This window comes from Pectobacterium polonicum, assembly GCF_005497185.1.
Lineage (GTDB): Bacteria > Pseudomonadota > Gammaproteobacteria > Enterobacterales > Enterobacteriaceae > Pectobacterium > Pectobacterium polonicum.
In genome coordinates, this window is the sequence record NZ_RJTN01000004.1 from 57,672 (window position 1) to 115,342 (window position 57,671).

The 57,671-nt window shown below is 51.9% G+C and carries 52 protein-coding genes and 1 tRNA gene; 20 read left to right on the forward strand and 33 right to left on the reverse strand.

The genetic code is table 11. From position 1 onward, the window contains the following. The first annotated feature begins 171 nt into the window (after nucleotides 1–171). Nucleotides 172–1,386, forward strand: coding sequence for a pyridoxal phosphate-dependent aminotransferase (locus tag EDI29_RS06405; protein ID WP_014916029.1), 1,215 nt, complete (start codon nucleotides 172–174; stop codon nucleotides 1,384–1,386). Nucleotides 1,387–1,528: 142 nt separating this feature from the next. Next, entirely contained in the window at nucleotides 1,529–2,128 is a 600-nt protein-coding gene (yfbR, locus tag EDI29_RS06410) for a 5'-deoxynucleotidase (RefSeq protein ID WP_137740220.1), read from the forward strand. Nucleotides 2,129–2,157: 29 nt separating this feature from the next. On the opposite strand, the gene EDI29_RS06415 is transcribed toward yfbR, so the two are convergent. The 4 genes from EDI29_RS06415 to yfbV form a co-directional block, all read right to left on the reverse strand. After that, nucleotides 2,158–3,990: an SLC13 family permease gene (locus tag EDI29_RS06415; RefSeq protein ID WP_137740221.1), complete on the reverse strand. Its 1,833-nt coding sequence runs from the start codon at nucleotides 3,988–3,990 to the stop codon at nucleotides 2,158–2,160. Between the two features lie 177 nt (nucleotides 3,991–4,167). Continuing rightward, nucleotides 4,168–4,824: a sugar phosphatase gene (locus EDI29_RS06420; RefSeq protein ID WP_137740222.1), complete on the reverse strand. Its 657-nt coding sequence runs from the start codon at nucleotides 4,822–4,824 to the stop codon at nucleotides 4,168–4,170. Nucleotides 4,825–4,845: 21 nt separating this feature from the next. Continuing rightward, a complete protein-coding gene (locus EDI29_RS06425; protein ID WP_005969861.1) occupies nucleotides 4,846–5,340 on the reverse strand; it encodes a YfbU family protein in 495 nt (164 codons plus the stop codon). Nucleotides 5,341–5,505: 165 nt separating this feature from the next. Continuing rightward, nucleotides 5,506–5,964: a terminus macrodomain insulation protein YfbV gene (yfbV, locus tag EDI29_RS06430; RefSeq protein WP_137740223.1), complete on the reverse strand. Its 459-nt coding sequence runs from the start codon at nucleotides 5,962–5,964 to the stop codon at nucleotides 5,506–5,508. 450 nt (nucleotides 5,965–6,414) lie between these two features. On the opposite strand from yfbV, the gene ackA reads away from it, so the two are divergent. From ackA to EDI29_RS06445, 3 genes are all read left to right on the forward strand, one after another. Continuing rightward, a complete protein-coding gene (gene ackA / locus EDI29_RS06435) occupies nucleotides 6,415–7,617 on the forward strand; it encodes an acetate kinase (RefSeq protein WP_107170543.1) in 1,203 nt (400 codons plus the stop codon). A gap of 79 nt (nucleotides 7,618–7,696) precedes the next feature. Next, nucleotides 7,697–9,835 carry a phosphate acetyltransferase gene (pta, locus tag EDI29_RS06440; RefSeq protein WP_014699140.1) on the forward strand — a complete coding sequence of 713 codons (2,139 nt, stop codon included), beginning with the start codon at nucleotides 7,697–7,699 and terminating at the stop codon, nucleotides 9,833–9,835. 127 nt (nucleotides 9,836–9,962) lie between these two features. After that, nucleotides 9,963–10,823 carry a DUF817 domain-containing protein gene (locus tag EDI29_RS06445; RefSeq protein WP_395303340.1) on the forward strand — a complete coding sequence of 287 codons (861 nt, stop codon included), beginning with the start codon at nucleotides 9,963–9,965 and terminating at the stop codon, nucleotides 10,821–10,823. 61 nt (nucleotides 10,824–10,884) lie between these two features. Here EDI29_RS06445 and yfcD read toward each other — a convergent pair whose 3' ends face one another. After that, nucleotides 10,885–11,535 (reverse strand): NUDIX hydrolase YfcD, encoded by a 651-nt coding sequence (gene yfcD, locus EDI29_RS06450; protein WP_137740224.1) that lies wholly within the window; start codon nucleotides 11,533–11,535, stop codon nucleotides 10,885–10,887. Between the two features lie 123 nt (nucleotides 11,536–11,658). Beyond that, nucleotides 11,659–12,210 (reverse strand): phosphodiesterase, encoded by a 552-nt coding sequence (gene yfcE, locus EDI29_RS06455; protein WP_137740225.1) that lies wholly within the window; start codon nucleotides 12,208–12,210, stop codon nucleotides 11,659–11,661. A gap of 251 nt (nucleotides 12,211–12,461) precedes the next feature. On the opposite strand from yfcE, the gene yfcG reads away from it, so the two are divergent. From yfcG to EDI29_RS06470, 3 genes are all read left to right on the forward strand, one after another. Then, nucleotides 12,462–13,088, forward strand: a complete 627-nt coding sequence (gene yfcG, locus EDI29_RS06460; RefSeq protein WP_137740226.1) for a GSH-dependent disulfide bond oxidoreductase — start codon at nucleotides 12,462–12,464, stop codon at nucleotides 13,086–13,088. A gap of 124 nt (nucleotides 13,089–13,212) precedes the next feature. After that, nucleotides 13,213–13,584, forward strand: a complete 372-nt coding sequence (folX, locus tag EDI29_RS06465) for a dihydroneopterin triphosphate 2'-epimerase (protein WP_137740227.1) — start codon at nucleotides 13,213–13,215, stop codon at nucleotides 13,582–13,584. A gap of 15 nt (nucleotides 13,585–13,599) precedes the next feature. Continuing rightward, nucleotides 13,600–14,505 (forward strand): TIGR01777 family oxidoreductase, encoded by a 906-nt coding sequence (locus tag EDI29_RS06470; protein ID WP_137740228.1) that lies wholly within the window; start codon nucleotides 13,600–13,602, stop codon nucleotides 14,503–14,505. Nucleotides 14,506–14,683: 178 nt separating this feature from the next. Here the strand turns inward: EDI29_RS06470 and hisP are convergent, their stop codons facing one another. The 14 genes from hisP to pdxB form a co-directional block, all read right to left on the reverse strand. Beyond that, on the reverse strand, nucleotides 14,684–15,457 hold the full coding sequence (gene hisP, locus EDI29_RS06475; RefSeq protein ID WP_137740229.1) for a histidine ABC transporter ATP-binding protein HisP: 774 nt from the start codon (nucleotides 15,455–15,457) through the stop codon (nucleotides 14,684–14,686). A 16-nt stretch (nucleotides 15,458–15,473) separates the two neighbouring features. Next, entirely contained in the window at nucleotides 15,474–16,190 is a 717-nt protein-coding gene (locus tag EDI29_RS06480; RefSeq protein WP_107169724.1) for an ABC transporter permease, read from the reverse strand. Further along, entirely contained in the window at nucleotides 16,183–16,872 is a 690-nt protein-coding gene (locus tag EDI29_RS06485; RefSeq protein WP_107169723.1) for a histidine ABC transporter permease HisQ, read from the reverse strand. Before EDI29_RS06485 ends, EDI29_RS06480 begins: the two co-directional genes overlap by 8 nt. A gap of 127 nt (nucleotides 16,873–16,999) precedes the next feature. Beyond that, nucleotides 17,000–17,779 carry a lysine/arginine/ornithine ABC transporter substrate-binding protein gene (locus EDI29_RS06490; RefSeq protein ID WP_005969885.1) on the reverse strand — a complete coding sequence of 260 codons (780 nt, stop codon included), beginning with the start codon at nucleotides 17,777–17,779 and terminating at the stop codon, nucleotides 17,000–17,002. A 415-nt stretch (nucleotides 17,780–18,194) separates the two neighbouring features. Further along, nucleotides 18,195–18,767: a UbiX family flavin prenyltransferase gene (locus tag EDI29_RS06495; RefSeq protein WP_010298530.1), complete on the reverse strand. Its 573-nt coding sequence runs from the start codon at nucleotides 18,765–18,767 to the stop codon at nucleotides 18,195–18,197. 229 nt (nucleotides 18,768–18,996) lie between these two features. Then, complete coding sequence (gene purF, locus EDI29_RS06500; RefSeq protein ID WP_039298357.1) at nucleotides 18,997–20,514, reverse strand: amidophosphoribosyltransferase; 1,518 nt, start codon at nucleotides 20,512–20,514, stop codon at nucleotides 18,997–18,999. Nucleotides 20,515–20,534: 20 nt separating this feature from the next. Continuing rightward, on the reverse strand, nucleotides 20,535–21,035 hold the full coding sequence (cvpA, locus tag EDI29_RS06505) for a colicin V production protein (protein WP_005969889.1): 501 nt from the start codon (nucleotides 21,033–21,035) through the stop codon (nucleotides 20,535–20,537). A gap of 176 nt (nucleotides 21,036–21,211) precedes the next feature. Then, a complete protein-coding gene (dedD, locus tag EDI29_RS06510) occupies nucleotides 21,212–21,964 on the reverse strand; it encodes a cell division protein DedD (RefSeq protein ID WP_137740230.1) in 753 nt (250 codons plus the stop codon). Continuing rightward, nucleotides 21,954–23,222, reverse strand: a complete 1,269-nt coding sequence (gene folC / locus EDI29_RS06515; protein WP_137740231.1) for a bifunctional tetrahydrofolate synthase/dihydrofolate synthase — start codon at nucleotides 23,220–23,222, stop codon at nucleotides 21,954–21,956. The genes dedD and folC overlap by 11 nt, the downstream gene beginning before the upstream one ends. A gap of 105 nt (nucleotides 23,223–23,327) precedes the next feature. Beyond that, nucleotides 23,328–24,245 (reverse strand): acetyl-CoA carboxylase, carboxyltransferase subunit beta, encoded by a 918-nt coding sequence (gene accD, locus EDI29_RS06520; protein WP_137740232.1) that lies wholly within the window; start codon nucleotides 24,243–24,245, stop codon nucleotides 23,328–23,330. 224 nt (nucleotides 24,246–24,469) lie between these two features. Next, complete coding sequence (locus EDI29_RS06530) at nucleotides 24,470–25,132, reverse strand: DedA family protein (RefSeq protein WP_107169730.1); 663 nt, start codon at nucleotides 25,130–25,132, stop codon at nucleotides 24,470–24,472. Nucleotides 25,133–25,326: 194 nt separating this feature from the next. Continuing rightward, nucleotides 25,327–26,178 carry a tRNA pseudouridine(38-40) synthase TruA gene (gene truA, locus EDI29_RS06535; RefSeq protein ID WP_241664896.1) on the reverse strand — a complete coding sequence of 284 codons (852 nt, stop codon included), beginning with the start codon at nucleotides 26,176–26,178 and terminating at the stop codon, nucleotides 25,327–25,329. Further along, entirely contained in the window at nucleotides 26,178–27,188 is a 1,011-nt protein-coding gene (locus tag EDI29_RS06540; RefSeq protein WP_137740233.1) for an aspartate-semialdehyde dehydrogenase, read from the reverse strand. The genes truA and EDI29_RS06540 overlap by 1 nt, the downstream gene beginning before the upstream one ends. Nucleotides 27,189–27,317: 129 nt before the next feature. Then, on the reverse strand, nucleotides 27,318–28,454 hold the full coding sequence (pdxB, locus tag EDI29_RS06545) for a 4-phosphoerythronate dehydrogenase PdxB (protein ID WP_137740234.1): 1,137 nt from the start codon (nucleotides 28,452–28,454) through the stop codon (nucleotides 27,318–27,320). A gap of 295 nt (nucleotides 28,455–28,749) precedes the next feature. Between pdxB and EDI29_RS06550 the strand changes: the two genes are divergently transcribed. Further along, the gene (locus tag EDI29_RS06550) at nucleotides 28,750–29,649 is read left to right on the forward strand and encodes a DMT family transporter (protein WP_137740235.1); all 900 of its coding nucleotides are present in this window, start codon (nucleotides 28,750–28,752) and stop codon (nucleotides 29,647–29,649) included. Nucleotides 29,650–29,735: 86 nt separating this feature from the next. Beyond that, entirely contained in the window at nucleotides 29,736–30,995 is a 1,260-nt protein-coding gene (gene flk / locus EDI29_RS06555; protein ID WP_137740236.1) for a flagella biosynthesis regulator Flk, read from the forward strand. Nucleotides 30,996–31,122: 127 nt separating this feature from the next. Here the strand turns inward: flk and fabB are convergent, their stop codons facing one another. Next, nucleotides 31,123–32,340: a beta-ketoacyl-ACP synthase I gene (gene fabB / locus EDI29_RS06560; RefSeq protein ID WP_039280239.1), complete on the reverse strand. Its 1,218-nt coding sequence runs from the start codon at nucleotides 32,338–32,340 to the stop codon at nucleotides 31,123–31,125. Between the two features lie 172 nt (nucleotides 32,341–32,512). On the opposite strand from fabB, the gene mnmC reads away from it, so the two are divergent. Then, nucleotides 32,513–34,540 (forward strand): bifunctional tRNA (5-methylaminomethyl-2-thiouridine)(34)-methyltransferase MnmC2/FAD-dependent 5-carboxymethylaminomethyl-2-thiouridine(34) oxidoreductase MnmC1, encoded by a 2,028-nt coding sequence (gene mnmC / locus EDI29_RS06565; RefSeq protein WP_137740237.1) that lies wholly within the window; start codon nucleotides 32,513–32,515, stop codon nucleotides 34,538–34,540. A gap of 89 nt (nucleotides 34,541–34,629) precedes the next feature. On the opposite strand, the gene EDI29_RS06570 is transcribed toward mnmC, so the two are convergent. The 6 genes from EDI29_RS06570 to prmB form a co-directional block, all read right to left on the reverse strand. Next, nucleotides 34,630–34,914, reverse strand: coding sequence for a YfcL family protein (locus EDI29_RS06570; RefSeq protein WP_010285074.1), 285 nt, complete (start codon nucleotides 34,912–34,914; stop codon nucleotides 34,630–34,632). Between the two features lie 33 nt (nucleotides 34,915–34,947). Next, nucleotides 34,948–35,493: an elongation factor P hydroxylase gene (locus EDI29_RS06575; protein WP_137740238.1), complete on the reverse strand. Its 546-nt coding sequence runs from the start codon at nucleotides 35,491–35,493 to the stop codon at nucleotides 34,948–34,950. Between the two features lie 27 nt (nucleotides 35,494–35,520). After that, on the reverse strand, nucleotides 35,521–36,321 hold the full coding sequence (locus tag EDI29_RS06580) for a sulfite exporter TauE/SafE family protein (RefSeq protein WP_137740239.1): 801 nt from the start codon (nucleotides 36,319–36,321) through the stop codon (nucleotides 35,521–35,523). A 9-nt stretch (nucleotides 36,322–36,330) separates the two neighbouring features. Further along, the gene (gene mepA / locus EDI29_RS06585) at nucleotides 36,331–37,176 is read right to left on the reverse strand and encodes a penicillin-insensitive murein endopeptidase (RefSeq protein WP_137740240.1); all 846 of its coding nucleotides are present in this window, start codon (nucleotides 37,174–37,176) and stop codon (nucleotides 36,331–36,333) included. A gap of 6 nt (nucleotides 37,177–37,182) precedes the next feature. After that, the gene (gene aroC, locus EDI29_RS06590; protein WP_137740241.1) at nucleotides 37,183–38,268 is read right to left on the reverse strand and encodes a chorismate synthase; all 1,086 of its coding nucleotides are present in this window, start codon (nucleotides 38,266–38,268) and stop codon (nucleotides 37,183–37,185) included. An 87-nt stretch (nucleotides 38,269–38,355) separates the two neighbouring features. After that, nucleotides 38,356–39,288: a 50S ribosomal protein L3 N(5)-glutamine methyltransferase gene (gene prmB, locus EDI29_RS06595; protein ID WP_137740242.1), complete on the reverse strand. Its 933-nt coding sequence runs from the start codon at nucleotides 39,286–39,288 to the stop codon at nucleotides 38,356–38,358. Nucleotides 39,289–39,459: 171 nt separating this feature from the next. Between prmB and smrB the strand changes: the two genes are divergently transcribed. Further along, entirely contained in the window at nucleotides 39,460–40,002 is a 543-nt protein-coding gene (smrB, locus tag EDI29_RS06600; RefSeq protein WP_014699114.1) for an endonuclease SmrB, read from the forward strand. Nucleotides 40,003–40,085: 83 nt separating this feature from the next. On the opposite strand, the gene sixA is transcribed toward smrB, so the two are convergent. Beyond that, nucleotides 40,086–40,568, reverse strand: a complete 483-nt coding sequence (gene sixA / locus EDI29_RS06605) for a phosphohistidine phosphatase SixA (protein WP_137740243.1) — start codon at nucleotides 40,566–40,568, stop codon at nucleotides 40,086–40,088. Nucleotides 40,569–41,506: 938 nt separating this feature from the next. Between sixA and EDI29_RS06610 the strand changes: the two genes are divergently transcribed. From EDI29_RS06610 to EDI29_RS06630, 5 genes are all read left to right on the forward strand, one after another. Next, nucleotides 41,507–42,058 (forward strand): Csu type fimbrial protein, encoded by a 552-nt coding sequence (locus EDI29_RS06610; protein WP_137740244.1) that lies wholly within the window; start codon nucleotides 41,507–41,509, stop codon nucleotides 42,056–42,058. A gap of 183 nt (nucleotides 42,059–42,241) precedes the next feature. Beyond that, a complete protein-coding gene (locus tag EDI29_RS06615) occupies nucleotides 42,242–42,778 on the forward strand; it encodes a Csu type fimbrial protein (RefSeq protein WP_137740245.1) in 537 nt (178 codons plus the stop codon). 35 nt (nucleotides 42,779–42,813) lie between these two features. Continuing rightward, nucleotides 42,814–43,587: a fimbrial biogenesis chaperone gene (locus tag EDI29_RS06620; protein WP_137740246.1), complete on the forward strand. Its 774-nt coding sequence runs from the start codon at nucleotides 42,814–42,816 to the stop codon at nucleotides 43,585–43,587. 58 nt (nucleotides 43,588–43,645) lie between these two features. Continuing rightward, nucleotides 43,646–46,012: a fimbria/pilus outer membrane usher protein gene (locus EDI29_RS06625; RefSeq protein WP_137740247.1), complete on the forward strand. Its 2,367-nt coding sequence runs from the start codon at nucleotides 43,646–43,648 to the stop codon at nucleotides 46,010–46,012. Between the two features lie 4 nt (nucleotides 46,013–46,016). Beyond that, nucleotides 46,017–47,027, forward strand: coding sequence for a Csu type fimbrial protein (locus EDI29_RS06630; protein WP_137740248.1), 1,011 nt, complete (start codon nucleotides 46,017–46,019; stop codon nucleotides 47,025–47,027). Here EDI29_RS06630 and fadJ read toward each other — a convergent pair. The 3 genes from fadJ to EDI29_RS06645 form a co-directional block, all read right to left on the reverse strand. After that, the gene (gene fadJ, locus EDI29_RS06635) at nucleotides 47,020–49,200 is read right to left on the reverse strand and encodes a fatty acid oxidation complex subunit alpha FadJ (RefSeq protein ID WP_137740249.1); all 2,181 of its coding nucleotides are present in this window, start codon (nucleotides 49,198–49,200) and stop codon (nucleotides 47,020–47,022) included. The two genes, EDI29_RS06630 and fadJ, sit on opposite strands and share 8 nt — an antisense overlap. After that, nucleotides 49,197–50,510 carry an acetyl-CoA C-acyltransferase FadI gene (gene fadI / locus EDI29_RS06640; RefSeq protein WP_137740250.1) on the reverse strand — a complete coding sequence of 438 codons (1,314 nt, stop codon included), beginning with the start codon at nucleotides 50,508–50,510 and terminating at the stop codon, nucleotides 49,197–49,199. The genes fadJ and fadI overlap by 4 nt, the downstream gene beginning before the upstream one ends. A gap of 263 nt (nucleotides 50,511–50,773) precedes the next feature. Then, the gene (locus tag EDI29_RS06645) at nucleotides 50,774–51,070 is read right to left on the reverse strand and encodes a YfcZ/YiiS family protein (RefSeq protein WP_137740251.1); all 297 of its coding nucleotides are present in this window, start codon (nucleotides 51,068–51,070) and stop codon (nucleotides 50,774–50,776) included. Between the two features lie 388 nt (nucleotides 51,071–51,458). On the opposite strand from EDI29_RS06645, the gene fadL reads away from it, so the two are divergent. After that, nucleotides 51,459–52,727, forward strand: a complete 1,269-nt coding sequence (gene fadL, locus EDI29_RS06650) for a long-chain fatty acid transporter FadL (protein WP_137740252.1) — start codon at nucleotides 51,459–51,461, stop codon at nucleotides 52,725–52,727. Nucleotides 52,728–52,861: 134 nt separating this feature from the next. Here fadL and mqo read toward each other — a convergent pair whose 3' ends face one another. Both mqo and mlaA read right to left on the reverse strand, forming a co-directional pair. Then, on the reverse strand, nucleotides 52,862–54,445 hold the full coding sequence (gene mqo / locus EDI29_RS06655; RefSeq protein WP_137740253.1) for a malate dehydrogenase (quinone): 1,584 nt from the start codon (nucleotides 54,443–54,445) through the stop codon (nucleotides 52,862–52,864). Nucleotides 54,446–54,808: 363 nt separating this feature from the next. Beyond that, nucleotides 54,809–55,570: a phospholipid-binding lipoprotein MlaA gene (mlaA, locus tag EDI29_RS06660; RefSeq protein WP_107169694.1), complete on the reverse strand. Its 762-nt coding sequence runs from the start codon at nucleotides 55,568–55,570 to the stop codon at nucleotides 54,809–54,811. A 405-nt stretch (nucleotides 55,571–55,975) separates the two neighbouring features. On the opposite strand from mlaA, the gene EDI29_RS06665 reads away from it, so the two are divergent. Both EDI29_RS06665 and EDI29_RS06670 read left to right on the forward strand, forming a co-directional pair. After that, on the forward strand, nucleotides 55,976–56,911 hold the full coding sequence (locus EDI29_RS06665; RefSeq protein WP_137740254.1) for a formate/nitrite transporter family protein: 936 nt from the start codon (nucleotides 55,976–55,978) through the stop codon (nucleotides 56,909–56,911). Between the two features lie 84 nt (nucleotides 56,912–56,995). Continuing rightward, nucleotides 56,996–57,070, forward strand: a tRNA-Arg gene (locus EDI29_RS06670). The last annotated feature ends 601 nt before the right edge of the window (nucleotides 57,071–57,671 follow it).

Consider the following 57,671-nt stretch of genomic DNA (forward strand, 5'->3'; position numbering starts at 1 on the left):
CCTACCATATCGCACCATCCAACGAGTACACAACCATATAGTGCAGATGCGCAATCATTTGCAGCAAAAGCGATAATCATTCTTCAAAAGGCACTTTAGGAGGAGTACATTAAGCGGGTTATGCTATTCCGCATGGGAATATGCGCTCTCTGCAAAAGGTTCGTACTATTTATGTCTCCGATTGAAAAATCCAAGAAACTGGAGAACGTATGCTATGACATCCGTGGCCCAGTTCTAAAGGAAGCCAAGCGGCTTGAAGAAGAAGGCAATAAGGTCCTTAAACTGAATATTGGCAACCCTGCGCCCTTCGGCTTTGAGGCACCGGACGAAATTCTGGTCGATGTCATCCGTAACCTGCCAACAGCACAGGGCTACTGTGATTCCAAGGGGCTCTATTCCGCCCGTAAGGCCATCGTTCAGCACTATCAAGCGCGGGATATGCGCGATATTACGGTTGAAGACGTCTATATTGGCAACGGTGTTTCCGAACTCATCGTGCAATCAATGCAGGCGCTACTCAACCCAGGTGATGAAATGCTGGTTCCCGCACCAGATTATCCACTCTGGACTGCGGCAGTTTCCCTGTCTAACGGTAATGCCGTTCACTATCTCTGTGATGAGTCTTCTGACTGGTTCCCCGACCTGGATGATATCCGCAAAAAGATCACCTCGAATACTCGCGGTATTGTCATCATCAACCCGAACAACCCGACGGGTGCGGTCTACAGCAAAGAGCTGCTGCTGGATATCGTGGCTATCGCGCGCGAACACAACCTGATCATTTTCGCCGACGAAATTTACGACAAAATTCTGTATGACGATGCGCAACATCACTCGATTGCCGCACTCGCGCCAGATCTGTTGACAGTCACGTTCAACGGACTGTCCAAGACCTACCGTGTGGCAGGTTTCCGCCAAGGCTGGATGGTATTAAACGGCCCAAAAAAACACGCCAAAGGCTATATTGAAGGGCTGGAAATGCTGGCCTCAATGCGTTTGTGTGCCAACGTACCCATGCAGCATGCGATTCAGACCGCCTTGGGGGGATATCAAAGCATCAGTGAATTTATTCAACCCGGCGGACGCCTGTACGAACAGCGCAACCGCTCTTGGGAATTGATCAACCAGATCCCCGGCGTGTCGTGCGTAAAACCACGCGGTGCGCTCTATATGTTCCCGCGTATTGACGCCAAGCGCTTTAACATCCATGACGACCAAAAACTGGTGCTGGATCTTCTATTACAGGAAAAAGTGTTGCTGGTTCAGGGAACCGCGTTTAACTGGCCTTACCCAGACCATGTACGCATCGTCACACTACCGCGTATTGATGAACTGGACATGGCAATTCACAAATTAGGGCGTTTTCTGGGGCACTATCACCAATAACCCAGCAGTAAACGATCTTACCCTCGCCGGGCTATCGTCGCCCGGCGAAAACCAGAGCTTCGTTTGCATAATCTTCGGCAAGTGCTCACAATAGACACCCGCGATATCGCTATTCCACCGTGCTGTTGTCTGAGAGATCTCAATGAATCAGAGCCACTTTTTCGCCCACTTATCCCGTCTAAAACTCATCAGCCGTTGGCCACTGATGCGCAACGTGCGTACAGAAAACGTCTCCGAACACAGCCTTCAAGTCGCTTTTGTCGCTCACGCGCTGGCGGTCATCAAAAACCGCAAATTCGAGGGTAACCTGAACGTAGAGCGCATTGCGCTACTGGCGATGTATCATGATGCCAGCGAGGTGCTGACTGGCGACATGCCAACGCCTATCAAGTACTACAATGCGCAGATCGCGCATGAGTATAAGAAGATAGAGAAAATTGCCCAGCAGAAGCTGATCGAAATGCTGCCAGAAGAGTTACAGCAGGATTATCGGATGCTGCTGGATGACAACTATACCAGTGAAGAAGAACGCGCCATCGTTAAACAGGCAGACGCGCTCTGCGCCTACCTGAAATGCCTAGAGGAATTATCCGCGGGCAACGCGGAATTCACGCTTGCTAAGGCGCGGCTGGAAAAAACATTGCAGTTGCGCCACAGCCCGGAAATGGACTATTTCATGACGGTGTTCGTTCCCAGCTTTAGCCTGTCGCTTGACGAAATCAGTCAAGACTCTCCGTTATAACACGCATCTGCTATAACGGGCTGGAACGCTTAGAACGGATACAGCCACGGCACCATCACCACGCTAACAAGCATCACCAGTAGGGTAAAGGGGACACCAATGCGCACAAAGTCCCCAAATTTATAACCGCCCGGTCCCAGTACCAATGTATTCACCGGTGATGATACGGGCGTCATAAATGCGGCAGATGCCGCAACGGCGATGATCATCGCAAAGGGATAAGGTGACACGCCCATTTGCTTCGCCGCAGCAATCGCAATGGGTGCCATCAACACCGCCGTCGCCGTATTGGAAATAAACAGGCCAATCACTGCACACAGCACGAATAAGCACACCAGCATCACATGTGGCCCGGCATTCCCGGCAACATCCATCAGCCCCTTAACAATCAGCGCAACACCGCCAGTTTGTTGTAGCGCCAGCGCAAACGGCATCATCCCGACAATAAGAATAATGCTCGGCCAGTGAATCGCTCGATAGGCGCTTTCCATGTCGATGCAGCGGAATTTACCCATCAGTAAACAGGCGATCAGCGCAGCAACCGCATTCGGTATTTCATCCGTTAGCATCATCGCGACCATCAGCGCCAGACAAAACAACGCGTGCGGAGCCTGACTTACCGCTGGGGCGACATCATCCACTTCGGCAGGAAGATTGAGCAAAAGAAAGTCATTTTTCTGCGTGTGCAACTGTCGAATCATGCGCCAGTCGCCCATCACCAGCAGAATATCACCGAGCTGGAGCGGCTCATCGGCAAGGATACCCTCCATTGCCTCGCCCGCCCGGCGAATCCCTACGACGCTCAGGCCATAGCGGCTACGGAAGCCAACGTCGTAGAGCGTTTTTCCCAGCAGCTCGGAATCGGGTATCAAAGACACTTCCGCCATCCCGACATCACGCGCCTGCTCAGAGAAATACTCACCGCGCAGCACCATCGGTTCAAGCCGCTGCGAGGTGCAAAATTCACGTAAATCCACCTCTGATGCCGACATATCGATCAGCAGCACATCATTCAGGCGAAGTTCGGTGTTGCCAGCTACGCTGATCATCACGCGGCGGAATTTACGCCAGCGCTCAATCCCGACCACATTCGCCCCAAAGCGTTGGCGCAAACGTAAATCGTCCAGACGATGGCCGATAAAAGGCGATCCTGGGCGAATTGCCAATCGGCGTGCCCTGCCAGTCAATCGGTAATCACGAATCAGATCGCGAAACGTTCTTCTCTTCCACATCTCTTTTGCTGTTGCTGTCTCAGCGTCACCCAGCCAGTAACGTGCCACCATCATATACGCCACGCCTAGCAACAGGACGACCATCCCTATCGGCGTCACGCTGAAGAACCCAAAGCCCGCGACACCGTCGCGCATCAGCTCGCTGCTCACCACCATATTCGGCGGCGTCGCCACCAGCGTCATCATGCCGCTAATCAACCCAGCGAAACTCAGCGGCATCATCAGCCTTCCTGGGGAAATTTTCATCCGCGCGGAAACACTCAGTACCACGGGAATAAAAATGGCGACAACGCCAGTGGAACTCATGAAAGCCCCCAGCAGCGCAACGGTGACCATCAGTAAGATCAGCATCTTCATTTCGCTGCTGCCCGCCACGCGAACCAGCCAGTCCCCGACCTGATAAGCAACACCAGTACGAACCAACCCTTCACCAATCACAAACAGGGCAGCAATCAATATCACGTTAGGATCGCTGAACCCTACCAACGCTTCAGATAGCGTCAGCGTACCGCTCAGTACAAACGCGATGATGACCAATAGCGCGACGACGTCCATGCGTAATTTATTGGTGGTAAACAACACAATGGCGATCAGCAACAGGGATAAAACCCAGAGAAGTTCGCTATTCAAAACGGTTCCCCTGACGGAAAATACAGAGTGAGAGGTGTAGGTTCAACATGCCATAGAAAAGAAGCTAACACCCGTGCAGCTTGAAGTACGACAGGTATAGTCTGCCATAAAAAAAACCTCGCGGATGCGAGGTTTGATCATATTTAGTCACAGTTTTGTCATTATATTACAGACGAGCTAGTGGCGCAGCAGTACCTTAACGCCACTTTGTGACGTCTCTATCTCTATCTGCTCCAACGAATCAAGAACCAGATCGACCTGATCCAACTTCGGCGTATCTGTTGGTGCTTTCACCGCAATAACCTTGCAGCCTGCCGCCAGACCCGATAACACCCCCGCGGGAGCATCTTCAACAACGACACATTCTTCGGGTTTCAACCCTAGCTGCTGTGCACCAAGTAAATAGGCATCAGGGTTAGGTTTACCTTTGGCAACCTGCTCCGCCGTAATAAAAGCGCGAGGAGCAGGTAGTTCTCCACGATGATGACGCGCGCTGGCAATCGGTACGGTGCCGGATGTCACAATTGCCCAGGGAATATCCAAAGCATCCAACCGTTCCAGCAGCGCCTTCGCCCCTGGCATTGCAACAATACCTTGCGTGTCAGAAGCTTCCGTTTTCTCCAGCGCATCGAACTCCTGTTGAATCGTTTCTTCGCTCTGCCCCTGAAGAAAGTGGCGCAGGGACGTGATTGCCTGCTTGCCGTGAATAAAATCCAGCACTTCCTGTGGTTCAATATCGTGATCTTTTGCCCAGTTAATCCACGCACGTTCTACAGCAGGCAGTGAATCAACCAGCGTACCATCGAGGTCGAACAGAAAACCTTTACACTCCACAGAAAGCCCCTTTTTCATTAATCAGGCGTTGATGATCTGTGCGATCTCAACCGCACTCAAGTGATACTGACGCGGGCAGGATTGCCAAACAGCCAGCATTCTGTTGTATTTTTCCCACATTTTTGTCTGCGCGTTAAAACCATGCGTACCCGCATCAAAGTGAGGGTAACGACCTTCAACATGTACCATAAAGCGTACAAAGCCCAGATAACGCGCTTCCGTTGCCGCATCAAAGCCCAGGAAGGTCAGACGTCGTTCATCCAAATCCTGCTTATCTTTCAGATTGGTCCATGACACCTGCAAAGCATGATGCATTTCCATGACGTTAATAATGGTACGGCAAACTTCTTCCGTCAGCTCACCAAACTCACGGTCTAATTCCCGCATCTGCAAACCATAACCACGCTCGATGATCGTTTGTAGCCGACGATAGCGCTCAGCGTTATCTGGATCGAGCATTGTCATCATTTTGTATTGGTTTGAAAGGATCAATCTCTGGGCATTCGTCATTTCCATGTTGCTCTCCTGAACCCTCTTTGGTGTAAGCCAATGTCGCTAAATAGGTATTACCCGCAGAATCGCATACTGAATCGTGTCACGATAGCGGTAGCCACCGCTTCTTTGATTTGAAACAGGGGAAAGAACAAAATAGCCATCAACCCGCACACAGCCTGACGCCGATCACAAATCATCAAGGAAGGTTTTATCAAGCTGCTTAAATGCACGCCTCAGCACATCCGCCAACGCTTGGTATGTTGGCGCTTCCTCCTCTAGCGGAGCGAGTGCCTGTCCTGATTCTGCAAGTTTATGGCGAATCTCATGGAACCACTGTGCCAGCGTTGGTGGTAAAGGCGTAACAGAACGGCGGCCAAGCCACCACAGGCCCTGCAACGGCAGGCTACAGGCAAAAAGCGCGGTGGCGATGGCCGGGCCGAGCTGGCCACCAAGCGCAATCTGCCACGTTAAGGTAAACACCGCCAGTGGCGGCATGATGCGAATACCGAACCGCGTCGCTCGCGCCACGCGGTTCTCCGGAAATAGGGGAGCCAACTGCTTTTCTGCTGGCCATGTCTTCATGTAATGCTGCCCACGTTGGAGTAACTGTAGCCAACTAATTCTACTGTCTGGTTTCGTCGCCATAGCCACACCTCAACTTTACAGATAAAAAATAAAACTTTTGCACAAATCAACAACTCAAGTTGATAAGGTTAAAATATATTTTGTGTTTACCCTACGCTATCGGTATCCTAGATCGGCCTTTTGGCCGCTGTATACCTAAAGTAGTATGACTACACGCAGGGAGTATAATTCCCTTTGCGACATAAGCGCAGCCAACGGCCATAACGCGGTTATCATCGCTTTAAAAGCTGCGGTTTACATCAGGTCGATGTCACATTGTTATAGAGATTAGTTGTAGCGATTATGGTGTACCGATTATCCGGTATACATCATAGTATCGACCCTTATTCATCATCGTGTCTGGTGTATCACACCAAGGCATGATGTTAATCATAAATGCCAGCGGCGGCATGCGATACGCTATGCCCTGTATGACATTTTTTTAACCATGTATAACAAGTAGGTACTTCCATGTCGAGTAAGTTAGTACTGGTTCTTAACTGCGGTAGTTCATCCCTGAAATTCGCCATCATCGATGCGATTAACGGAGAAGAGTACCTGTCTGGTTTAGCCGAATGTTTCAACCTGCCTGAAGCCCGCATCAAATGGAAAATGGACGGCGGTAAACACGACGCCGAACTGGGTGCCGGTGCAGCTCACAGCGAAGCGCTGAACTTCATCGTCAATACCATTCTGTCTCAGAAGCCAGAGCTGTCTGCTCAGTTGGTTGCTATCGGTCACCGCATCGTTCACGGCGGTGAGAAGTTCACCCAATCCGCGATCATTACTGATGATGTTCTTCAGGGTATCAAAGATTCCGTACCTTTTGCACCTCTGCACAACCCAGCGCATCTGATCGGTATCGATGAAGCACTGAAATCTTTCCCGCACCTGGCTGATAAAAACGTTGCTGTTTTTGACACGGCGTTCCACCAGACCATGCCGGAAGAATCCTACCTTTATGCACTGCCGTACAAACTGTATAAAGAAAACCATATCCGTCGCTACGGCTTCCACGGCACCAGCCACTACTTTGTTTCTCGTGAAGCCGCTAAAGTGCTGAACAAACCAGTAGAAGAGCTGAACGTCATCACTTGCCATCTGGGCAACGGTGGTTCCGTTACTGCAATCCGTAACGGCGAATGCGTCGACACCTCGATGGGTCTGACTCCGCTGGAAGGTCTGGTGATGGGTACACGCTGTGGCGATATCGACCCAGCTGTAATTTTCCATCTGCACGACGCACTGGGCATGGACATCGAGCGCATCAACACGCTGATGACCAAAGAATCTGGTCTGTTGGGTCTGACTGAAGTGACCAGCGACTGCCGCTACGTTGAAGATAACTACGAGACGAAAGCAGACGCAAAACGTGCAATGGACGTTTACTGCCACCGCTTGGCTAAATACATCGGTTCTTACGCTGCACTGATGGAAGGCCGTCTGGATGCCGTCATCTTCACCGGTGGTATCGGTGAAAACGCGGCAATGGTTCGTGAACTGTCGCTGAAAAAACTGGGTCTGCTGGGCTTTGACGTCGATCACGAACGTAACCTGGCGGCACGCTTTGGTAAAGGTGGCAACATCGCTAAAGATGGCACCCGTCCGGCGCTGGTTATCCCGACCAATGAAGAATTGGTCATCGCCGAAGACGCTTACCGTCTGACCGCGTAAAACACGTAACTCCCAACACCGTCAGCCAAGGCTGACGGTGTTGTTTTTGACTAACGAGCAACCGTAAAGAGGTTCGGCCGTGTCCCGTATAATCATGTTGATCCCAACTGGCACCAGCGTCGGTCTGACAAGCGTCAGCCTGGGTGTCATTCGCTCCATGGAACAGAAAGGCGTCCGCCTGAGCGTGTTCAAACCTATCGCCCAGCCGCGCAGTGGCGACAATACACCAGATCAGACGACCACTATTATCCGTGCTAATTCTGCTATCAATGCCGCAGAACCACTGGCGATGAGCCGCGTTGAAGCCCTGCTGAGCTCCAACCAGCAAGACGTGCTGATGGAAGAAATCATCGCGCGCTACCACGAAACGACCAAAGATGCTGAGGTCGTTCTGGTTGAAGGTCTGGTGCCTACCCGTAAGCACCAGTTTGCTAACGCGCTGAACTATGAAATCGCCAAAACGCTGAACGCAGAAATCGTCTTTGTACTGGCGCTGGGCAACGATTCTCCGGCACAGTTGAAAGACCGTATCGAACTGGCACGTTCCAGCTTCGGCGGCAGCAAAAACAAAAACATCACTGGCGTGATCATCAACAAACTGAATGCGCCAGTAGATGACCAGGGTCGTACACGCCCTGACCTGTCTGAAATCTTTGATGACTCCACGAAAGCCAGCGTTGCCAACATCGATCCTAAGCAGCTGTTCGCTAACAGCCCGCTGCCGGTTCTGGGCTGCATCCCGTGGAGTTTTGACCTGATTGCCACGCGTGCTATTGATATGGCGAAGCACCTGAATGCTCGCATCGTCAACGAAGGTGACATTCAGACGCGTCGCGTTAAATCTGTGACTTTCTGCGCACGCAGCATTCCTCATATGCTGGAGCATTTCCGTCCGGGCTCACTGCTGGTGACCTCCGCTGACCGCCCTGATGTTCTGGTCGCTGCGTGTCTGGCTGCCATGAACGGCGTGGAAATCGGTGCCCTGCTGCTGACTGGCGGCTACGAAATGGACCCAAGCATTGCCAAGCTGTGCGAACGTGCCTTCCAGACTGGCCTGCCGGTATTCATGGTCGATACCAACACCTGGCAGACCTCACTCAGCCTGCAAAGCTTTAACCTTGAAGTTCCGGCTGATGACCGCCAACGTGTTGAGAAAGTGCAGGAATATGTTGCACGCCACATCGACACCCAGTGGATCGATTCACTGAGCGCTGAATCTGAGCGTTCACGCCGTCTGTCTCCACCAGCATTCCGCTATCAGCTTACTGAGCTGGCGCGCAAAGCTGGCAAACGTATCGTTCTGCCAGAAGGCGATGAGCCACGTACCGTTAAAGCCGCTGCAATTTGTGCCGAGCGTGGCATTGCACACTGTGTGCTGATCGGTAACCCGGAAGAGATTCAACGCGTTGCCGCCGCTCAGGGCGTAGAACTGGGCAAAGGCATTGAAATCGTCGATCCGATTGTCGTGCGTGAGCGCTATGTTGCACGTCTGGTTGAGCTGCGTAAGAGCAAGGGCATGACCGAAGTGGTTGCGCGCGAACAGCTCGAAGATAACGTAGTTCTGGGTACGTTGATGCTGGAACAGGGCGAAGTTGATGGTCTGGTTTCTGGTGCCGTTCATACCACCGCTAACACCATCCGTCCGCCGTTACAGTTGATCAAAACTGCACCGGGCAGCTCACTGGTGTCTTCTGTGTTCTTCATGCTGCTGCCTGAGCAGGTTCTGGTTTACGGCGACTGCGCCATCAACCCAGACCCAACCGCAGAGCAATTGGCTGAAATCGCTATCCAGTCTGCTGATTCGGCTACCGCATTCGGTATCGACCCACGCGTTGCAATGATCTCTTACTCTACCGGTAACTCCGGCGCGGGTAGCGATGTTGAGAAAGTGCGTGAAGCGACTCGTCTGGCGCAGGAAAAACGCCCAGACCTGGTCATCGATGGTCCGTTGCAGTACGACGCCGCTATCATGGCTGACGTTGCACAGTCCAAAGCGCCGAACTCGCCAGTGGCGGGTAAAGCTACCGTGTTCATCTTCCCTGACCTGAACACCGGTAACACCACGTACAAAGCGGTACAGCGTTCTGCCGACCTGATCTCCATCGGGCCAATGCTGCAAGGCATGCGCAAACCGGTTAACGACCTGTCTCGTGGCGCACTGGTAGACGACATCGTTTACACCGTTGCCCTGACCGCCATTCAGGCTACACAGCTCTAATCTATTCAGATGACGTTAATGCCAGCCTTCGGGCTGGCATTTTTATTACTATTTACAAAATGACGCTATGCAGACATATATATTGTCGCTATGAAAAGGGGTAATACAGATAACTCAGAGGCCATAGGTGATGTCCATACGCATGTTGGCTCTGCGCTTTCGGCAGCGATTAGAAAAAGGAATGATGTCCACGAAAGCAGAAGGATTAACCCACTTTTTTATTGAATTCCTTTATTTTTCCGTCAAAGAAATTCGAGCCTGTACTTTTGTTGGTTTATTTTCCCTCGCTATATTCAGCATTCCCCAATCAGGATGGCTTTCTATCCCCCGTTACGATCTCCTTTTTATTGCCGCCATCTTGATTCAGGGTTTAATGGTTGCCAGTAAATTGGAAACCTGGAGCGAATTGAAGGCCATTACTCTGTTCCATCTTATTGGTTTCGCTCTCGAAATATTTAAAACCTCATCGAGTATTCACTCATGGTCTTATCCTGATTTTGCCTATAGCAAACTATTCGGCGTCCCGCTATTCGCAGGATTTATGTATGCCTCTATAGGCAGTTATATTATTCAGTCTTGGAGGCTGTTCGATATTAAAATTCGCCACCATCCACCTTACTGGCAGGCAACACTAGTTTCAGTGTTCATTTATATCAATTTTTTTACCCACCACTATATCCCTGATTATCGTTGGTATATTACCGCTTTAGTATTAGGGCTCTATTCACGCACAACCATCATTTTCACACCTTATAATAAGGAGCGAAACGCACCTCTGTCATTGCTGTTTGTTTCAATGGGTTTTTTTATTTGGCTGGCTGAAAATATTAGTACATTTCTCAAAGTATGGCGCTATCCAGAACAGTCCAGAGCCTGGTCAATGGTTTCGATAGGAAAATGGAGCTCATGGACTCTGATGACCATCATGACGTTCACGATTATCATTTACCTAAAAGACTTCAAAAAAAGTATTCACATTTCCGAGTGATAGTTTAGCGCTCAAAAAAAAAGACGCCGCGGAGAAAAAGCCGCGGCGAGACGGGCACAGATTATTTCTGCGAATCCGTTTCCGATGGAACAACGTTGCTGTCGTTCTCATCATGAACATTGTCATGATTAATGACAGATGTCTCAGCAGACTCTACCACCTCATTCAGCTTACGTGAAATCGGCTTGCCGTATTCCCGATCGCTATAGCGCGTCAGCCACAGCGACAGGGCTTTTAGCGAGTCCGGCGTAAATTCATCGCAGCGCGCGGTGATCTCTTGCGGCGTCAACCAACTGACTTCATCCACTTCTTCTTCCTGCAACGCGAACGGCCCATGGGTGACACAGCTGAACAGCCCGCCCCACACCCGGCAATTTTCGCCTTCGTAATAGAACAAGCCGTGTTCTGCGAATGGCACGCCAGCAATGCCAAGCTCCTCTTCAGCTTCACGACGTGCGGATTCCAGCATTTGCTCACCGCTTTGCACCACGCCGCCCGCTGTCGCGTCCAGCCAGCCGGGATAGAAATCTTTGATTTTCGTCCGGCGCTGCACCAGAATTTTACCCATGCCATCATGCACAACAATGTAAGTGGCGCGATGGCGAAGACTCTGAGCACGCATCTGCTGACGACTTGACTGAGCAATTACCTCGTTGTTTTCATTGACGATATCAACCCACTCTGTGCCTGCTGCCTGACTTTGTTCCGCCATCCTCTGAAACCCTTTAGTATTGGCACGTTGCTACGCGCGTCTGTTTTAAATGATCGAACTTTGCTGTGAATCTTCCCTGCTACCTTGCCATTATTCAAGGTCAAAAACAGGATATACGCTAAATTAGTGCCTAATCGCAACCCGCGCAATAGGCTCACCACCGTGTAACGGCAGAACCCGCAGCTCGCCTTGATCAAGTAAACCATAGCTCGCGGGGAATCCCCCTTTCGGCAAGCTCACTGAGCCGGGATTGAAAAAATAATATTCCCCACGTTGCTCAGCAATCGGGATATGGGTATGACCATATACCAGCACATCTCCCGTGTGCAGCGGCGGTAAATTCTCGGGATGATAAAGATGACCGTGCGTCAGGAAAAGGCGATGCTGCGGCAATAGCACATGTTGCCACGGTGCCGTTATCGGAAAGGTCAACAGCATCTGGTCAACTTCGCTGTCGCAATTCCCGCGCACGGCAATGATGCGTGATGCATAAGCGTTCAACCGGGCAGCCACTTCCGCAGGCTGATACACCTCCGGCAACGGATTACGTGGACCATGATTAAGAAAATCGCCCAATAAAATAAGCCAGTCGGCCTGACTCTGCTCAAAGATCGCCAGCACACGCTCTACTGCACTGAGGGAACCGTGTATGTCGGACGCAAACATCAACTTCATCGTTATCTCCACAACGTTTATATCAACAATGCTACACCCATAACACCCGCATCCTTCATCGGACGTAGTCTACCAAAGTTGGCAGCACGCTTCCGGTAAAGATCGTATAACGAGATGCGCCATCGTTTATTTTTCACTCGTAGAAGTGGTAGGGTAAGGGCCCGTTCCTCAATACGCTATTCTGACAGCGCATCGTTCTCTGAAGCGATCAACTGCCATACAGTCCATGATGTAAAACGGAGACTTGATTCATGATTGACCTGTATTACGCACCAACCCCTAACGGGCATAAGATTACCCTGTTTCTGGAAGAAGCTAATCTCCCCTACCAGCTCCACCGCGTGAATATCAGCAAAGGCGAACAGTTCAAACCGGAGTTTTTGGCTATCTCACCTAACAACAAAATTCCCGCGATTGTCGATACGCAGCCTGCGGAAGGCGACACGCCAATTAGCCTGTTTGAATCTGGCGCGATTCTGCTCTATCTGGCGGAAAAGCACGGCGTGCTATTGAGCACGTCATTACGTGAGCGTACGGCCACACTACAGTGGCTGTTCTGGCAGGTCGCCGGTTTCGGGCCAATGCTGGGGCAGAATCATCATTTTAACCACTATGCCCCTCAGCCAGTGCCTTACGCTATTGAACGCTATCAGCAGGAGACACAACGCCTGTATCGCGTGTTGGATAAGCACCTGCAAGACAGTCCGTGGTTAGGTGGAGAGCATTACAGCATTGCCGATATCGCAACCTACCCGTGGGTGGTTTCTTATGCCCGTCAGCGTGTCGACCTTGATGATTACCCGGCAGTGAAGGCGTGGTATACGCGTATCAGCGAACGTCCGGCGACGCAACGGGCCTATCAGCTCGCCGAGCAATAAAATTCTGGCATCATCTCATTCGGCCTTTGGGTATCTTCTGCTATGGTAATCAACATATTGTCGTTAACGATACCTCTGACGCTGCGGTTTAGTCGCAGTAACAGAAGCAACCGAGGGCCGAGCAATGCCACATCACCATTCTGACGCCATTATTCGTATAAAAAATCTGCGGCTACGCACCTTCATCGGTATCAAAGATGAGGAAATCACGAATAAGCAGGATGTGATCATCAACGTTGTGATTCACTACCCAGCAGAACAGGCACGCAACAGCGAGAATATCGCCGACGCACTGAACTACCGCACCATCACCAAAAACATTATTCGCCACGTAGAAGATAACCGCTTCGCTTTGCTGGAAAAATTAACGCAGGATGTGCTCAACATCGCCAGCGAGCACGACTGGATCACCTATGCTGAAGTAGAAGTCGATAAACCGTTTGCCCTGCGATACGCCGATTCGGTTTCCATGACCCTGCGTTATCACAAGGCATAAATATGGGAGCGCGCGATGCAACTACTCATAACAGGCGGAACCGGCCTTATTGGCCGCCATCTTATCCAACGATTACAGCTGCTTTCCCATGACATCACGGTATTAACACGCGATCCTGAGCGCGCTCGAGGCGTTCTCGGCAATCAGGTGGAATATTGGTCCACGCTGAGTAATGTCACCTCACTGAACGACTTTGATGGCGTCATCAATCTGGCGGGCGAACCTATTGCCGATAAACGATGGACGTCGCAACAAAAGCAGCGCCTGGCACAGAGTCGCTGGAGCATCACCGAACAGCTTGCCACACTGATTAAGGCCAGCAGTGAACCACCCGCTGTTTTTATCTCAGGCTCTGCCGTCGGATACTATGGCGACCAGGGCGAAGCACTGGTCACGGAAGAGGAATCCCCTGTCGATGAATTCACACATCATCTGTGCGCCCGCTGGGAAGCGTTGGCACAGTCTGCAGAGAGCGATAACACGCGCGTCTGCCTGCTGCGTACCGGTATTGTTCTTTCACCACAGGGTGGCGCACTAGCAAAAATGCTACCGATTTTCCGCTTCGGGCTCGGCGGACCGATGGGTTCCGGCAGACAATACATGCCGTGGATTCATATTGATGACATGGTTAACGGCATTATCTACCTGCTGGATCAGCCGATATTACGCGGCCCTTTCAACATGGTTGCGCCCTATCCGGTTCATAATGAACAATTTTCCGCCACGCTGGCACACGTCTTGGATCGCCCCGGTTTTCTACGAGCGCCCGCTTTTGCGATCAAATTACTGATGGGCGAAGCCTCAACGCTGGTTCTGGGCGGACAGCGCGCCATTCCGCAGCGGTTAGAAGCCGCAGGCTTTGGTTTCCGCTTCTTTGAGTTGGAAGAAGCCCTGCAAGACGTCATCAAAAAACCGAGCTGATAACTATCCATCTCAGGTTGCTGGTAGCCTTTTCGCAGAACGGGAACGATGATAATGGGATAGAAGAGTAAAGCGTCCGCGCCAAGGATGGCGCGGCTCGAGCGTACAGGGATGTATTCACAGCGTCTTTACGATCTACCCATTATCATCGCTCAACGCACATCACAATCCCCCAAACCTACTTCAATGCCCCTGACAAAAACTGCTGTAAACGTGCACTTTTCGGGCTACCGAACAGTTGATCCGGCGGTCCTTCTTCTTCGATTACGCCCTGATGCAGGAAGATAACGTGGCTGGAAACATGACGGGCAAATTCCATTTCATGCGTCACCACCACCATCGTTTTTCCTTCCTCCGCCAACTGCTGCATGATGCGCAACACCTCACCGACCAGTTCGGGATCGAGCGCTGACGTCGGTTCATCAAACAACAAGACTTCAGGCTCCATCGCCAGCGCCCGCGCAATCGACACGCGCTGCTGCTGACCACCGGAGAGATCCGACGGGTATTTCTGTTGGGCAGCATCCGTGATCCCTACTTTATTCAGGTAGAACACCGCCCGCTCACGTGCTTCCGCTTTACTGAGCCCTAACACCTGAATTGGCGCTTCCATCACGTTCTCTAACGCCGTCATGAAACTCCACAGGTTGAAGTGCTGAAATACCATCGTCAGACGCGTCCGCAGCATCTGAAGCTGTTTTTTATCAAATACCTTCAGCTGTCCGTCAGTGTCGCGCACCATGCGGATTTCCTGATCGCTGACGTAAATTGCCCCTTCACAGGGCTTTTCCAGAAAATTAATGCAGCGCAGTAAGGTACTTTTTCCCGAACCAGACGACCCAATAATCGAAATAACGTCACCCGCTTTCGCCTGCAATGAGATCCCTTTGAGCACCTCATGCTGGCCATAACGTTTACGCAGTTCCGTCACCATCAATTTGTTATTCGGCATGCTCTTTTTCCTGCGTTTAATGAGATGAACGGGTATAAAGATGACGTAACCAGCGCCGCTCTGCCCTTCTGAACAGCCCGATTAATACAAATGAGATCGCCAGATAGATCACCGCAGCAATGCCAAACGCATAAAACGGCTGGTAGGTGGCCGCATTAATATCGCGCGCGATCTTCAGAATATCCGGCACCGTCACGGTAAAAGCCAGCGCCGTCGAATGCAGCATCAGAATCACTTCGTTGCTGTAGGCTGGCAATGCAATACGCAGCGCACCTGGCAAAATAATGCAGCGGTACTGCTTAAAACGGGAAAAACCGTATGCTCTGGCGGCTTCAATTTCTCCATGCGGTACGGAGCGGATTGCACCCGCGAAAATCTCCGTGGTATACGCACAGGTATTGAGCGCCAGCGCTAAAATGGCGCAGTTCAGCCCGCTGCGAAAAAAGGCGTTTAGCAGATCGGTGCCGCGCACGATTTCCAGGCTATACACGCCGGAATAAAACACCAAGAGCTGCACGTAGAGCGGCGTGCCGCGGAACACGTAGGTGAATAGCCAAACCGGGAAGCTGAATCGGCGTCGCGGTGACACGCGGGCAATCGCCAGCGGCAGAGCCATCAGCCCGCCGATCGCCACGGAAGAAATCAGCAACCAGAGCGTCATCGCCAGCCCTGTCAGACGATAACCATCGCTCCACAGCAGCGGTTGCCAATATTGTTGCAGGATCTCACTCATAGTTTACTTTTTTGACTCCCTGCGAATAGTGCCGCTCCAGCCACCACAACACGCCGTTAGAAACGGTGGTAAAAATCAGGTACAGCGCCCCGGCAACCAGTGCGAAATAGAACGGTTCATGCGCGCCCTTGCCGGCCAACTGTGTCGCCTTAATCACATCATTTAGGCCAAGCAATGACACCAGTGCCGTTGCTTTCAGGATCACCTGCCAGTTATTGCCGATCCCTGGTAGCGCAAAGCGCATCATGGAAGGGAACAGAATGCGGCGGAACACCTTCAGAGGAGAGAAACCGAAAGCCACCGCCGCTTCGATCTGTCCACGCGGCACGGCAAGATAGGCACCACGAAAGGTTTCCGTGAAATACGCACCGTAAATAAAGCCCAGCGTAATAACCCCAGCGGTCAACGGATCGATGTCAATCTGCTCCAGACCGATCGATTCCGTCACGCCGTTTAAGGCTATTTGCAGCCCATAGAAAATTAGCAGCATCAGCACCAAATCAGGGATGCCGCGAATCAACGTGGTATAACAGGAAAATCCCCCAGCCAGGAGGCGGTTGGAGGACAGCTTCGCCGACGCGCCCATCAGGCCGATAGCCAGTGCCAGCAGTAGCGAACTCACTGCCAACTCCAGCGTCATGATGGCACCATCCAGAATTAGCGGGGCATAGCCATAGAGCATCAATGATATCCGTTGAAATAGCGGTTAATGGCACAGCGCGTCATCGCCAGGAAGACGACATGGGAGGAACGGTCCCATGTCGTCTTGCCCTGTGATTCCGCTACAGAGTGTGAATCGTTAGGAGAAGTTAACCGCCGTAAACGTCAAAATCGAAGTATTTTTTCGCGAACGTATCGTAAGTCCCGTCTTTACGCATCGCTTCAAAGGCTTTATCCAGCGCGGCTTTCAGCTCAGTATCCGCTTTACGCAGCCCCATACCGGTCCCCACACCGAAGAACTTGTCATCTTTTACTGCTGGGCCAGCAAACGCATAGTCTTTGCCCATATCGAGTTTCAGAAAACCTTCGCTTGCCGCGACTTCATCCTGGAAAGCGGCATCGACGCGACCTGCGGCCAAATCTGCGTAAATTAGATCCTGATTTTGATAAGCGACAACCTCAACGCCTTTTGGCTGCCAGTTCGCATTGGCAAAAGCCTCCTGGGTTGATGCCTGCAATACGCCGACACGCTTGCCGCCCAGCGACGCCAACGTTGGCTCAATATTCGCCCCTTTCTTCGCAATCAGACGAGAGTTAGCCGCATATAGCTTCTCGGTGAAGGCAATTTCCTGCTGACGTTTTTCGGTAATGGACAGAGAAGAGATGATGGCATCAATTTTTTTAGCTTTCAGAGAGGGAATTAACGCATCAAAGTCACTTTCCACAAACGTACAGTTAGCTTCAATGCGCTTGCACAACTCTTTCGCCAGATCGATATCAAACCCGACCAGTTCACCGCTGGCATTTTTGGATTCAAAAGGCGCATAGGTAGGATCGGTACCGATTTTAATATTCTTAGGAATCTCCGCCATCGCGCTGCCCGCAGCCAGAATGAGTGCCAACGGCAAAACTTTGATCAGTTTCTTCATATTGCTACCCTTATCATGAGTGATTGATGTCATGTGTCGTCAATGTCGGAAGACATATCGATTTATTGCTTTAAATATGAACGATATGAGTGCTATTTGTTTTCTACGCCGACTATTACAGTTTTTGTAGCAGTTTTCATGCCACAATGAACGTAGGGATGTCGTAAAAACCCTATGAACGAAGCGCACAAAAAACAATGACTAACTGTTTGATTATTAAATATTTTAAGAGGAATTTTTTTTGGCGCGTAACAATAAGAATAGATAACATTGGCATGAATACAAAAACTCATACGCACCATTTTGGTGCCTTTACGCACAAAATTAGTGCAATGTGATAAAAAGGCACAAAAAAAGGGCAGTAAAAGTTTACCGCCCTGAGAGAAAAAAATAGCGTGCCTGGGTCTCTACCCTGCTAGGACGCACCTTGCCAGCGGATAAAGAGATCTTTTGGCAGGTCGATATCAAACTGGTCCAAAATACGATTCACCGTCTGATCGACAATATCCTGCACACTTTCTGGGCGATGATAAAACGCAGGCACAGGCGGCATGATTATCGCACCCAGCTCAACGGCAGTGGTCATCAGCCGTAAATGTCCTAAATGCAGCGGCGTTTCACGCACGCCCAACACCAGAGGACGACGCTCCTTCAGCACCACATCGGCTGCGCGAGTCAATAAATTATCGCTGTAGCTATGCACAATGCCGGACAGGGTTTTTATCGAACAGGGTAAAATCACCATGCCTGCCGTTTTAAACGACCCCGAAGAGATGCTGGCAGCAATATCACGCGTATCATGTACCACATCAGCCAGCGCCTGTACGTCACGCAGGCTAAAATCGGTTTCTAGCGCCAGCGTCTGGCGAGCCGCCTGACTCATGATCAGATGGGTTTCAATGCCTTCCAGCGTCTGTAACACCTGTAACAGTCGGATGCCGTAAATGACACCGCTGGCACCGGAAATCCCTACAATGAGTCGCTTCATTCATACTGCCTCTGGCTGGCCGCGTCAGCAGAAACGCGGAAAAATCATCTGCGCAAACTTTGCCGCATTGATTAGCGATAAGCAAGGATAAGCGCCGAAACCCTATCTTCTCTATACACAGTTTTCTAGATACAGCTGTTTTCTAGATACAACTGTTTTCTAGATACAACAAGGGGAAGACACTTTCGCGCCCTCCCCCTTCAATACAGCCTTAACGTGCGACTAGCCGTTAACCTTCGTTGTGCAGTTCCAGATCTTCGACTTCATTCTGGCTACGCAGCGCTTTGGCATCGTCATTACGCAGCATTTCCAGATAATCCAGATAGCCTTGATCGACATCCTTCGTCACGTAAATGCCGTTGAACACCGAACATTCAAACTGAGCAATATCCGGGTTATCTTCACGCGCCGCGTCGATCAGATCGTCAAGATCCTGGAATATCAGCTCATCTGCACCGATAATTTTACAGATTTCATCCACTTCGCGGCCGTGGGCAATCAGTTCATTAACGCTTGGCATGTCGATACCGTACACGTTAGGGAAGCGAATCTCCGGTGCCGCAGAAGCCAGATAAACACGCTTAGCTCCCGCTTCACGCGCCATCTCTACAATCTGCTCGGACGTTGTGCCGCGCACGATGGAGTCATCGACCAACAGCACATTTTTGTCACGAAACTCGGCACGGTTGGCGTTCAGCTTACGGCGTACCGATTTCTTACGCGCCTGTTGTCCCGGCATGATAAAGGTACGGCCAACATAGCGGTTCTTCACAAACCCCTGACGATATGGTTTGTTGATAATGCGTGCGATTTCCAGTGCGATATCACAAGAGGTCTCAGGAATCGGGATCACAACATCGATATCGAGATCTTCCCACTGGCGCGCAATCTTTTCACCGAGCTTCTGACCCATGCGGACACGTGCGCTGTAGACCGAAATTTTATCGATGAAAGAGTCCGGGCGAGCGAAGTAGACATATTCAAACAGGCACGGGTTGCTCTTTGGATTCTCTGCGCACTGGCGGGTAAACAGCTGCCCTTTTTCCGTAATGTAGATCGCTTCTCCCGGCGCAACATCGCGTAAAAACTCAAAGCCCAACGTATCCAGCGCGACACTTTCTGACGCCACCATGTATTCGCTGCGGCCATCTTCCAGGTCACGTTTACCGATGACCAGCGGGCGAATGCCGTTAGGATCGCGGAACGCCACCATGCCATGACCGATAATCATGCCAACACAGGCATAGGCACCGCGAATTTGCTGGTGCGTTGCGGCAACAGCCGCAAAAATATTATCGGCTTCCAGCGGGTAATGTTGGAAACGGTCCAGCTCTCTGGCAAAAATATTCAGCAGAATTTCAGAATCAGACGTGGTGTTAACGTGGCGACGCTCCTGCTCGAACAGCTTTTTACGCAGTTCGTGGGCGTTCGTCAGGTTACCGTTGTGCGCCAGCGTGATGCCGAACGGAGAGTTAACATAGAAAGGCTGTGCTTCCGAGGCGCTGGAACTGCCCGCGGTCGGATAGCGCACATGGCCAAGCCCCATATTTCCCTGTAAGCGTTGCATGTGCCGCGCTTCAAACACATCTTTCACCAGGCCATTGGCCTTACGCAGGCGAAAACAATTAAAGGCATCGATGGTTACAATACCCGCAGCGTCCTGCCCACGGTGTTGCAACACCGTTAACGCGTCATAAATCGACTGGTTGACCGGTGTAAAACCGGCGATACCGACAATACCGCACATGGTGTCTTTTCCTCTCAGCGCTACCGCAGCGATAAATGCTGCGGCAAGAAACTTGACGTGCTTTGCAGGTAGTCAAAAAACCACCTGATAATATAACTGAACTGCGGGATTAACTGGGACTGCTTCCAGTCATCACTTTGTGAAAAACCGGTAAACGTATCCAGAAAGAATAGCAGTGCGGAAACGATCAGCACCCCGCGCAGCGCACCAAAACAGATGCCCAGAACGCGATCGGTGCCGGATAATCCGGTACGTTCAACCAGTGAACTAATCACATAGTTGACGATAGCTCCCACAATCAACGTTGCAATAAACAGAATGGCAATCGCAATGCCGTTACGCACCAGTTCATCATCAAAACGGGTGAAGTAGACCGCGAGGTAGGCGTAGTAATGACTGGCAACAAAAAAAGCACATCCCCAGGTTACTAACGACAGCGCTTCACGAACAAACCCCCGGATCAGGCTAACCAAAGCCGAAAATCCGATGATGCCAATAATGACGTAATCAACCCAAACCATGAACTATCCTAATAATGAACGATGCTACCGATAAGCCGCTACGTCATCCTGTTCGCGGCGCATTCTAACAGAAAAAGAAAACGTTTGCGTAGCGTATTTCCGCCGATTTCACCGATAGATAATCAGGCGAAAAAACCAACAATCCGTCACGCCTGATTCTATTCTCTCTCGGTCTCTCAGCGAACCGAATGTGATCGCACCTGCCCGCTTAACCCGCTCAACTGTTGCAGTTCGGCCAGAGAAGACTCTAGTTTCTGCTTCGAGGCATCCGGCCCCACATAAATACGGGTGATTTGTCCTGAAACTGGCGTTGACGGTACGGTATACGCACGATAGCCAGAGAGACGAAGCTTAGCGACAATCTCGTTCACCTTATCCGCATTTTTCAACGCACCAAGCTGCACAATATAGGCCTGTCCGACCGGCGCTTGTTGCGTCGGCTGCGTTTCAGGCTTCACTTCCGGTTTCGGCTCCGGTTTAGGTTCAGGCTTCGGCTTCACTTCTGGCTTGGGCTCAGGTTTTGGCTGAGGCTTCGGCATCACCGGCGCTGGCGTCTGAATGGGCGGACGCTCAACCACCACCGGCGGTGCCGTCATGGCTGGCGTATTTGTCCCTGCGCGAGATGATGGTGGCGGTGTGGAGGTTTCAGGTGCCTTATTTTCAGGTAACTTAGCTTCTGGCGTTTCGGCTTCCGGGCTGTTCTGCATCGCCGCTTCCGCCCCTTCCGGTGGCAAGTTCGGCAACGACGGGTTCAGCGCAGGCAGGGATTCCATCTCATTGCTATCGCCCGGCTTGGGGATCAGCGGAATCGATGCAAACTCATCTTCGTAGTGCTTTTTCTTTCCATCCAACAGGCCGGGTAAGACGATCACGCCCAGCGCGACCAGAATGACCGTGCCAACCAATCGATTCTGAAATTTACTCGCCATTCGCCTTCTCCTCATCCAGCGCTTCCATCACATGCGCTACCGTATGAAAAGACCCACACACAATGACGATATCCTGTTCCGTCGCCTCGGACATCGCCTGCTGCCAGGCGGTAACGACATTGGGGAACGACTGGCTGCGCGTCAGGTGTTCGGCAAGCTGCTGCGCCGTCGCGCCACGCGGGCCTTCCAACGGCGCGCAGTACCACTCATCAATCAACGGCGTTAAGTGAGCCAGCGTACCGGCGATATCTTTATCTGCCAGCATACCAACAACAGCACGCACTTTTCCGGTTTTCGGCAGCACAGCCAAACGGTTTGCCAGATACGCCGCCGCATGAGGGTTGTGCGCAACATCAAGAATCAATCGCGGTGACTCCTGCACGGTCTGAAAACGACCGGGTAATGCGGCGTGCTGTAAGCCTTGACGAATCGCCTCTTCGCTCACATTCAATGAAGAATAGTGCAATGCAGCCAATGCTGTCGCCGCGTTCGGCAGTGGCACATTGGGTAATGGCAAACGTGACAATTCACGCTGTTTATCCTGCCAGCTCCACGTCTCGCGCTGAACTGAAAACTCCCAATCGCGACCGCGCCGACGCAGTTGTGCGCCTTTCTCAGCGGCAACGTCGGCAATCGTTCCTGGCATATCCGGCTCACCGACAACGGCAGGTCGATTCTGTCGGAATATCCCGGCTTTCTCACGGCCGATGCTCTCCCGATCGTTACCTAGCCAGTCGGTATGGTCGATCGCGATGCTGGTTACCACCGAGACATTCGCATCCACAATATTGGTCGCATCCAGACGCCCGCCCAAGCCCACTTCCAGAATGACGACATCCAGATTCGCTTGTTTAAAGAGTTGCAGCGCCGACAGCGTACCGAATTCAAAATAGGTGAGCGATACCGCCCCTCTTCCCGTTTCGATATCCGCAAACGCCTGAGTATGCAGCGCTTCAGGCAATTCTTTGCCCTGAATACGCACCCGTTCGGTATAGCGCACAAGATGGGGTGAACTGTACACGCCAACCCGTAGGCCTGCGGCCAACAGAATGGATTCCAGCGTACAGCAGGTGGTTCCCTTGCCGTTTGTCCCCGCGACGGTGAAAATCGTGGCGGCAGGCTGGAGCAGTTGGAGATGTTCAGCAACCTGCTTAACGCGTTCCAGACCTAAATCAATGGCCTGAGCGTGCAGGTGCTCAAGATAATGAAGCCACGTGACCAAAGGTGACGTGGCTTGAGGTATTTGAAGAGTATCCATGAGTCCCGTTCACTAGCTTACGGTTCATTGCGGGCAGAGCGTGCGTATTGCTACTCGGTCGAGAACGACGTGGTCGAGTACCACACGTCCTGCCCATCATGTCAATTATGCGTCATCCTGTGATGATTCAGACGGCGCATCGCTGCGGATTTCCACGTCATCGTTGCCTGGTTCTGGATGGTTCGTCAGTTTGGCAAGAATGGTGGCCAGCTTGTAGCGCATTTCTGGACGACGAACGATCATATCGATCGCCCCTTTCTCAATCAGGAATTCACTGCGCTGGAAGCCCGGCGGCAGTTTTTCACGCACGGTTTGTTCGATAACGCGTGGGCCGGCAAAACCGATCAACGCTTTCGGTTCCGCAATGTTCAGGTCGCCCAGCATCGCCAGACTCGCAGAAACACCGCCCATGGTTGGATCGGTCAGCACGGAGATATATGGCAAGCCGCGCTCGCGCATCTTCGCCAGTGCCGCACTGGTTTTCGCCATTTGCATCAGCGACATCAGCGCTTCCTGCATACGCGCCCCGCCACTGGCGGAGAAGCATACCAGCGGGCAGCCGTCTTCCAATGACTGCTCGACGGCACGCACAAAGCGCGCCCCGACGACGGACGCCATTGAACCGCCCATGAATGAAAACTCAAACGACGCGACCACAACCGGCATGCCGTAAAGCGTACCTTTCATGACAACCAGCGCATCTTTCTCATCGGACTGTTTCTGCGCAGAAACCAGACGATCTTTATATTTTTTGGAATCCCGGAATTTCAGGACATCCTTCGGCTCCAGTTCGCTTCCCAGCTCGACAGTGTTTTCTTTATCCAGAAAAGCCTGTAGACGGGCACGCGCGGAAAGACGCATATGGTGATCGCACTTCGGGCAGACCCCCAGATTGCGTTCCAACTCAGCACGATAAAGAACCTGACCGCAGCTATCACATTTTGTCCAGACCCCTTCAGGGATGTTCGCTTTACGGGTCGGTGTGATATTGCTTTTGTTAAGAATTCGTTCAATCCAGCTCATTGATAACCTTTCTGCTTGAACCTGGCAAATGCCAGTCCGCTGTTCATGTTATTCCCTGACAACATTGCCAATGAAAAAATGCCTGAGACGCACGACAATCGCGGTACAAAGGCATCGGCACCCAGGGTGTTCCCAAGAACAGACCATAAATGCTGCCCATTAAACCATAACGCTCCGGGACTGTGGATAAAAAACTGGTCAAACCGGATGTTAAAATACTTCACTTATTTTACATTGCCGCGCGAAGCTGCTCTACGGTGACGGGCAATTTCAATAATACCCGGCAGGATAGAGAGAAAAATAATCGCGACAATCAGTAATTTCAAATTTTCCTGCACTACCGGCAAATCGCCAAACAGGTAGCCCGCATAGGTGAACGACAGCACCCACAGCAATGCACCTACCACATTATAGGCGGCAAAATGCCGATAGCTCATGTGCCCCATCCCGGCAACAAACGGCGCAAATGTTCTCACAATCGGAACAAAGCGTGCCAGAATTATCGTCTTGCCGCCGTGACGCGCGTAAAACGCATGCGTTTTATCCAGGTAGCTACGGCGAAAAATCTTTGAATTCGGGTTGCTAAATAGCTTCTCGCCGAACAGTCGTCCGATCGTATAGTTCACTGCATCGCCCGTAATCGCAGCAACAATCATCAAAAAGACCATCGTATGCACATTCAGATCGTTTGACGGCAGCGCCGCCAGCGCCCCAGCAACAAACAGCAGCGAATCTCCCGGTAAGAATGGCGTCACCACCAGCCCAGTTTCACAGAACAGAATCAGGAACAAAATGGCATAAACCCAGACACCATATTGCGCCACCAGTTCCGCCAGATGAACGTCAATGTGCAGAATAAAATCAATAATAAACTGTATAAACTCCACCACAACATCTTCTCCCAAGAATGTATATCAAACGCACGCGGTCGATATACGCAAGGCAGCCGTACCATCCGTGTTGCCTTGCGTATAGCACGCTAACTCGCCTCGACCTTATCACGCATTGCATACGGCTTTTTGATTTACCGCCATCCGGCAGCATGCAACACGCAAAAGGCGCACTCGTTACAGCAAAAACATCAATCCGCTAAAAAAAGCGGCCCCATCGTAGGCCGTGGTAAAGCAAAACGCGCGGGGTAATCTACCGCCACCAAATACAGCCCTTCGGCTCTGGCCGTTGCGCCTGCTAACGTGCGATCTTTGGCTGCCAACAGTTCCGCAATCCACGATTCGGGACGATTGCCACACCCGACGTCCATCAGGCTACCAACGATATTGCGCACCATGTGATGAACAAACGCATTGGCCTTAATATCTACCACGATATAGTCACCGTGACGTGTAACCTTTAAATGATTTACATAGCGCCACGGGGTGCGCGACTGGCACTGCACCGCCCGAAAAGAGGTGAAATCATTCTCCCCCAACAGGCATTGCCCTGCGCGTTCCATCCGCTCCACATCCAACGGATGATAAAAGTGCGTCATGCCATGCGAAAGCACCGCGGGGCGATAGCGGTGATTGTAGATAACATAGCGGTAGCGGCGCGCCGTTGCGCTGAAGCGCGCATGGAAATCTTCATCTACCGTTTTCACCCAACGCACGGCGATGTCCGGCGGTAAATTCGCATTTACGCCCATCGTCCAGGCGGCCTCTTTTCTGATCGCCTGCGTGGTGAAATGCACAACCTGCCCAGTTCCATGAACCCCAGCATCGGTTCGTCCGGCACAAAACACTTCTATCGGTTCATCCGCAACTTTGCTTAGCGCCTTTTCAAGACAGGCCTGTACGCTAGCGACATCACTCTGACGCTGCCAGCCATAATACTGGCTACCGTCATACTCAATGCCCAGCGCAATTTTCAGCGTGGCGCGTTCGTTTTCCGCAACGGCGGTGGCTTGAATCGCCGCCGCCTGAGTGGTTTCCGACATTACCCGAGATACTCCTGCACCAGACATTCTGCGGTTTCCAGCGCCATCAACGCGCCGCCAAAGCGAGCGTTATCGGCCACCGACCAGAATTGCAGTAGCTCAGGAATACCGTAATCATTACGCAAGCAGCCGACGCTCAGTTGCCCATTGCCAGACGCATCACCCACCTGCGTCGGGTAATCCTGCTCGTCGCTCACCTGAATATTCCCGGCATTGAGCAATTCGTCACGCGCTTCTTCCGCAGACAGCGGACGCAGTGATTCAAGATGAACAACCTGTGCGTGACCATAAAACACCGGTGACTGAATGCAGGTCACGGAAATCGGCAGTCCGTCATCCTGCAAAACTTTGCGCACCTGATCAACCAGACTGCGCTCTTCGCGCACGCTGCCCGCATCATCCGGCAGTAAAGGCAACAGATTGAACGCTAGCTGTTTCGGGAACAACCCTTCTTCAGGCGGAATACCATTCAGCAAACGGGCGCTTTGCCCAGCCAGATCGTCTACCGCCGCTTTACCGCGTGCGGAAACTGACAGCATATTGACGACATGCAGGCGCGACAGCCCCGCAGCATCGGTCAGCGGTTTAATCGCCGTCAGCAGTTGGCTAGTCAGGCTGTCCGCCACCGCAACGATATTGCGGTTACGATAATCCGCCAGCGTATGCGTATTCACACCAGGTACGACCAGCGGCACATCCGGCTCCAGCGCAAACAGGCCGCTGCTGTCGATGACCAGACAGCCTGCGTCTCCTGCCTCTTCCGCATAGCGGGCGCTGACATCTTGGCCGGCGACAAAAAACGCCAACTGCGCCTGCGACCAGTCAAAATCTGCCACATTGGTGACCAGACAAGACTGACCGTTAAAACGTATGGTTTCACCCGCACTACGCTCGCTGGCCAGCGGATACAGCTCACCCACCGGGAATTCGCGTTCCTGCAATAGTTCCAGTAACGCCGTGCCTACTGCACCCGTTGCGCCCAGCAGAGCGATATTCCAGCCGTCAGACATTTGGTTCTCTCCCAAATTTTGATGAAACACAAATCATGAAGGAAACCGACAGACGATAGCGACACCACCTGTCAGTTCCTGAATAAAAAAGAATCATACTCGCGCAACACCGTCGCGAGAGAAACGCCGCTAGCGTGCGCCCCGCACCGACGCGGTGAATCCCAGCGAGTTCAGACAATCTGCGCTTTCAGCATCGGCGCAGATAACATGGAGTGACGACCATTCACGTCGTTCCTGATAATGTTTACGCAGGCGATCGAATTCGCCTTCCTGATGCGCAACGTGGCGCAACAGCGCATCGTCTCGGCGCACATCATACACCAGATGCACCAGACGTTTTAGCAACGCCTCATCCACCGGTGCGGTTAATGTCACTTCGGCATAGTCCGGCTCAGGTAACAGCGATGAAAGCGCGACCTGCTGCGGGGTTCCGATAAACTCGCTCCAGGCTTCAAAAACCTGTGTAGTACCGCGTGCTTTTCCTTCCAGCGTATAACCCGCGATATGCGCCGTACCGATGTCCACGCGCGCCAGCAGATCGGTCGATAACGCGGGCTCCGGCTCCCACACATCAAGAATGACGCTGAGTTTTTTACCCTGTTGCAGCGCCTCAAGCAGTGCAGCATTGTCCACCACTGGGCCACGGCAGGCGTTAATCAGAATACGTCCGTCCGCGAACGCATTCAGCACGTTGGCATCGACCAAATGATGCGTCCGGTACTGCCCGTCGAAGTACAGCGGCGTATGCAGCGTCAGAATGTCAGCGTCACGCACCAGCGTTTCCAGCGGCAGGAAATCGCCCGCCTCACCGCGATCGGCACGCGGCGGATCGCACAACAGCGTTTTCACGCCCCAGGCTTTCAGGCGTGCATCCAGACGTCTCCCAACGTTCCCTACGCCGACAATACCAACCGTTTTATCGCGCAGTTGAAAACCATCACGTTCAGCCAGCATCAGCAAAGAAGAAAACACATATTCTACTACCGCAATGGCATTACAGCCGGGGGCGGCAGAAAACGCGATGCCATTAGCGTTAAGCCAGGGATCATCAACATGGTCGGTGCCTGCCGTCGCGCTGCCGACAAATTTTACCGCTGTGCCAGACAGCAAATCCGCGTTCACCTTCGTGACCGATCGCACCATCAGCGCATCCGCGCCTGCCAGCAGATCGCGTGGCAAAGGGCGTCCCGGTACGGCTTGAACGTCACCCAAACGGCTGAAAAGCTCGCGGGCATACGGCATATTCTCATCAACCAGAATCTTCATTCTCTTCTCCGGTAACCTGTAGCCAGCCAAAAAAAGCGGGGAGATATTTTGCCACCGAATGGTGCAGAAACCCAAGGCAATTACGATGCGATCCCTTTCCGCCATCGGTTCACATCGATATTGTATCGCCATCATTCCTGCGATAAACGGCAATTTATCGTAGCAAGCCAGGCTTCTTGAAAGATAGACTGGGTTGATCGCCGTCACGTGGCTCTGCTATGTTGCTTGCCATTCCGCACTTGCCCCATTTTTATCGACCAGACTGGCAATGGGTGCGTTTTCCGTCTGATCTGTTATGAGAAAACCAACGTTGAACGTCCTATTTCCCACCATTGCCGTCCTAATCTGGTCAATTAACGTCATCGTCAACAAGCTCTCCGCGAGCGTTATTGATCCGGCCGCTATCTCGTTTTATCGCTGGCTTCTTGCGTTCCTCGTCATGACGCCGTTCATGCTGCCAACGCTTCGCCACCATGCGGTGGCCATTCGCCAGCACGCGTGGAAACTGCTGGTGTTGGGTCTACTCGGCATGGTGTTGTATCAAAGTCTGGCCTACTACGCAGCGCACACGATCAGCGCCGTGATGATGGGGATCATGGGGTCGCTCGTGCCGCTACTCACCGTCTTGCTCAGCATTCCTCTGCTACGCGTGGCGCCGACGCTGGGCGTGCTGCTCGGGAGCCTGCTATCGCTGGCAGGCATTGTCTGGCTGATTGGCGAGGGGCATCCCGAACAGATTCTGGCGCAAGGCATCGGCCCCGGTGAATTCATGATGTTTTGTGCCGCGCTGTCCTACGCACTCTATGGCGTGTTAACCAAACGCTGGAGCATCCCGCTGCCCAACTGGGTATCGCTCTACGTGCAAATTGCCTTTGGCGTAGTGGTACTGATTCCAAATTTCCTGCTGACGGACAATGTACAGCTCAATGCCGACAATCTGCCGCTGGTGATTTTCGCTGGCATCATGGCTTCCATCATTGCACCTTTTCTGTGGATTCAAGGGGTGATGCGTCTGGGAGCCAGCAAAGCCTCTATCTTTATGAATCTGACGCCGATCTTTACGGCGATGATCGCGATTGGCTTTTTGCACGAATCTTTGCACCATTATCATCTGGTTGGTGGGGGCATCACGCTACTCGGCGTTATCCTCGCCCAGCGTTTGCGCGTCCCGTTAGGGCGTACTTCGAGTGATTAGTGCGTTTTAGGCAATGCATGACTATCGGCCATCACGGGAGATTGCTATGATTCATCTCAATCATGACGGCAGTGAGGATAACCGATATGCAACCTGTAAGTGGCCCAGGTGCCCCGCTGCCCGGCGAACGTGCGGTTACGCCGACAACCACATCGTCAACCTTATCCTCTAACGTCGCAGGTTCCACCAGTGACGATCGGCCGCTGACGCTGGCACAGCGAACCACGCTGGAAAATCTGGTGATTAAAGTTGCTGCGCTGACAACGTCAAAGGCGGCGGAGGTCTGGACGACGGTAAAACAGGGGTTAGGGCTGGCAGAAAATAATGAACTACAGTCCCGCCACTACCAACCAGCCGAGCAGATACTTCAGACGCGTCTAACGCAGGCGCAAGATAACAGCGGCCGCCAGCCGTTGCTTCAGCGTCTGACAGATATGCTGTCCCAGGGCAATAATCGTCAGGCAGTCAGTGATTTCATCCGTCAACAGTTCGGCAGCACCACGCTAAGTGCGCTGAATAAAACGCAGCTACAGCAGGTGGTGACACTGCTACAAAATGGGCAGATTCCGCAGTCAACGGCACCGGCTCCAGCGCCGCAAGCGACTCAGGCACCTAATTCGCCTGAGCGTCCGCTCTCGCCAGTTGAACAGCGCAGCTTGAATCAGTTAGTTACTCGGTTAGCAACAATGACTGGAGAACAACCTGCGAGAGTGCTGAGTAACCTGATGACGATGCAGAATCTTACCCCTGGTGACGCCATCCCGTTCAAGCATCTGCCGCTACTCACGCAGTTCCTGCAAGCACAAGTTGAGCTGCAACAGACACAAACGCTGCTGCGCGCCACGTTGACGCCACAGGGAACGCCGACCAATACGGGAACGGCTGGCGCACCTCAGGAACCGCCGATAGCCAACACAACCAATACGGCTAACGCGACAAATGCAAATTCAGCATCAACAACTACGCTCTCATCATCACAGCCGCTGCCAATACAGAGCACCCTGCTTTCCCCGAACCTCGCTCCGTTGCAGACGCTGTTACAACAGCCGATGACCGCGCAGGAACAGCAATTATTGATAGATTACACACAGAATCGCTTCAATATCGGCTTGCAAACCCCGTTGACGCCAATGCAGGTCAGCGATCTACTGACATTCTTGTTTACGCAGCGCATTCAGCGCTCACAGGAAACGGACTGGACCACGACCTCACAATTGCTGCATCCGCTGTTTAACCCGCTGATTGCGTCACTACCGCTCAGTTGGCAATCCCTGTTCCATAAACCCATGTTTCTGGTGATTGTCAGCACCTGCGTGGCTGCGTTTCTGCTCTGGGTGTTGATCTAAGCATTATTCGCATTCAGGCTACGATTGCAGTTCGTCATCACTGCTACCATCGCTGTCACCGTCAAAAAAAACAAAAACCCCGCGGCTTACGCCTGCGGGGCTTTTATTTAGCCGGGTGAAAAACCGATTATTTATCGAGTTTTCTCATCACCAGCGTCGCGTTCGTACCACCGAACCCGAAGCTGTTAGACATCACCGTGGTCAGTTTACGTTCCGTCGGTTCAGTCACGATGTTCAGGCCAGCAGCCTGCTCGTCCAGATTTTCCACGTTGATGCTCGGTGCGACGAAGCTATGTTCCAACATCAGCAGGGAGTAAATGGCTTCCTGAACGCCAGCGGCCCCCAGAGAGTGACCGGTCATCGCTTTCGTCGCAGAGATAGCTGGCGAGTTATCACCAAAAACTTCACGAATCGCGCCCAGCTCCTTCACATCACCAACCGGCGTAGACGTGCCGTGAGAGTTCAGGTAATCGATCGGCGTATCCACACCGTTCATCGCCATCTTCATGCAGCGAACCGCACCTTCACCCGATGGAGCAACCATATCCGCACCGTCAGACGTCGCGCCGTAGCCGACGACTTCTGCGTAAATATGCGCACCACGTGCCAGTGCGTGTTCCAATTCTTCTACCACGACCATACCGCCACCGCCTGCAATGACGAAACCATCACGACCGGCGTCATAGGTACGAGAAGCTTTTTCTGGTGTTTCATTGTATTTGGTGGACAGCGCGCCCATGGCGTCAAACTCACAGGCCAATTCCCAGCACAGCTCTTCAGCGCCGCCAGCGAACACGATATCCTGCTTGCCCATCTGAATTTGCTCAACCGCGTTACCGATGCAGTGTGCAGAAGTCGCACAGGCAGAGCTGATAGAGTAGTTCACGCCGTGAATTTTAAACGGCGTTGCCAGACAGGCAGATACCGCAGAACCCATGGATTTGGTCACCACATAAGGGCCAACCGCTTTCAGACCACGTGGGCTACGCATCGCGTCAGCACCAAATACCTGATAACGCGCAGAACCGCCGGAACCGGCAATCAGGCCTACGCGTGGGTTATTCTGATAAACCTCATCGGACAGACCAGAATCTTGAATCGCCTGCTCCATGGATAAGTAGGCATAAATCGATGCATCACTCATAAAACGCACAATTTTGCGATCGATGAGGCCCGTGGTGTCCAGTTTGACATTCCCCCAGACGTGACTACGCATGCCGGAATCTTTCAGCTCTTGAGAGAAAGTAATACCCGAGCGGCCTTCCCGCAATGATGCCAGAACTTCCTGCTGGTTATTACCAATGCTTGATACGATCCCCAGGCCAGTAATCACTGCACGTTTCATTTAATACCTCTTCTTCCACTTATAGAGTTTGGGATTTCGCTTCGCACTTTAGCGTACAGTTGTAAGCTGAACAAGTCCGATCAGCCGAACTAACGCGAAATTATTGCTAAATTTGCACCACGATCTTCAGCTCGTTAGAATCTCGCCATCACTTGAATAATGAGCTTTTGCCGTGGCTAACCTTCCCATCCAACATGCGTCGTTAAGTTGGAACACTCAGGGTACACCTGTATCGCAACAGTTTGATGACGTCTATTTTTCGAATCAGGATGGGTTAGCCGAAACCCGCTATGTGTTTTTGCAGGGCAATCAGTTTCCTGAGCGCTTCACCACGCACCCGCGTACCGCGTGCGTGATAGCGGAAACCGGCTTTGGCACCGGACTGAATTTTCTCACGCTGTGGCAAGCCTTTTCCCATTTTCGTCAACATCAGCCGCAGGCGACATTGCGACACTTGCATTTCATCAGCTTCGAAAAATTTCCTCTGCGCCAGCACGATCTGGCTGCCGCACACGCACAGTGGCCGGAGCTAGCAGAATTCGCCGATGAACTGCGCCAGCAGTGGCCGTTAGCGCTGCCGGGGTGTCACCGTCTGATTCTGGCACAAGGCACTATCACGCTCGATTTGTGGTTCGGTGACGTTAACGTCTTACTACCTGAGCTGGATGATACGCAGAACCATCAGGTCGACGCCTGGTTTCTGGACGGCTTCGCGCCTTCCAAAAACCCCGACATGTGGACGGATAATCTGTTTCAGGCAATGGCACGTCTGTGCCGTAAAGAAGGGACATTCGCCACCTTTACCGCCGCAGGTTTTGTGCGACGTGGTCTACAACAGGCGGGATTTCAGGTCAGCAAAATCAAAGGATTCGGACAGAAGCGCGAAATGCTGAGCGGCATCCTTCCCGATGCACTTCCGGTCACGTCGCCAACACCGTGGTACACACGCCCCGCCGCCAGCACGAGTGACGATATTGCGATTATCGGCGGCGGCATCGCCAGCGTACTCACCGCGCTGGCACTGCAACGGCGCGGCGCCAATGTCACGCTCTACTGCGCGGAGTCACAGCCAGCCACTGGCGCATCCGGCAATCGTCAGGGCGCGCTATATCCTCTGTTGAATAACCGGCACGATGCAGTATCCCGCTTTTTCTCGCTCGCCTTTGACTTTGCCCACCGCAGCTACACGGCGCTGGCGCAGCAGGGACTGAAATTTGAACACCAGTGGTGTGGCGTCAGCCAGCTTGCCTGGGATGAAAAAAGTGCGCGTAAAATCGAACAGATTCTGCAAGGGGAATGGCCGGAGGAGCTGGTCGTTAGCGTGGATGCGCAACAATTGGAAGAACAGAGCGGCCTGAATCCCGGCGTAAATGGCATCACCTATCCCGACGGCGGCTGGCTGTGTCCAGCAGAACTGACCGCCGCTGCGCTGAAGCTGGCGCAGCAACACGGCCTGTCGGTACAGATGAATGCTGCCGTTTCCGATCTGGAGAAAACGGATAACGGCTGGGCGCTCACCCTGAGCACCGACCAGCAGGTAAACCATGCGGTCGTGGTGCTGGCGAATGGGCACCAGATTACTGACTGGCCACAAACCCACCATTTACCCGGCTACGCCGTGCGCGGGCAGGTCAGCCACATTCCGACTAACCCTGTACTGGGGCAGTTAAAACAGGTGTTGTGCTACGATGGCTACCTGACACCAGTGAGCCCGCACCATCAAACACACTGCATCGGAGCAAGCTATTTACGCGGCGAGACACACTGTGAATACCGGGAAGAAGAGCAGCAAGAAAACCGACAGCGTTTGCTGAATTGTTTGCCCAACGCCGATTGGACCAAAGCAGTCGATGTCAGCACTGCACAGGCTCGCCAAGGCGTCCGCTGCGCGCTGCGCGATCATCTGCCGCTCTTAGGCGCGGTGCCGGACTATGAACAAACGCTGACAGACTATGAAGATCGACTGCATCCACAACATCGTACTGACGCTGTACCAAGCGCACCTTATTGGCAGGATCTGTTTATTATCGGTGCGTTAGGATCGCGCGGGCTCTGCTCTGCCCCACTCGCGGCGGAAATCCTGGCCTCACAGATGTATGGCGAACCGCTACCGCTGGATCGCGACACGCTCGCCGCACTCAACCCGAATCGTTTCTGGATAAGGAAACTGCTGAAAGGTAAACCTGTCACTCAGGATTAATTGAGGATAGCGAGGGATTAATGGGGAAGAAAACTGTGCTGGTTCGACTAAACCAGCACTGACAGATTAACGATTAGCACACATGAAAATCAGTGCGTACTATTCTGTGCCTGCTGGAACAAACGTTCCCACATTCCGTTAACCAGTACCTGATCCGGCGGTGACAGCTCACCGTTTTTGATCGCGTTGTTAATACTGTCGCTAACGCGTACATGCAGTGCTTCAAGCGTATGTTCCCCGTTCTCTTCCGCTTCTGCGACTGACACCGTCAGATGACCACGCAAATAGCCACCAGCAAAAAGTTCGTCGTCGCTGGCATGTTCTACCATGTCATCAATCAGCGCCAAAATGCGCGTTTCAAATTCTGCGATCATTTCTTATCCTCAAATTTTTGCCGTTCCCGCTCATCACAGATCGGCTGGATACGGGAAGCTCGCCGCCGTCAGCGGTGGCGTGTTGTAAAACGATTGTAACGCGTGAATAAAGCTTGCCGGGCGCGCAGGAATCCCTTCTTCCAGATACTGCATCACTTGTGCATGCACACGTCGTTGGAAATCAATACGATCTGGCTCGCAATCGCCGTTCAGGTTGTCGCAGCTGACGTTAAACGGAAAGCCTGCTGCAACGCAGAATAGCCAGTCGAAAGCCTGGGGTTTGATCTCCACCACCTCAAATTGGCTTTGCGTCGCCGCATCGCGGCCATCTGGGCAGTACCAGTAGCCAAAGTCGACCTGCAAACGCCGCTGTGCGCCAGCAATGCACCAGTGAGAAATCTCGTGCAGCGCGCTGGCATAAAAACCGTGAGCAAACACAATCCGATGATACGGAATCTCCTCATCCGCTGGCAGATAAATAGGCTCATCGTCGCCTTTTACCAGACGGGTATTGTATTCGCCGCCAAAGCAATCATTAAAAATATCAATCAGTTGTTGATAATGGTGCGTCGTTGTCATGTTATTTGTTGTCATTATAAAATTTTTTCATAAAAGCTGTCCTAGCCAGGCAGCAATCGCATGCCCATGGCTGTCATAAATCAGCTTGCTGCTCATGATGGCGGAAACCAGCACCAACATAGGACGGATCAGCTTTTGCCCTTTCGTCATCACCATTTTCGCGCCAAGCCGCGCACCGAGGATCTGCCCGATCAGCATCACGCCCCCGACCACCCAGACCACTTTTCCGCTGAGCATAAAAAACAACAGCCCACCGAAGTTAGAGGTAAAGTTCAGGATTTTGGCATTCGCCGTCGCTTTTGCCAGATTGAAACCATACAGGGTGACAAAGGCCAGCGCGTAAAACGACCCCGCACCGGGACCGAAGAAGCCATCATAAAAACCGACGCAACCACCAGCCACAATCGCAAACGGAAGCGGCGACAGGCGACGCTGCCGATCTTCATCGCCGATTTTGGGCGTTAATAAAAAGTAGAGGCCAATACCAATGATGAGAAACGGCAATAGTTGGCGTAGAAAATCGGCATGGATTTGCTGTATCAACCAGGCACCAAAGGTCGAGCCGACAAACGTCAGCGCAATCGCCAGTTTCTGCTCGCCCAGATTCACCGCACGGCGACGAACGAAATACAGGCTGGCAGAAAAGGAGCCGCCGACAGCCTGAAGTTTATTCGTTGCCAGCGCCTGCGCCGGGGATAAACCCGCCGCCAGCAAGGCCGGGATCGTCAATAACCCGCCGCCACCAGCAATCGAATCAATAAACCCTGCCAGCGCCCCGACAAAAAACAGCACGGCCAGCATGTCTGGCCCTAGAACTAACCAATCCATCGTTATTCGTTATCTCGCGGCAAAATGTCTGTCGAGCAATGCCTGACAAGAAGGTGGCAACGGTGGTGGCGTCGTTTTCTCTGGAGCTTCGCTACTCGGCTGCTTCGGCTGGAACCAACTGGTTAACTCAGCACCGCATCCGTCTCCGAGGGGGGGATCGCTCTGTTCCTGACACTCCAGGCTATCTGCCGGGCAGCGCAAACGAACATGCATATGCGCACGATGCGCAAACCAAGGGCGGACTTTACGTAACCAGTCACGATCGTGACCCGCTTCGGCACACAGCTGTTTTTTAATCGCCGGATTAACGAAAATGCGCGTCACGTCGCTATCCAGCGCCGCGGTCTTGATCAGCGTGGTGACTTCCGGCCGCCAAACGCGCGGGTTGACGTTAAGCCCGCTGGCGTTAACCAAATCGATAGGCTGCGGTTTCAGCAACTGTTGTTCACTCCAGCGCTGTCTGGGCAACTGTAGCCAGATGTCCACATCCAGCCCGGATTGGTGACTGGCGTGGCCGCTGCTGAAACGTCCACCGACAGGCATTCCCATATCCCCTACCAGCACATTACCCGATGTCGTGCGCTTAACCTCGGTACTCAGGCGCTGAATGAACGCGAGAAGATCGGGGTGACCAAAATAGCGTCGCTGATCGACGCGCATCACCTGATAATCCAACGACTGCAACGGTAACGGCTGAGCACCGATGATACAGCCATTGGAAAAGCTACCGATTGCCTGTGCCGTACCCGCGACCGGATGCGTTATCTCCTGCCACGGTGTTTTTGCCCACGCGACGTTCGACAACAACGATGCACTCAGCGCCAGCGCGAGAACCCCGATTAACCCTTGTTTCATTATTTTTTACCAGCGAGGAACCTGACTGTTCACATCCCCACACTGTGCGCGTTGGCGCAACAGGTGATCCATTAACACGATCGCCATCATCGCTTCGGCAATCGGCACTGCGCGAATCCCGACACACGGATCATGACGTCCACGCGTTACCATTTCAGTCGCTTCACCCTGACGGTTAATGGTTTTCCCCGGCACCATAATGCTGGAGGTCGGTTTCAACGCCAGATGCGCAACGATGTTCTGGCCGCTGCTGATCCCGCCCAAAATGCCGCCAGCATGATTGCTCTGAAAGCCTTCTGGTGTGATTTCATCACGGTTTTCGCTGCCACGTTTGGTGACAACCGCAAACCCATCGCCAATTTCGACGCCCTTCACAGCATTGATGCTCATCAATGCATGAGCCAGATCGGCATCCAGGCGGTCAAAGACCGGCTCACCTAATCCAGCGGGCACAGATTCCGCTACGACGCTCACCTTTGCGCCGATGGAGTCACCCTCTTTTTTCAGCGCGCGCATCAGTTCATCCAATGCGTCCAACTTGTCGATATCCGGGCAAAAGAACGGGTTTTGCTCCACCTGTTCCCAATCTTTCAGCTCGCAGGTGACATCGCCAATCTGTGACAGGTAGCCACGAACCTGCACACCGTATTGTTGTTGCAAGTATTTCTTCGCAATCGCCCCTGCGGCAACGCGCATCGCGGTTTCACGCGCAGAAGAACGACCGCCACCGCGGTAATCACGCAGGCCGTATTTTTGCTCATAGGTATAATCGGCGTGACCAGGGCGAAAAACGTCTTTAATCGCGCTGTAATCCTGAGAGCGCTGATCGGTGTTTTCAATCAGCAGGCCGATGCTGGTTCCTGTTGTCACCCCCTCAAACACGCCGGACAAAATCTTGACCTGATCGGGCTCGCGACGCTGCGTCGTATAGCGAGATGTCCCCGGACGGCGGCGATCCAAATCATGTTGCAAATCCGCTTCCGTCAGCGGAATACCCGGTGGTACGCCATCAACAATACATCCCAGGGCAATACCGTGGGATTCACCAAATGTAGTGACGCGGAAAAATTGCCCAATACTGTTGCCTGCCATCACAACTCCTTCGCATGTGTTCTGTTTCTGCTTTACCGTCTGAGCGAATGCACAAACAGTAAGGCGGATAAATATCGTTATGACCGTTTAATCACGGTAAGCGCTAAAATGATCTTTGCAATCAACCAACTGTGACTGGGTTAGCATAAACACGCCGTCACCGCCGTTATCAAACTCCAGCCAGGTGAACGGAATCTCTGGATATTGCTCGATCAGGTGCACCATGCTGTTACCCACTTCGCAAATCAGCACGCCGTCGTCACTAAGATAGTCTGGCGCACAGGCCAGAATACGACGAACCAGATCCAAGCCGTCGTTGCCCGCCGCCAGCCCCAGTTCCGGCTCGAAACGGAATTCCTGCGGCAGATCGGACATATCTTCTTCATCCACATACGGAGGATTCGTCACGATCAGGTCATAGCGAATTGCCGGTAAATCGCGGAACAGGTCAGATCGAATCGGCGTCACGCGGTATTCCAGACCGTGCTGCTGAATATTTTGCTCGGTCACCGCCAACGCATCGCTGGAGATATCGACTGCATCCACTTCCGCTTCAGGGAACGCCTGAGCGCACGCAATAGCAATACAGCCGCTGCCCGTGCACAGATCCAGAATAAGGTTTGGTGTCTTCGGCAGTTGCTCGTCAAAATAGTTATTGATCAGCTCACCGATAGGAGATCGCGGCACCAGCACGCGCTCGTCAACGTAAAACTCCAGGCCGCAGAACCAGGCTTTATTGGTCAAATAGGCGACCGGGATACGCTCATTAACGCGGCGGATCACGCGTTCAACAATGCGCTGCCGTTCGCTGGTGATCAAACGGGACGTGTACATATCTTCAGGAATATCGAGCGGCAGATACAGACTAGGCAGTACCAGCTGTATGGCTTCATCCCAGGGATTATCCGTCCCGTGACCGTAATAGACGTTGGCTGCGTTAAACCGGCTAACAGCCCAGCGCAACATATCCTGAATGGTATGAAGTTCACTGACGGCCTCATCGACGAAAATTTTGTCCAAGGGTGTCCTCCGCAGACAGTTCTGAATAGGAAATTGGCGCTTAGTTTGCCATGAAGCCCGCGACAAATCAGCAGATATAACCGACTGAACGCGCACTGAGACAGACTTTTATTTAGCGACAGCGGGGAGACAAGGTAAACTGATCGAATGTTGACGCAAGATGAATGAAAAATGAGTAATAAATATTCGCTCAATGACGACGAATTGCAGCTTTTTCGCACGTCAATCACTGGCACAAAAAAGTTGCGTCAGGATACCTATACCCATAAACCACTGCGCAGGAAAATAGGCGAATTACCGGCAAAACGGGCATTGCAGGAACAGGTTGATGCCAGTTTTTATTTTTCGGATGAATTTCAGCCGCAGTTGGACGCAGAAGGCCCGACGCGCTATGTCCGCCCAGGCGCTAGCCATTATGAATTGAAGAAACTGCGGCGGGGGGATTATTCGCCGGAGCTGTTTCTCGATTTGCACGGTTTGACACAGCTTCAGGCAAAGCAGGAGTTGGGCGCACTGCTGGCAGCCTGTCGCCGGGAGCACGTTTACTGCGCCTGCGTAATGCACGGACACGGCAAACATATCCTTAAGCAACAAACACCGCTCTGGCTGGCACAGCACCCTGACGTACTGGCTTTTCATCAGGCACCCAAAGAATTCGGAGGAAATGCCGCGTTGCTGGTATTGGTTGCGCTGGAAGCGCCTTCGCTTGAGTAATCCTCGTCATGCTCCAAACATTATAAGGCGTGTAGCACGCGACACGCCTTATACCGCACGAACGTCGAGTTTCTCGATGAAAATCAGGGTCTTGCTGTCAGCTGTGCCGGGCTGACTTGCCAGTGCAGCACCCCATTACCGGATTCAGTGTCCACCTTGACGCAGGCGATAGCAGAGGTGGCGAACATTGGAGCCGTTTCATTCTGGCATAACTCAGCAACCAGATAGCCCACCAGCGGCAGATGCGAAACAACCAGAACCGCACCAACACCTTCTCTCGCCAGCGTTTGCAGGTAATAACTGACAAGCTGGGCATCGCCGCCGGGTGTCAGTTCATTGAGGCAATCCGCTTCTTCCGGCAAAGGCAGCGCTTTTTTCACCACATCGAGCGTTTGCTGAGCGCGTAAATAAGGGCTCACCAGAACGCGCTCAATATCGATATTTTGCTCGTTCAACCAACGTGCCATCTGGCGAGATTCATCACGACCACCGTCGCTTAATGGCCGAACAGCATCACTCGCTGCATCAAGTACCGCATCGCCATGACGCATTATCAACACTTGCATATCACACCGCTATGTTAATGAAATATATGATATATCCTGTATACCTCACGTTGTACTAGTACAGGCGTTCCTGCAACGTAAGTGATGTAGGGTATAAACAGTCTTATCTTTGTAGGTTACCTGAGTTTTTCACGTTGATAAACTCACCAGGAGCCAGGTTTCGGTAGCCGGTCTGCCCAGATTCTATAACCTTTCAGTAATCCCATGATAAATAAAAGGTTTGAAGACATACGACAAGAGGTCTTCTCTAACGCGAATATGTCCACAACCTTGAAATGGATATTAAAGTCACGCCCAACAAAGTCATTTTTTGGATTTAAAGACCAGAAAAAATAAAAAATACAGCATAAAAAACCAACCATAAAACAAACATCAACCATTTACACTCTTTTAACACATATCAATTTTGCGATATTGTTAAACAACCACTCTACTTCTATCTTTATCTTAAATAGCGTTTTTTTAATATTCACTTTATATAAATAAAGAAATCATACGGAATATAACGTCATATAATCAAAATAGAGTGCTCTTCTATTTTAAGGACTCTTGTGCAATTAAGGATAAAAATCGAAGAACCTTTCTGTTATTTTTATATGTTCGGAATGCCCCATCACCACGGAAGAGAGAATTAGTAGTATATTTTTCCTTTATAGATTTATTTTCACCATGCGAAAAACACTGAAATTTTAGCAGGATATATTTCAGCAGTGCGACATTTTTATGTCAGTGGTTTTCCCGATCAGGAAAGAGAATAACCCCTCTGCATTTTCCCGGTAGGTTACTCCATGCCATATAAATATCCGTACTGATTAAAACGACTCGTTATGATTTCTTTTGTAATAGTCACTCGTAACGAGCAGTTTTTACGTAAATCGATGCATTTTCGTGAAGACACTTTCGATGAAAATAAGTGAGATGCATATAAAGGAATCGTTATGAATTCTAGACGTATAACATTACCTATTCTGGCTACATTATTCACCACATTCGGCCTTTCTCCCATCGCCAGCAGCGTGACGATTAATGGTCAGATTCCCGTATCACTCACCATTACTGCCGCCTGCACCATCAACAACGGCGCAGCAGGTCAAAGCGGTACATGGGGTACGCTCAGTTTTGGTTCCCACTCCGATTTAACGGCCAACATTGATAGCCAAGTGACCAGTGCTGGGGGCAACGGGATTACGGTCACGTGCTCTGTTGGCACCCCCGCCACGCTGAACATCGGTGCCGGGCTGAACGACAGCGGCGCACTGCGCAGACTCGCACCGGGAACGGGCACGTATAACATTCCTTATCGTTTATACAGCGACAGCAACCGCAGTGCCGAGCTTACGGCTACCGGGAGCACGGGTATTGCGATTGTCGCAACCGGCAACCCACAGCCAGTTTCTGTCTATGCCCGTATTCTGCCATCAGACCAGACGGTTCTGTCGCCCGTTGCGGGTTCTTATACCGACACCGTCGCTGCCACAATCGTATGGTAAAGGTTTACAGGCCGACATGCTCGTATGTCGGCCTTTTTAGGGTCATTGATCCACAAGAAAAGGAGCCGTTATGTCACCACCTCTGATACGCGATGTTGCGTTTACTGACTACGCCACGTCGCTCCTTTTGGCTTCAGACGTTTCTCGTGTTGCCGTTCAACTTATGTAACCACTGGTATTGCGATGCGTTTTTCGTCGGCATTGATGTTGTCACTTCTGCTGTCTGGTTACATCGTTCCCAAGGTGGCGATGGCACTCACCGTGAGCAGCACATTCGATGTTACGGCAACGATACAAAAAGGCTGTGTTTTTGGCACCAGCACGGCAAGCAGCCAGCCCAATATGGGCACGCTGAATTTTGGGACGCGCAGCGCCGCGGCGACCAACGTGGATATCGCCAGCACGAGTGCGGGCGGATCGATTATCGCCACCTGCACGCCTGGCATTAACGCCATCATTGAACTGGACTACGGCACCAATGGCGGAAGCAGTGCACAGCGTTATCTGAAAAATGCGGCAGGGACGCGGCTATTGGCCTATCAACTTTATCGTGATGCCGCACGCACACAGGTATGGGGAACGGGAAGTCTGGCACTCAGTATCGTCTCTTTTCCAGCGACTACTCAGACTTACACCGTTTATGCCCGCTATTTTGGCGGCACGCCTCTGCCTCCCGCAGGGGTTTATACCGATAACGTGACCGTTAGCCTGACTTATTAAAAATAAAACAGGGTAAATACAGGATGAAAAGGAAAATGGCGTTTTTTATTCGGGCAATGGTCTTGTTGTTAAGCGGTATCAGCTTATCTTGCTTTGCCGCTAGCTCTATCCTCGTTTGGCCAATTTATCAGGTCATTGAATCAGATGAGAACAGTTCGGCACTGTGGCTGGAAAATAAAGGCAATGCTCCCGTCGGTTTACAAATCCGCATCCTATCCTGGAAACAAATGGATTTTCAGGATCGTTATGCCGAACAAAGTAACGTGATAGCCACACCGCCGTTCATGACGTTGGAACCGGGTAAACGCAATATGGTGCGCCTGATTCGCGTCAACCCCGCGTCTGCCAATACCGAGCAGGCTTATCGTATCATCGTTGATGAAATTTCCGCGCCTAACCAGCAAAACTCACCACAGATGGGTCTGCAATTCCAGATGCGCTATCTACTCCCCTTGTTCCTTGATGGTGAAGGCGTCTGGACGCATATTCGCCCGGATAAACGGCGAGCCAACACCGAACCAACGCTACCGGTACTGAGTTGGCGAATCAGTGCCGTTGGGGGGAAAAACTATCTTTATGTCCGCAACCGAGGCGTGGTTCATGCCCGTCTGAGTAATGTCTATTGGGCCGCCGACCAAAGCGGAAAAGGGAGCAGGACAACGTTAACCGACGGCTTTTTAGGCTATGTGTTACCGGGGCAAGAGATGCGTTGGCCGCTACCCGCAGGCGTATCCACGCCGGGCGCAGCTATGCAGCTCTTCACCAACCTGATCGGTATCACCGATCCCATCTTGATTAAACGTGAATGATGGCGCGGTTAACGGCAGAGGCGTATTTATTGACTGTACGGCCATGGTGAGGTCAGACATGACGATCAAAACAGGTGTCTTGCCCCTGCTCATGTATGCCGCACTTGCACTGTTTTATTCTGAGACCATTCTCGCGGAAGACTATACCGATCTTCCCGCGCCTCCCAGCACCATGCCATCACTCAGTGAAAGCGTTTACTATTTAACGCTTTCCGTTAACGGACAGAGTGATAACGCGGTTGTTCCCGTCACCTACCGTGCAGGGAACTATTATGTGGATGCAACAACGCTACGTTCGAATCACGTCCGCTTACCGGATCAAAGCACGGGGCTCGTCAATGTCAGCACGCTGCCAGAGGTCACTACCGACTACGATCAGGCCATACAGCAGCTAAAGCTCACCGTGCCCACACTCTGGCTACCTGAGCAATCCGTTGACGGCGGAGGGCAAGACATGGCGCGCTTCCCTGCCCGCAGCAGCCCCGGCTTGCTGTTCAACTATAACCTGTATTACACCTCACCCCGCGGTAATTCGGATTCACTCAACAGTTGGATGGAGCAGCGCTTTTTCAGCCCCTACGGAACCTTATCCAACACGGGGATCTACTATTTCACCTCGGGCAGCAATACTTCACAGCAAGATGGCTACCAGCGCTTCGATACCTATTGGCGCTATAACGATAACGAACGCATGATCACCTATCAGATTGGTGACCTGATTAGCAACTCCCTGACATGGAGTAACTCGGTGCGTATGGGTGGCCTGCGTGTCGCCCGTAATTTCGGCCTTCGCCCGGATATCGTGACCTATCCGATGCTGCAATATACCGGTACGGCCGCCGTCCCCAGCACGCTGGATCTGTTTATCAACGGCTATAAAGCGAACAGCACCAACCTAAACGCAGGTCCTTTCACCCTCACCAATACGCCTTACCTGAACGGCGCAGGGGAAGCGACCGTCATTACTACGGATGCCCAGGGGCGGCAGGTTTCCACTACGATCCCTTTTTACGTCTCCAACGCATTGCTGCGAGAGGGATTAAGCGATTTTGATCTGTCGGTTGGCGTGTTGCGCCGGGATTATGGCATGCAGAATAATGCCTACACGGACGATCCGGCTATCAGCGGCATCTATCGATATGGGTTAACCAATAAACTGACGGTGTCGGCACATGGCGAAGCCGTACAAGATCTTTATCTGATCGGTGCAGGTGCCGATTTTACCCTTGGCCGCTGGGGGACGCTGAGTTCGTCCTACAGTCAGAGCGAAAAGGATGCGACCGGACACCAATATACCGCAGGCTACTCCTACTACACTTCCGCCTTTGGCCTGAGCGTTCAACATGCCAAGCGTAGCGAAGAATATAGCGATTTAACGGCCACGCTCACGGAAGGTCGCCTCAGTCGGGAAAGCAATCAGGCAACGATCAGCAGCCAAATCTTCGGTGCAGGCAATGGTTCGCTCGGCGTGGGGTATTTCGATATACGTGCTTACGATTCAGCCCGTACCCGCCTGCTGAATCTCTCTTTCAGCCGACAGATCTGGCAAGGCAGTTCTATCTATCTCGCCTTTAACAAAGCGCTGGGAGAAAACGGCTACAGTGCCCAGATCCAGTTTGTGATGCCTTTTGGTAACAGCAGCAGCGTCAATGCTGGTGTTCAGCGCGACAACAATGGGGATTATTCACCGCGTGTCGGGGTGAGCCGTACCGCACCGACAGAGGGTGGATTCGGTTGGAACGCCGCGTATGGCGCGGGCAAAACCCCCTATCATCAAGGTTCTCTGAACTGGCGCGGCCCGTATGCCATGATGGCTGGCGGGACCTATGGCAATGAAGGGAATACCACCCAGTGGGGGGAACTGAGCGGTTCGCTGATCTACATGAACGGAGGGCTTTTCCCTAGCAATCGTATTAACGACGCCTTTATTGTTGTCGATACCGATGGATACCCCGACGTCCCAGTAAAATATGAAAATCAACTGGTGGGGAAAACCAACAAACGCGGCCATTTACTCGTACCGTGGGTCGTGTCCAATTACCCCGCGAAAGTGGAAATCGATACGTTACAACTGCCAGCCAACGTCACGACCCCACAGGTGGAATCTCGCGTGTCGGTAAAAGAAGGTAGTGGCACCGTCGTGAAATTCCCCGTTCACACCGTGCGCTCAGCCAATATCCGATTGCGCAATACCGATGGCAACCCGCTTACGATTGGCACCTGGATAACAGATGAAGCCAGCGGAAACACCACCATCAGCGGCTATGATGGCCTAGCCTACTTCGCCAATCTGGGAACGGCTAACCGCTTACGTTTTAAACAAGAAGATGGACGGCTTTGCCGCGTGGCGTTCTCACTGCCGGAATCACAGACCATGATGGCAACCATCGGCCCGCTTACCTGTCAGACTGATCCAAAAGGATAAAACGATGCTGACCCCGATACCGCAGATCCAGCACCTCTTCGCCACCAATCGGCGATCCGCCCGTTGGCTACGTCTGGCTTTTCTGCTGACGGCACTGTATTACGCGCCGGTTAGCTACGCCGCCTGCACGACGCCACCGAGTTCCACCACGCTGGGGCCGTATGGTTCTTCGGTGGTTGGCGCTGACGGTACGCCACAGATCGTAGCATCGGGGAGTGGGTTCCGCTGCGCAGGTGGGATATTAAGTGTGGGAACGACCAATACCATTAAGGCCACGATACAGAGTGATAGCAACCCCAGCGGCACCACCATGCGGATGCGTCGGGGGACAAGCTCAGACTATATTCCTTATAACCTGTGTATGGATTCAGGATGCAGTGCACCCTATAACATCGGCTCAAGCAATTCCTGGAGTCAAACCACTGTCCTGGGCATACTCGGTTTGTTCAATTCATCGGATGGCACCATGCCAATTTATATCCGCACCAGCATTGGCAACAATATCGCCGCAGGGACTTATACTGATACGGTAACCATTCTGTGGGATTACAGCATTTGTTCTCTGGGGATTCTGATAGCCTGTATTTATGATAGGGGATCAACAACCTCAACCCTCAATATCACCATGAACATCACCAATGATTGCCAGATCACCAGTGCGCCGAATGTCAGTTTTGGTATTGCGGCGTTTCCCGCCGATTTCGCGGCGGTCAACAGTAGCCTTGGGGTGCGCTGTACGCTGCTGGGAGCCTATACCGTCAAGCTCGTCAGCACCCACCCCGATGATGCCAACTGGCGTAGAATGACGGCCACCGTCGGCGGCACGCCTTACTATTTGCAATATCAGCTCTATCGTACTGGAAACATCGCCTGGACCGAGACTAACGATTATAGCGGGACAGGCACGGGGATTACGCAGAGTATCCCGTACACCGCCCGCATTAACGCCAGCCAGGCCAGTAAGCCGGAGGGGGCGTATAAAGACACCGTCACGATTAACGTCACGATCAACTAACGCTATGCTCCTCATCGGCCGGCGGATAGAACGTCCGCTGGCCTTCCCGCATCGTGAGTAAACGTTCACAGGGTGCGAACCGATCGCCATACTGTTGTTGCAGTACCCGCAGCGTTTTCACGACCGTTTCCATCCCCAGACGATCCATATAGTGGAATGGGCCGCCAAGGAAAGGGGGGAAACCAATGCCAAATACCGCACCGATATCGCCGTCACGAGCGCATTGAATCACGCCTTCATCCAGACAACGCGCCGCCTCATTCAACATCATCATCACGGCACGCTGGCTAATTAACGCCGGATCGATATGCGCCTTCGGTGTCACATCCAGCAGTGGATAAACCGAACTATCAACCTCTTTCGTGTGCCAGAAACGGCGTGTTTTACTGTACCGATAGAACCCTTTTCCATTTTTACGCCCTTTGCGCCCATCTTTCAGGATCGCATCAAACGCGGGCGGAGAGGTAAAGCGATCGCCGAGTTCTTCACTCAGCACCGGTACGATTTTGGTTGCGACATCAATACCGACTTCATCAAGCAGCGCAAGCGGGCCAACGGGGAAACCAAAACGCACCAGCGCGTAGTCAATCGATTCAACAGGTTCCCCTTCCAGCAGGCAATAAGCCGCCTCATTGATGTAAGGCGCTAATATGCGATTCACATAAAAGCCCGCGCTATCGCTCACGACGATTGCAATTTTCCCCTGTTTTCTCGCCAGAGCAACCGTCGTCGCTACCGTCTCTGCGCTGGTGTGTGCGTGCGGAATAACCTCAACCAACGGCATTTTGTCCACCGGGCTAAAATAGTGCAGGCCAACGACCTGCTGCGGGCGACGCGCCCCCTCCGCGATCTGATGGATCGGCAACGATGAGGTATTTGATGCAAAAATAGTATGGGGCGCAGCATGATCTTCAATCTCCGCCACCATTTGCCGCTTCAGCGCCAGATCTTCAAAGACCGCTTCAATGACAATATCCGCATGTTCAAAACCACGATAGTCCGTACTACCGGAAATCAGCGTCATCAAACGCTGGCGCTCCGTTGGCTTCATCCGCTTACTCTGAACGCGCTTGGTCAACAATTGCCAGTTGTACTTCAGCGCATGGTTAATACCCTGCTCATTGATATCTTTAATGCGCACCGGCAATTGTCCGCGCGTTGCCGTAACGCTAGCGATCCCTCCCCCCATCAACCCGCCGCCGAGAATGCCGACGCGATGGATCGGCTTCGCCTCAGAGGCTGAGCCGGAGGTTTTCTTTAACGCATTCGAGGCAAAGAATAAATGGCGTAGTGCAGCAGATTCCGGCGTCATCACCAGCTTGCCGAACGCTCGTGCCTCCTGCCGATATCCTTCTTCACGGCCTTTTTCTATTCCCCGGCGCACCACCTGAATAATCTTTTCGGTGGCCGGATAGTTGCCGTGTGTTTTCGCGCGCGTCTTACGTTTCACCATCTTGAAAAGCAAATGGCGAATACCCGGACTGCTCAGCAGATGCGAACGCCAGCCCAACGGCACTGCCTTCCTTTTGCCTTTTTTGAGAATCTCGACTGCCGTATCCAGCAGAATATCGTGTGGGACAGCCTCATCCACCAGCCCCTGGCGTAATGCTTGACTCGCCCGGAGATGGCGGCCTGTCAGAATGAGATCCAATGCGCTATCCAGACCAATCAAGCGTGGCAAACGCTGCGTTCCACCCGAGCCGGGAAGGAGGCCAAGTTGTACTTCAGGTAGCCCTAGCACCGTCTTTTCATCCTGCGAGCAAACGCGATAGTCGCAGGCTAATGCCAGCTCTAACCCGCCGCCCAAACAGGCGCCGTGGATCGCGGCCACCACGGGGAAAGGCAGTGCAGCAACGAGGTCAAATGTTTCCTGCCCTTGTTTCGCCAGACTTTCTGCCTGTTCGGCGCTGCCACACTGGTTCAACATGGTGATATCTGCGCCAGCAATAAACGAATCAGGCTTGGCAGAAATAAAAATGAGTCCTCTGAGCGTCGCGTGCTGCCGCGCCAGCTCGAAAACGGAGAGAATCTGCTGCGCAAATTCGCGCTTTAACGTGTTCACCTTCTCGCCGGGGACGTCAATACTAATCACGCCGATGTTGTCTGGCCTAATGGTGAGGGAAAAAGCAGACGGGCTTTCCGTTGCCGCGAGGAAAGGCTGTTGATCGTTCATGGCGTCACCTCCAGTACCATTGCCGCGCCCAGCCCACCCGCTGCGCAGGCGGTGGTTAAGCCCAGTCCGCCACCGCGACGACGCAGTTCATTCAGCGTTTGGGTAATCATCCTCGCACCAGTGGCAGCAAAAGGATGACCATAGGCAATCGAGCCACCCAGCACGTTGAATTTGGCACGGTCCACCTCGCCCAGCGCAGCGTTTCTGCCCAATTGATTACGAGCAAACTCATCGCTGGCAAACAGCTTCAGATTTGCCAGCGTCTGGGCGGCAAAGGCTTCGTGCATATCAATTAACGTCAGATCGGCCAACGCCACACCCGCCCTTGCCAGCGCAAGTGGAGAAGCATAAGCCGGCCCTAACAACATATCGCGCTGCACGCCGATGGCACTGAATGCATAGCTGCGCAGATAGCCTAGCGGCGTAAGCCCCAGATTTTTGGCCTTGGATTCACTCATCATCAAGACCGCTGCCGCCCCATCCGTTAGCGGCGTGCTGTTTGCCGCCGTCACCGTACCGTGTCGGCGATCGAACGCCGGACGTAAGCGAGAATACTGCTCTAAGGCGGAATCATGGCGCACGTTGTTATCTTCACTCAGCGCCTTCTCATAAGGCGGGACGTACGCCGTCATGACCTCATCCCGCAGCACGCCGGATTCCCAGGCCTGTGCCGCCAGCCGGTGCGAACGGTGCGCCAGTTCATCCTGTTCTTCACGCGTGATGCCGTAAGTTTTTGCCATCTGTTCGGCGGTATCGCCCATGCGCAACCCGGTGGAATACTCCGCCACGGCGGGTGCTACCGGGAGCAGGTCTTTTGGACGCAGGCCGCTTAACAATGTCAACTTCTGGCCCAGCGTTCGAGCCTTGTTCATATCCACCAGCGTTCTAGCCAGCGCTTTACTGACACCAATGGGCAGCACGGAAGAGGAGTCCGCCCCTCCGGCAATACCGACTTCCACCGTGCCTGCCATAATACTTTCCGCTACATTGGCGACGGCCTGAAAGCTGGTCGCGCAGGCGCGTGAAACGCTATACGCATCAGTATGCACGCTCATGCCCGTACCGAGCACAATCTCTCTGGCGATATTCGGTGCTTCAGGCATTTGAACCACCTGCCCGAACACCAATAGCTCGATCAACTCAGGATCGATACCAGTGCGAACAAGAAGTTCACTGGTGACCAGTTTGCCTAATTCAATGGCAGGCACACCATGGTAGGCCGTTGCCTGCCGGGCAAATGGGGTGCGTAATCCGCTCACGAACGCAATGCGATCGCCACGGCGGGTTATCAGAGGTAATACCTCGCTCATAAACGCTCCTGTTAACCGAAAATACTCCCGTTAACCAAAAATAAAGTACGCGCACAACAGGTCAGACCTGATTTCATTGTTAACCAGATAGTTACATTACGCAAAGCCGCGCAACATAAAAGTGTGACCGTCTGCGTTATAACCTTTTGCATTATCAGTAATAAGCAGGAGTGAAAACCGTGAGAGTTGAAGAGGAATGCATTAAACGTAGCGCAATACGTAGAAAGGACAGGAGCCAATCAAGGCTCCTGCGGGGAACAGGCTTAACGCAGGCCGAGCTGGAAAATCATCGTTTCAGCCTGGCAGCTGAATGTAAAATCGATGTCCAATTTAACACCACCGTCTACATCCTCCAGCGTGCTGGCGATGTCGCAAGGTTCAGACTCCACCGCACGCGCTTTTGCCGTCAGAGCGGCGAGCGTCGCCTCCGCATCAGAACGATCGCTGAACACTTTGCTGTAAGACGCCGTGCAATCTGTATTATCCATGATTGTGCCGACATCGACACAGCAGCAGGCTGCGGTTTCTTCAGCACTGCATTTATTGATTACGTTCGTCATGATGCTTTCCTCTTAAAACTAAGACGCGGGGAGATTTGATCCAGTTCAAATATTTCTATCTTCCTTATATTTTACTCCCTCATCCTAAAGCAGTACCAGTACTTCATGGCTGCCCGTAATTTTAGTGATATCAGTCACATTAAGGTGTTATTAGGCAGTAAAAACCGAGTAATAGTTCCTCACAAAAATTAACCAAAACGTTAAGCAGATCTAAATTTTGCATCATTTTGGAAATATTTTTAATACACAAGCGCAACATTATCGTATTCCCAACTTATACTTTGGCAACTGGTCTGATTTGTCAGGCTGAGAGCGCCCCCTACAATGCGCGTCCCTTGTTACCCCGTGTAACAACGTTAAATAACAAGCATATAAAGAGGTTTTGGTCATGAGCCAGAAAAACCTGTTCAAACAATCCACAATTGCTGTTGCGGTGGCCCTGTTTTCAGCAAATGTGTCCGCGGCTGGTTTCCAGCTTAATGAATACTCATCATCGGGTCTGGGACGCGCGTTTTCTGGTGAAGGTGCCGTAGCCGACAACGCGGCCTCTGGCAGTCGTAACCCGGCGACCATGACCATGTTTGACCGCCCGTCCTTCTCTGGTGGTGTTACCTATATCAACCCAGATATTGATGTTTCAGGCTCTAACCGAGTGACAGGCAATGATGCCAGCGCCAAAAATATAGCGCCGCATGCCTGGGTACCGAACCTGCATTTCATCATGCCGCTTAATGAACAGTGGGCGATTGGTGCTTCCGCCACCACTAATTATGGCTTAGCAACAGAGTTCAATGATAGCTATGCCGCGGGTTCCATTGGTGGGAAAACCGATCTGGTGACATCAAACCTGAACCTAAGCGCTGCCTACCGTCTGAACCAGCATTTCAGCTTCGGCCTGGGCGTTAACGCCGTTTATGCTGATGCAAAAATTGTGCGTCATCTCGGCGATCTCAGCCCGGCACTGCCACGCACCACAGAAATTGCACGTTTGGAAGGCAAAGAGTGGGGCTACGGCTGGAACGCCGGTATCCTGTATGAAGTCGATGAAAATAACCGTTTCGGCCTGACTTATCGTTCCAAGGTCGACATTGATTTTAACGGTGACTACAGTAACCAATTGCCCGCAGGACCTGGTGCCCTCAATGGCGCGACAATCCCTGGTAAGCTGACGCTAAACCTGCCGGAAATGTGGGAAGCCTCTGCCTACCATCGCGTGGCACCAAAATGGGCGGTTCATTACAGTCTGGCCTATACCAGTTGGAGTCAGTTCCAAGAGCTGAGAGCAACCAGTAACAGTGGTCAAACCTTGTTCCAGAAAGATGAAAGCTTCCACGATGTTTACCGTATTGCACTCGGTACCACCTATTATCATGACGATAACTGGACGTTCCGTGGCGGTATCGCGTTTGATGACAGCCCGGTACCGGCTGACAAACGTTCTATCTCCATCCCCGATCAGGATCGTTTCTGGTTAAGTGCAGGGACGACCTATGCCTTTAATAAAGATATGTCTGTGGATGTAGGCGTTTCCTACATGCGTGGTAAAAGTGTCAGCGTCGCAGAAGCTGCCCCAGGTGCCTTCAGTGCAGTGCACTATGATTTCACCTCTAAAGGTTCTGCCTGGCTGTACGGCGCAAACTTTAACTACACGTTCTAATTCTCCTCACTCAGAACGTGACAAAGCAGGTAAGGCAACTTACCTGCTTTTTTATTGCCTGCTGTACCGTAGAAACACGATAGAAAAGGCCGCTTTCGCGGCCTTACTTATGTCGTTATTCCGATTAGTACCAATTACTCAGGCTTAACCTCAATATAATCCAGATCCAGCGTGCTGCTGGTGTAGCTACGGATTTTATTGGTCATTTCAATATTACCGTCCAGTTTCTGACCATAAGACGGAACAATCTCTTTCAGTTTGCTTTGCCATTCTGGCGTTGCCACTTTATCTTTAAACACTTTTTGCAGCAGGCTCAGCATAATCGGTGCTGCGGTTGATGCGCCCGGAGATGCCCCCAGCAGAGCGGCAATCGAGCCATCCTGCGAGCTGACGATCTCAGTACCCAACTTCAGCACGCCGCCTTTCTCATCATCTTTCTTGATAACCTGAACGCGCTGGCCTGCAATCACCAGTCTCCAATCCTCTTTCTTCGCGTTCGGGAAGTATTCCTGTAATGAAGCGAAGCGATCGTCATCATCCATCATGACCTGACCGACCAAATATTTCACCAGATCGAAGTTATCCAGACCAACGTGCGTCATCGGCATGACGTTGGAGAAGGTCACGGAACCGATCAGATCCCACAGCGAACCATTTTTCAGGAATTTACTGGAAAAAGTGGCAAATGGCCCAAACAACAGGACTGGCTTGCCGTCAAAAATACGCGTATCCAGATGAGGAACGGACATCGGTGGCGCCCCCACAGAGGCTTTGCCGTACACTTTTGCCATGTGGCGTTTCACGATTTCCGGGTTTTCTGTCACCAGGAATTCACCACCAACCGGGAAGCCGCCGTACAAATCGGCCTCAGGAATACCGGTTTTCTGCAACAGTTGTAGTGCCGCCCCACCCGCACCGATAAAGACGAATTTCGCCTTAATCACGCTCTCTTTTTCGCCGTTCTTCAGATCGGCGTAAGTCACGCTCCAGCTGTTGTCTGCATTACGCTTGATATCACGCACTTCTGAATTCAGGTGCAGCGCAAAGTTGGACTTGGTTTTCATCGCACCAACCAACTGACGCGTGATTTCACCGTAGTTCACGTCAGTGCCGATAGGCATACGGGTTGCTGCAATTTTTTGAGCAGGATCGCGACCTTCCATCACCAACGGAGCCCACTCTTTGATCGTATTGGGATCGTCAGAGAACTCCATGCCACGGTACAGCGTACTATGCTGCATCGCATCATAGCGGTGTTTCAGGAAAGCGGTGTTTTCGTCGCCCCAGACAAAACTGATATGCGGCACACTGTTAATGAAAGAGTGCGGATTATTCAGCACGCCGTTTTTCACCTGATAGGACCAAAACTGGCGCGAGACTTCAAACGCTTCGGTAATTTCCAGCGCTTTGCTGATATTGATTGGGCCGTCGGGATTATCCGGCGTGTAATTTAGCTCCATGAAAGCCGAGTGGCCCGTACCGGCATTATTCCAGCCGTTGGAGCTCTCTTCCGCCACGTTATCCATACGCTCAACCATGTCGATAGACCAATCTGGCTGTAGCTCTTGTAGATACACGCCCAGCGTAGAGCTCATAATTCCCCCGCCGATCAGTACCACATCCGTTGTCTTCTCTGTCGTCTTAGCATCTTCAGCCATCGCCAGTGGGGTGCTAACCACCACGGTCAGGCAGAAGAACATAGCAAGTAGTTTTTTCATGCTTATATCTCTATTTTTATAAGTGCAGGTAAATAGAATTTCACACATTCATTAACACACGACCCATGCCACCATCGGTAAAAGGCATCATTCTTATGACCTTTTTGTTAATCACCTCGCTAACAAAAAAATCAGCGTGCTGATGCATTTCAGCCACCGTGAGCATCAATAGCGGTTAACGACGTTGCATTATTGTTATCTGACGAAAGGAAATAAATTTTAGTAAGTAAATAAATGAACAACAAAGTAATAACTTTTAAGAAACAAACCACAGAATCAGTGGGGTAACGATAAGTTTAGCAGTGTTTTATAAAAGCAAAAGGCACCCGCAGGTGCCTTTGAAATGAACAAAAATATGCTGCGCTAGTTCGCTGAATCAATCTCGTCGAGCGAGTCTTCAATCGCAGCGGCATTCGGATTCTGCTGCGGAGTGATTTGCCCATCGCTGGCAAGGAAGTCATGCCGTTGGAAGTAGGCTTCTCGCATCATCAGATACGGATCGGAAGAGTTACGCAGCAGACCATCGGAATCCAACAGTTGCGCTCGCGTTTCTAGTCCCTCGATAGCCCACTTACCCGCAGACATCCAGAACGTCAGATAGCTCAACATCGGATACAGCGTATCCACAACGTCACCGCCATCTTCACGCAGGGTAGCGCTGCCGTAGCCCGGCACGACCAAATAAGGTCCATAGCCCACGCCATAATTACCCAATGTGCTACCAAAACGGCGAGACTCTTCTTTCGCCAATTTAGGATTAGCCATCGACGCGACATCAATCAGACCGCCCATCCCAAGCAAGCTATTCAGGAAGAAGCGGTTAAAGTGAATCATCGCTTTATACGGCTTGCCTTCAATGAAATAGTTTACCATTGTCGCTGGCTCTTCCAGGTTACTGAAGAAGTTCCCCAGCCCATTGCGCGCTGGCTTCGGCACATAATCGCGCCAGGCAACAGCGGCCGGACGAACCAGATAAGGATCTAGGACGTCGTAATTGAAGTTGAACATGGTACGGTTAAAGCCTTCAAGCGGATCAGAACGTCCTTCTTGAGCGCGATCCCCGGAACTGGCGCAGCCGATCAGTAACACGCTGGCAAACACCACCCCACTCAGGCGGTAATTCATATCTGTTCTCCCTGATTTATAGTGTGCTATACCCGCGACCGAAAATGGGTATTCCCACTATCAGCCCAACCTATCAAGCTGGACGATAAGGACGGGATATCGGCCAACAGTGTAACATTTTATTGATCTATCGCTACGCTGGCTTACGTATTACTGCCTTTTCAGAGGGTTGCCATTTTTTTTATCAGGACAACTCGCGGTATCGTGACAACGCGCTCCCCTGCGTGGACGACAACACAGTAGTTCGTTGTTCCGCTCAAAGCATAGCACTGCCAACCTAAATCAGTGAGGCATAACGCGTCATCCTACCTTGTAAAAAAGACTACGCTTACCATCTGGATTATCGGTACTCGCGTCAGCGCCGCTAGCCAAGTACCCACTGGCTTGAGCATCGAGAGGATTGCTATGAATACATCTTCAGAAGCCAAACATACCCGGCAAGAGAAAGAGAAAGAGAAAGACGTAGAGGTAGAAAGTGAGGAAAGTACGCAGGGAAAAACGATCGATATAAACGAAGAACATTTACCCTCACCCGCTGCCGCAATCCATGAAGAGATTCGTCAGGAAGGACAAAAAGAACTGGAGCGCGATGCGGTAGCGCTATTGTGGTCGGCGATTGCAGCGGGAATTTCCATGGGAACCTCATTCATGGCGGTCGGCATGCTCCACAACCACCTGGCTGGCGTCCCTGGCGGCTTTCTGCTGGAATGTTTCGGTTACACCATCGGTTTTGTGATTGTCATTATGGCTCGCCAGCAGTTGTTCACAGAAAATACCGTCACCGCAGTGCTTCCCATCATGCACAAACCAACGCGTAGCAATTTCTATCTACTTGGTCGGCTATGGCTGGTTGTCCTCGCGGGCAATCTGATCGGTACCGCCTTGGCCGCCCTCGCCTTTACTTACATGCCGGTTTTTGATGGCGAAACGCGGGAAGCATTAATTGATATCGCCATGAAGGTCATGAAGAACTCACCAACGGAAATGTTCGCAAATGCTGTGGTCTCTGGCTGGATTATTGCCACCATGGTCTGGATGCTGCCCCGCGCCTACTCTGCCAAACTGTGGATTATCATCATCATGACCTGGATGATTGCTTTCAGTCATCTCACCCACATCGTGGCTGGTGCCTCAGAAATTTTCTATCTTGTATTTATTGGCCATATCCCCTGGCAGGCGTTCATCTGGCCATTTGCCTTACCCACGCTAGCGGGAAATATCATCGGTGGCACCTTTATTTTCGCTCTCATCAGCCATGCGCAAATTCGTAGCGATATGAGTCATTCATACCGAACCACACGCCAAAAGCTGCATGAAAATGAGAAGAAAGAACATTTATAAGACACTGATTGCCGACACTTTGAGCAAACGCGCAGTTAAGTGCTTATTCTCAGAGCCAAAATGCGTATAATGACTGCGCTTCATGTCTCCGTAGTTAAACGGATATAACAAGCCCCTCCTAAGGGCTAGTTACTGGTTCGATTCCAGTCGGGGACACCATAATCTCACCTACGAACGTCCATCAAAGTCTATTTTTTCCATACTATTCATCAAGTTGACACAACCAGTCCGTCTACTGAAATCTACTCAGCTTTACCGGTATCCGCGTTATTCTGTTGGTATCAATGTTGGCATGGTAAGTTCGGTAATGCAGAGATCATCACCGTGGGAGATTTTCTATGATGGGTCACCGTCCAGAAAAAGTGGCTGACGCCGTTGGTACTGAAGTACAGGTTGACACTTTTAGTTAGTGTTTTGAGTTCAACACGTGGCACCAGCCTGAATTAATTTATCTAAATTAATATGTCCATACGCTATAAGTAGCGAATCGGAAAATAGTAATAAGCGTATTTTATAGAAGGTCGATACGGTCTCCCCGAGTAGTCTTGCTTAAACTTTATACACATCGACAGAAAGAGAAAATGGCGAGAAAAGAACAGCGCAACAGAGCAGCATTAAACCTAAAAATCTCATCCTTATTTCCTTGATTTATATGTATGCCTGAAGATTCAACATACTGACAACGAATCAAGTATCACTTGAATGGTACCTATATTGTTCTGACAGGACTGAACATGAAACGTAGCAGGCGTCCCCGTAA

Coding starts and splice junctions, on each gene's coding strand:
- EDI29_RS06405 (WP_014916029.1), top strand. CDS start 172: ATGTCTCCGATTGAAAAATCCAAGAAACTGGAGAACGTATGCTATGAC.
- yfbR (WP_137740220.1), top strand. CDS start 1,529: ATGAATCAGAGCCACTTTTTCGCCCACTTATCCCGTCTAAAACTCATC.
- EDI29_RS06425 (WP_005969861.1), bottom strand. CDS start 5,340: ATGGAAATGACGAATGCCCAGAGATTGATCCTTTCAAACCAATACAAA.
- yfbV (WP_137740223.1), bottom strand. CDS start 5,964: ATGGCGACGAAACCAGACAGTAGAATTAGTTGGCTACAGTTACTCCAA.
- ackA (WP_107170543.1), top strand. CDS start 6,415: ATGTCGAGTAAGTTAGTACTGGTTCTTAACTGCGGTAGTTCATCCCTG.
- yfcD (WP_137740224.1), bottom strand. CDS start 11,535: ATGGCGGAACAAAGTCAGGCAGCAGGCACAGAGTGGGTTGATATCGTC.
- yfcE (WP_137740225.1), bottom strand. CDS start 12,210: ATGAAGTTGATGTTTGCGTCCGACATACACGGTTCCCTCAGTGCAGTA.
- yfcG (WP_137740226.1), top strand. CDS start 12,462: ATGATTGACCTGTATTACGCACCAACCCCTAACGGGCATAAGATTACC.
- folX (WP_137740227.1), top strand. CDS start 13,213: ATGCCACATCACCATTCTGACGCCATTATTCGTATAAAAAATCTGCGG.
- EDI29_RS06470 (WP_137740228.1), top strand. CDS start 13,600: ATGCAACTACTCATAACAGGCGGAACCGGCCTTATTGGCCGCCATCTT.
- hisP (WP_137740229.1), bottom strand. CDS start 15,457: ATGCCGAATAACAAATTGATGGTGACGGAACTGCGTAAACGTTATGGC.
- EDI29_RS06480 (WP_107169724.1), bottom strand. CDS start 16,190: ATGAGTGAGATCCTGCAACAATATTGGCAACCGCTGCTGTGGAGCGAT.
- EDI29_RS06485 (WP_107169723.1), bottom strand. CDS start 16,872: ATGCTCTATGGCTATGCCCCGCTAATTCTGGATGGTGCCATCATGACG.
- EDI29_RS06490 (WP_005969885.1), bottom strand. CDS start 17,779: ATGAAGAAACTGATCAAAGTTTTGCCGTTGGCACTCATTCTGGCTGCG.
- EDI29_RS06495 (WP_010298530.1), bottom strand. CDS start 18,767: ATGAAGCGACTCATTGTAGGGATTTCCGGTGCCAGCGGTGTCATTTAC.
- purF (WP_039298357.1), bottom strand. CDS start 20,514: ATGTGCGGTATTGTCGGTATCGCCGGTTTTACACCGGTCAACCAGTCG.
- cvpA (WP_005969889.1), bottom strand. CDS start 21,035: ATGGTTTGGGTTGATTACGTCATTATTGGCATCATCGGATTTTCGGCT.
- dedD (WP_137740230.1), bottom strand. CDS start 21,964: ATGGCGAGTAAATTTCAGAATCGATTGGTTGGCACGGTCATTCTGGTC.
- folC (WP_137740231.1), bottom strand. CDS start 23,222: ATGGATACTCTTCAAATACCTCAAGCCACGTCACCTTTGGTCACGTGG.
- accD (WP_137740232.1), bottom strand. CDS start 24,245: ATGAGCTGGATTGAACGAATTCTTAACAAAAGCAATATCACACCGACC.
- truA (WP_241664896.1), bottom strand. CDS start 26,178: ATGTCGGAAACCACTCAGGCGGCGGCGATTCAAGCCACCGCCGTTGCG.
- EDI29_RS06540 (WP_137740233.1), bottom strand. CDS start 27,188: ATGTCTGACGGCTGGAATATCGCTCTGCTGGGCGCAACGGGTGCAGTA.
- pdxB (WP_137740234.1), bottom strand. CDS start 28,454: ATGAAGATTCTGGTTGATGAGAATATGCCGTATGCCCGCGAGCTTTTC.
- EDI29_RS06550 (WP_137740235.1), top strand. CDS start 28,750: ATGAGAAAACCAACGTTGAACGTCCTATTTCCCACCATTGCCGTCCTA.
- flk (WP_137740236.1), top strand. CDS start 29,736: ATGCAACCTGTAAGTGGCCCAGGTGCCCCGCTGCCCGGCGAACGTGCG.
- fabB (WP_039280239.1), bottom strand. CDS start 32,340: ATGAAACGTGCAGTGATTACTGGCCTGGGGATCGTATCAAGCATTGGT.
- EDI29_RS06570 (WP_010285074.1), bottom strand. CDS start 34,914: ATGATCGCAGAATTTGAAACGCGCATTTTGGCGCTGATTGATGACATG.
- EDI29_RS06575 (WP_137740238.1), bottom strand. CDS start 35,493: ATGACAACGACGCACCATTATCAACAACTGATTGATATTTTTAATGAT.
- EDI29_RS06580 (WP_137740239.1), bottom strand. CDS start 36,321: ATGGATTGGTTAGTTCTAGGGCCAGACATGCTGGCCGTGCTGTTTTTT.
- mepA (WP_137740240.1), bottom strand. CDS start 37,176: ATGAAACAAGGGTTAATCGGGGTTCTCGCGCTGGCGCTGAGTGCATCG.
- aroC (WP_137740241.1), bottom strand. CDS start 38,268: ATGGCAGGCAACAGTATTGGGCAATTTTTCCGCGTCACTACATTTGGT.
- smrB (WP_014699114.1), top strand. CDS start 39,460: ATGAGTAATAAATATTCGCTCAATGACGACGAATTGCAGCTTTTTCGC.
- sixA (WP_137740243.1), bottom strand. CDS start 40,568: ATGCAAGTGTTGATAATGCGTCATGGCGATGCGGTACTTGATGCAGCG.
- EDI29_RS06610 (WP_137740244.1), top strand. CDS start 41,507: ATGAATTCTAGACGTATAACATTACCTATTCTGGCTACATTATTCACC.
- EDI29_RS06615 (WP_137740245.1), top strand. CDS start 42,242: ATGCGTTTTTCGTCGGCATTGATGTTGTCACTTCTGCTGTCTGGTTAC.
- EDI29_RS06620 (WP_137740246.1), top strand. CDS start 42,814: ATGGCGTTTTTTATTCGGGCAATGGTCTTGTTGTTAAGCGGTATCAGC.
- EDI29_RS06625 (WP_137740247.1), top strand. CDS start 43,646: ATGACGATCAAAACAGGTGTCTTGCCCCTGCTCATGTATGCCGCACTT.
- EDI29_RS06630 (WP_137740248.1), top strand. CDS start 46,017: ATGCTGACCCCGATACCGCAGATCCAGCACCTCTTCGCCACCAATCGG.
- fadJ (WP_137740249.1), bottom strand. CDS start 49,200: ATGAACGATCAACAGCCTTTCCTCGCGGCAACGGAAAGCCCGTCTGCT.
- fadI (WP_137740250.1), bottom strand. CDS start 50,510: ATGAGCGAGGTATTACCTCTGATAACCCGCCGTGGCGATCGCATTGCG.
- EDI29_RS06645 (WP_137740251.1), bottom strand. CDS start 51,070: ATGACGAACGTAATCAATAAATGCAGTGCTGAAGAAACCGCAGCCTGC.
- fadL (WP_137740252.1), top strand. CDS start 51,459: ATGAGCCAGAAAAACCTGTTCAAACAATCCACAATTGCTGTTGCGGTG.
- mqo (WP_137740253.1), bottom strand. CDS start 54,445: ATGAAAAAACTACTTGCTATGTTCTTCTGCCTGACCGTGGTGGTTAGC.
- mlaA (WP_107169694.1), bottom strand. CDS start 55,570: ATGAATTACCGCCTGAGTGGGGTGGTGTTTGCCAGCGTGTTACTGATC.
- EDI29_RS06665 (WP_137740254.1), top strand. CDS start 55,976: ATGAATACATCTTCAGAAGCCAAACATACCCGGCAAGAGAAAGAGAAA.